The following is a 57,337-nucleotide window of genomic DNA, read 5'->3' as shown; positions in this document are numbered from 1 at the left end:
AAACAGCCGACCTTGTCGTTTTTGAAATCGTACAGGGGGACCGAGGTGAAGTAATAGGGCGGACGGATGATTTGCTGGTCTTTTTCCAGCTGGTCGAAGTCGTAATTGGCCAGCGCCTGAATCAGCGGCTGATTGTTGTGCGGCCGCGAATTGAGGAGCACGCGGTTGGTGCCTACGAGCGTCAAGGTATGGAAGTAGTCGATGGTTTTGTCATGGCTGCTGAGAATCAGGGCCTGCAGATTGTACTGTTGGTTGAGTTCCTGAATGACCTCCTCAAAACTCTGGATGAATTCGATGGAGCCGACAATGCGCCCTTCATATTTCATCAGTGCGAAGCCGCGTAGCAGAATCCCTTCGCGCCCGAGTTCAACGCTGGCGAAAGGCGTTTGGGTCAGGGCCAGATGATGCAGCGAGTGGCGGAAAGGGCTGAGATTGTCGCCGTATTGTTCCGGTTTCCAGCTGCGCAAAAAGCTTTTGAAGTCGGCGGTGTGCAGGTGGATTTTGACGTTTTTAAAACCGCTGAACTTTTTGTATTGCTTGAGTACGTCGTCCAATAACTGTTGGGCTGATGCGCGGTTGCGTTCAGCCAGCGCTTTTTGCAGGCCGGGGTTGTTGGAGAGCGCGATAACGTTGGTCAAGACGATTTGATGCTGGCCATTGAGGGTCTTTTGCACATAGTTCTGATAGGTTTGGCGCACTTCCTTGTGTTTTTCCAGGGTCAGTTTTTGGATTGCCCAAAAGGTGCTGAGCACCATGATGGCAAGCCCAAGCAGCAGCACGACGATAATCGGCAGGTAGAGCCTGTTGCTGAGTTTGCAGGTAATAGAGGGCGGTTGTAGCTGCACGTGGATTTCCGGTTTGCTTAAAGGGTCAGGGTCTCTTTTCAATGAGACAGGGATTGGAGGGCGATATTAGCACTCCTGAGCGGACGGGTGCAAATCACAACGGATTTTTTTAACTTATTGCTTTATAAACAAATTTTTATCGGGTTGCGCCAGGTGGCGATTTGGGTGGCGATTTGGGTAAGGATTTGACGCGCGGACAAGGCGCTTTTTATGTTGTATTTCAAAACAATAAAGTTGGCTGTACGGGTAATTATTTCGTTAAAATAATGGCATTGTGTTGAACGAAAAACGGAAGAGTATCATGGAAAAAGTTCGGGTGGGAATTGTCGGCGGAACAGGTTATACCGGCGTGGAACTATTGAGATTGCTGGCAGCGCATCCCCAGACGGAGGTGGTTGCGATTACCTCGCGCAGTGAAGCGGGCGTCAAGGTCGCCGATATGTTCCCCAATCTGCGCGGACACTATGATTTGGCGTTTACCGAGCCGAGCCCGGATGTGCTTAAGGGGTGCGATGTGGTGTTCTTTGCCACGCCGCACGGCGTAGCCATGAGCATGGCCGAGGAGCTGGTGGGGGCGGGTGTCAAGGTGATTGACCTGGCGGCCGATTTCCGCATCAATGATCTGGATGTGTGGACGCAGTGGTACAAGCATGAGCATACCTGCGCTCATCTGATGGATAAGGTGGCTTACGGCATGCCGGAACTCTATCGCGATAAAATTCAACAGGCCAGTATCATCGCCAATCCGGGCTGCTACCCGACCAGTATCCTGTTAGGCATTATGCCGCTGGTGAAGGCCGGTGCAATCGAGCTGGATGGCATTATCGCCGACGGTAAGTCCGGCGTCAGCGGTGCTGGCCGTGGCGCCAGCGTGGCGATGCTGGGTGCCGAAATGAGCGAAAGTTTCAAGGCGTATGGCGTCGGCGGACACCGTCACCTGCCGGAGATGGTCGACAAGTTGAGTGAGTTGAGCGGTCAGAAGGTGGGATTGACATTTGTACCGCATCTGGTGCCGATGATTCGCGGCATGGAATCCAGCATTTACGCCAGACTGAAAAAAGATCTGAGCCAGACCGAATTGCAGGCGATTTACGAAGCAGCCTATGCCGACGAGTATTTTGTGGATGTGATGCCGTCTGGCAGCTTGCCGGAAACGCGTATGGTTAAAGGCTCGAACATGTGCCGCATGGCGGTGTACCGTCCGCAGGGCAGCGATACCGTGGTGGTCACTTCGGTTATCGACAACCTCGTCAAAGGGGCGGCCGGTCAGGCGGTGCAGAACATGAACATTCTGTTCAATCTGGATGAAACCGCCGGCTTGCGTCAGGTGGCTTTGCTGCCCTGATAGCGAGATAGTCGATTACGTTACGATTCCAGCCTCGCCTGTCACAAGGCGAGGCTTTTTGTTATAATGCTTTTTTAGTTTTAAGACATGGCATTGGTTTTTATAGGGTTATTTTGACCTCTAGCCAACTCGATGCCAATGTTTTAATCACGGAGAGTACAGCATGTCTGAAATGCCAACGCCTTTGACTTTTACGGATGCCGCTGCGGCGAAAGTAAAAGGTTTGATCGAAGAAGAGCAAAACCCGAACTTGAAACTGCGTGTCTATATCACCGGGGGCGGATGTTCAGGGTTTTCTTACGGATTTACCTTTGATGAAAGTCAGGCTGAAGACGATACTGTGGTCGAAAAAAACGGCGTCACCCTGTTGGTTGACCCGATGAGTTTCCAGTATCTGGTCGGCGCGAAAATTGACTATCTGGAAGATTTGCAAGGCGCGCGCTTTGTGATCGAAAACCCGAATGCCACGACAACCTGCGGCTGCGGGTCTTCATTCAGCGTGTAAGCGCGGTGCCGGGCGTTTTTCAAGCAGTAACAAGCCGTATTGGTGCGGCGGGCAATATCTAAAAGCGAAATTTCAGGAAAGAGTATGGAATATATTCCGGGGTTAGCAGGGGTTCCGGCGACCGAATCCAAAATATCCTTTATCGACGGTCAGAAGGGGCTTTTGACCTACCGTGGCTACGATATTATGGAGTTGGCGGAAAAGTCCTCCTTTGAAGAAACCACGTTGCTGTTGTTGTTTGGCGATTTGCCGACAGCAGAGGAGCTGGCTTCTTTTGATGCCCAATTGCGCCAGAACCGTCGCGTCAAATACAACATCCGCGAAATCATGAAGAACCTGCCGCCCTCGACCCACCCGATGCACATGTTGCAGGTGGTGGTGGCCAGTCTGGCAAGTTTCTATCCCAGCACCGAATACATGAAAGGTGCGACCGAAAACCAGACCTATATCAACGATGTGACGGTCAAGATCATCGCCCACATGGGCACTCTGGTGGCGATGTGGGAGCACATGCGTAACGGCTATGACCCGATTGAGCCGCGCAAGGATCTGACCTACGCGGAAAACTTCCTTTATATGGTCAACGGCGAAGACCCCGATCCGGATTGGGCGCGTCTGCTGGATGCCTGTCTGATCCTGCATGCCGAACATACCATCAACGCTTCGACCTTTACTACCATGGTCACCGGCTCGACGCTGGCCAATCCGTGTTCGGTCATCTCTTCGGCGATCGCCTCGTTATCCGGTCCGCTGCACGGCGGCGCCAACCAGAAAGTGATCGAGATGCTCGATGAGATCGGCAGTCCGGAGAATGCCCGTCCTTACATCGAGGCGCGTCTGGCCAAGAAAAAGGTCATCTGGGGCATGGGGCACCGCGAATACAAAACCAAAGATCCGCGTGCCACGATTCTGCAAAAGATGTCTGCCGAAGTGCTGGAGAAGAAGAGTGCTGCAGGCAGTTTGAGCAAAGCCTTTGAAACGGCAATGGAAGTGGAGCGTATCTGCGAGGAATTGCTCGGCCATAAGGGCGTGTATCCCAACGTCGATTTCTATTCCGGTATTCTCTATAAAGAGATGGGCTTTGATGCCGGCCTGTTCACGCCTATCTTTGCGGTAGCGCGTTCTGCCGGCTGGATGGCGCATTGGCGCGAGCAGCTGCAGAATAACAAGATTTTCCGCCCGACCCAGATTTATACCGGTGCCGGCAACTCCTGCTACTTGCCGATGGATCAGCGCGGTGAAGGCAATCAGATGATGGGAGAGTTGAGCGATTAAGTTGCGCTGAACCCTAAACCGCATACCGATACAACCAGAAACCCAGCAGGCCGGCCTGCTGGGTTTTTTTATTGGCGGTTAGAAACGGCGGGTTAGGGGCTAGATGCCGCTCCACAGACCGCCGAGCACGACATTGCGCCGGGCGCCGGTAATATCGGTTAATGCGATGGTCCGGTTGTGGATGCGCTGACGGGCCAGCCAGGCGCACATCATCGCTTCCACCGCATTGGGATGAATATTCACACTTAAACTGCTCGCGACTTCTAACGCGGGCAGGCGCTTTTGCAGGCGTGCGAGCAAGTCGGAATTATAGGCGCCGCCGCCGACGACCCAGAGGTCGCCTTGCGAAACCCCCAGCTGATTGACGGCAACGGCGACACTGGCGGCCGTGAATTCGCTCAGCGTGGCGAGCAGGTCTTGAGGCGCGATCGCTGTATTTTGCAGTTGTGCGTCCAGCCAGGCGATATTGAACGTATCGCGTCCCGTGCTTTTGGGATAGGGCGCTTGCAGATAGGGATGCGTTAACAGCGTTTGCAGCAACGCTTGGTTGACACGGCCGGTTGCGGCGATTTCCCCATTGCGATCGTATTCCCGGTTGAAATGGCGCTGACAGATTTCATCCATCAATCCATTGCCCGCTCCGGTGTCAAAACCGGCAACCCTGCCTGCCGCCGGATCCAGATAGCTGATATTGGCAATGCCGCCGATATTTAGCACGCAGCAGGCGCGTTGCGGTTTAAACAGTGCCTGGTGAAACGCCGGGGCTAAAGGCGCGCCTTGGCCGCCTACGGCCAAATCGTCGATGCGGAAATCCGCCACCGTGTCGATACAGGTCTGTTTGGCAATAAAGGCCGGGTGGCCGATTTGCAGGCTCATCGGTACCTGCGGGGCGTGGTAAATCGTCTGGCCGTGACTGCCGATGGCGCGTATTTGTTCTGCGCTTACGGCATTTTCCTGCAATAGTGCGCGACTGGCTTGGCTGAACGCCGAGGCCACGGCAAATTCCAGTTCGCACAGTTTTTGCAGGCTGATTTGGGGAGTGGTATTGAGTTCAAGCAGGGCTTTTCGCAGAGTTGGGTCAAGCGGATATTCGCGGTAGCTCTGCAACGAAATCTGTTCACCTTGTATGCGGACCAGAGCCGCATCGATGCCGTCGGCGCTCGTGCCCGACATCAGGCCGATATACAGTTCGGGCTGAGGTTCGGTTTGAGATTCCGCGGTGGAGCGGGTCGAGGTCTTCACGGCTTACTCGAAACGCGCCATTTGCAGTTCGGGCGAGAAGCGGTTCAATTGGCTCAGCATCAGTGTCGTCTGCTTTTTGAAAGCGGTCTGGTATTTTTTATCCACCGGTTTGGCCGCAGGGAATGCCATCTTCAATGGGTCCTGATGGACGCCGTTGATACGGAACTCGTAATGCAGGTGCGGGCCGGTGGCCAGGCCGGTTTTGCCGATGTAACCGATGACATCGCCCTGTCTGACGTGGTCACCTTGCTTGAATTTACCAAAGCGCGACATATGGCCGTAAACCGTCATGTATTTGCCGGCATGTTGCACCTTGATGTAGTTGCCGTAGCCGTTGCCCCAGCCGCGAAACACGATTTTGCCGTTGCCGGTGACGTGAATCGGCGTGCCGATCGGCCCGGCGTAATCCACGCCGCGGTGGGCGCGCCATTTCTGCAGTACCGGATGGAAACGCATCGGCTTGAATTTGGAGGTGATGCGTACATAGTCGACCGGGTTGCGCAGGAAGGCTTTCTTGAGGTTTTTGCCTTCTTCGTTGAAATAACCGATGGTTTCGTCGCCGTCTTTCAGCAAGAAGGCGTTGTGGGTTTCCTGACGGTTATAGGTGGTGACCTGTGCGGCGATAATATCGCCATCGCCGATGTATTCGTTGTTGAGGTATTTGGCCTCGTAAATCACCTTGAAGGTGTCGCCTTCGCGGAACTCGCGGATAAAGTCGATGTCCCAGGCGTAAATGTCCGCCAGATTCATAATGGTTTTGGCGCTCAGACCGGCGTTCTGGCCGTCGAGATAGAAGGAGTTGGTGATGACGCCGGTGGCGACTTCGAGGCGTGTGTCGACCTGCTCTTCAATGGTTTCGATACGGTAGTCATCGCCCTGTTTCTGCAGTTCGTAACGCAGCGTTTTGCTTTTGGGGTAGAGGATTTTCTGCAGGTTGGCGTGTTTGTCAACCCAGATGGTGAGGGTGTCGCCGGCGCGCAGGTTGGTCAGCAGGTCGCTGTTTTTGAGCTGGCCGATCTGGTAGGTCACGCTCGCCGGAATGTTCACGCTCGCCAAAGCCCCGCCCAGGGAGCCGTTCTGCGGGATTTTGACGGTATGCTCCTGCCATTCCTCTTGCGAAAAACGGGTGATGTCTGCCGGTTTTTTAGCATTGCTCAGGGAGTCGGGTTCGGGAGGCAGCGGAAGCGTGGTGCGTTCCGGGGAGAGGTTGGCCGTCGAGCTGTGCGGTGCCAACAGGGTCAGGCCAAACAAGCCGACTGACAGCAGGCTTAACCAGGAAAATTTAGAGCGTAGCAAAGGAGTTTTCATAAGCACGGGCTTTGTTTTAACGCTCCAGATTATACCTGATTCCGGTCCACAACGCGAAGGGTGATGCGCAAGCCGAAGTCGGTCGGTTCACAATTGAGGAACTCATGGCGGTTAACCTTGGCCCAGCTGCCGATGTCTTTTTCCGCGCCCAGGTCGGTGCAGTCAATCACCACTTCATCGCCCGGCTGGCAGGCGCGTACCTGTTTTTGCAGTTTAATCACCGGCATCGGGCATTTGAGCCCTTTGGCATCTACTTCGTAGTTCATTCTTTAACCATTTTCAACAGGCCGGGTAATGTGTGCTATGTCACATTAAAGTCGGCGTAAAGTGTTTATAAAATACGTTATAATTAGCGGATTTTACACGCTTTAACCCAATCTTGAAGCGTGGGCATCGAATTTTAGTTTAAGAGGTTTTGATTGTGTCTTCACAAGCGGCAACGGATATTCGTACCTTTCAAGGATTGATTCAGACCCTGCAGGCATTCTGGGCGAGCCACGGCTGCGTCATTATGCAGCCTTACGACAACGAGATGGGGGCGGGGACTTTCCACCCGGCGACCTTTCTGCGTGCCATCGGCCCGGAGCCGTGGCGTGCGGCTTACGTGCAGCCTTGCCGCCGCCCGACCGACGGGCGTTACGGCGAAAACCCGAACCGCATGCAGCACTACTACCAGTTTCAGGTGATGCTGAAGCCGTCGCCGGACAATATCCAGGAACTGTATTTAGAATCGTTGAAAATGCTGGGCATCGACCCGCTGGAACACGATATCCGTTTTGTCGAAGACAACTGGGAGTCGCCAACCTTGGGCGCCTGGGGCTTGGGCTGGGAAGTCTGGTTGAACGGCATGGAAGTCACGCAGTTCACCTACTTCCAGCAGGTTGGCGGTTTGGAATGCCGTCCGGTCACCGGCGAGATCACTTACGGTCTGGAGCGTATCGCCATGTATCTGCAGGGCGTGAACTCGGTTTACGATTTGACCTGGGTGGAAGGCCCAAGCGGCAAAGTCACTTACGGCGATGTGTTCCATCAGAACGAAGTGGAGATGTCGACCTACAACTTCGAGAAAGCCGATACCGACAAGCTGTTCCGCACCTTTGACGAGTGCGAAGAGATTTTCGCCAAACTGGTCGCCGATAAACTGCCATTGCCGGCTTACGAGCAGGTATTGAAAGCGTCGCATGCGTTCAACCTGCTGGACGCGCGCCATGCGATTTCCGTGACCGAACGTGCGCGTTTTATCGGCCGCGTACGTGCCATGGCCAGACAGATTGCCGAATCTTATTACGAAGGGCGTGAAGCGCTTGGGTTCCCGTTAGTCAAAAGCCAGGAGGAGAAATAATGACGGCTTTGAATCAGACAGCAGATTTTTTGGTTGAGATCGGAACCGAAGAACTTCCTCCGAAAGCGTTGAAAAAATTGAGCCAGGCGTTTGCCGACGGCATCGTCGCCGGCCTGAACGAGGCCGAACTGGCGCACGGTGAAGTGCAGGTTTATGCCGCACCGCGCCGTCTAGCGGTTTTGATTGAAGGGTTGCAAACCCAACAGGCCGACAAGGTGGTCGAGCGCCGCGGTCCTGCCAAGAAAGCCGGTTTTGATGCCGACGGCAACCCGACCAAAGCCTTGGAAGGCTTTGCACGCGGTTGCGGCGTAACCGTTGCCGAGCTGATCGAAGTCGAGACCGACAAAGGCATATGGATGGCCTATAACCTGCAACAGCAAGGTCAGCCGACCAGTGCTTTGTTGGGCGATATCGTCAATCGTTCTTTGGCGGCGCTGCCGATTCCGAAGCGTATGCGTTGGGGCAGCTCCGATGTGGAATTCGTGCGTCCGGTGCACTGGGCGCTGATGCTGCTGGGTGAGGAAGTGGTTCCTGCCACGATTCTAGGCCACACCACCGGCAACACCACGCGCGGTCACCGTTTCCATGCACCTGAAGCGATTACCATTGCGCAACCGGCAGACTATGCCGAAACCTTGAAAGCGCAAGGTTATGTGGTCGCCGATTTTGCCGAGCGTGCCGAGCTGATCCGCGAGCAGGTCATGGCGGCGGCGCAGCAGGCCGGTGGCGAAGCGGAAATCGACGAAGAGCTGCTGGAAGAGGTCACCGCCCTGAACGAATGGCCGATGGCGATTGTCGGTGATTTCGATCAAACCTTCCTGGCGGTGCCTTCGGAAGCGTTGATTTCAGCAATGGCGGGTCACCAGAAGTATTTCCATATGTTCGGCAAAGACGGCAAGCTGATGGCGAAATTCATCACCATCAGCAATATCGAAAGCTCTAACCCGCAGTCGGTCAAAAACGGTAACGAACGTGTGATCCGTCCGCGTCTGTCGGATGCCAAATTCTTCTGGGATCAGGATCGCAAGCGTCCGTTGGACGACTTTTTGCCTCGCCTGAAAACCGTGGTGTTCCAGCAACAATTAGGCACGCTGTATGACAAGGTCGAGCGTTTGGAAACTCTGACGGTCAAAATCGGCAAGCCGCTGGGCGTAGATGCGGCACTGTGTGAACGTGCTGCACGTCTGTCCAAGTGTGACCTGATGTCGGAAATGGTCGGCGAGTTCCCTGAATTGCAAGGCGTGATGGGTCGTTACTACGCGATGGAGCAGAAAGAGGCGCAGGACGTGGCCGACGCGATTGATGCGCAATACCAGCCGCGTTTTGCCGGTGACGAGCTGCCGCAATCGGCTTTGGCGCAGGCGTTGGCGATTGCCGATAAGATCGACACCATTACCGGCATCTATGGCATCGGTCAGGTGCCGACCGGCGACAAGGACCCGTTTGCATTGCGCCGCGCCGCCTTGGGTCTGCTGCGCATTATGATCGAAAACGAACTGGATCTGGATTTGCGTCTGTTGATCCAGTACGGTCTGGAACTGCACGAGGCGGTCGAGGCCAGCGATGCGCTGATTGAAGAGATTTACGACTTCATTATCGGCCGTCTGCGCGCCTATTACGCCGACCAGGGCATCAGTGCCGAGCAGTTCGAGGCGGTGCGTGTTTGCCGTCCGGCGCATCCGTTGGACTTCGCCAAACGTATCCAGGCGGTCGAGAAGTTCGCACAGATGGACGCGGCGGAAAGCTTGAGTGCGGCCAACAAACGTATCAGCAATTTGTTGAAGAAGGTCGAAGGCGACTTGCCGGAAACCGTCAATGTGGCGCTGCTGACGGAAAGCGCCGAGCAGACCTTGTGGAACGAGCTGGATGCGTTGCGTGAGTCGGTCAGCAATCTGATTGCCGGGCGTGATTACATCGCCGCGATCGAATCCCTGGCGACGATTCGCGGTAGCGTTGACAGCTTCTTTGACAACGTCATGGTCATGGCGGAAGACGAGGCGGTGCGTTTGAACCGTCTGGCGCTGCTCAACCAGATCTATCAGCTGTTCCTGCAGGTGGCGGACGTTTCGCGTTTGTAATTAACCGTTCCTCTCTATTAATAGAGGCGGGAGTTATCTTGAACCACGAAGTGCACGAAGTTCACGAAGAGACTGGTCATTCACTCACTTCGTGAACTCTGTGTTCTTCGTGGTTTTTGCTTTTGAAAATCAGGAATAAATATGCAAAAGGTGATTGTACTGGATCGCGACGGTGTGATTAACGAGGACTCGGACGCCTTTATCAAGTCACCCGACGAGTGGCAGCCGGTGCCCGGCAGTATCGAGGCGATTGTTAAGCTCAAACAGGCCGGTTGGCTGGTGGCGGTGGCAACCAACCAGTCGGGCATCCGCCGCGGTTATTACGACCGCGCCACGCTCAGCGCCATGCATCAGAAACTGCAAGGTTTGCTGGCCGAGCAGGGTGCCAAGGTCGATTGGATCAATTTCTCGCCCTATGTCGGCGATGATGCGACGCCTTGCCGCAAGCCGTCTACCGGTATGTTGCAGGCGATCGAGAACCGTTTTGGTATCAGTTTGCAGGGCATGCCGATGATCGGCGATACCTGGGCGGACATGCAGGTGGCCAAGGCCAAAGGCATGCGCCCATTTCTGGTGAGAAGCGGCAAGGGCGAGCGCACCTTGGCCAAGCATGGTGATGAACTGGCCGGCATTCCGGTGTATGACAATCTATTGGCGGCTGTGGAGGCGCTGTTGGCATGAAAGTGATCTGGTTTTTGCGTTCGGTGTTATTTGCTCTCGGGCAGGTGACGACGCTGGTGCTGTTTTCGGTATTGGGGCAGCTGACGTTGCCGTTTTCATTTAAAACGCGTTACGCCTTTATGCACCATTGGGCCAAGTTCTGTCTGTTCTGGTTGCGTGTGACCTGCGGAGTGAAATACCAGGTGCATGGTTTGGAGCAGGTGGATGCAAGTAAAGCGGGTCTGATTCTGGCGCGCCATGAATCGGCTTGGGAAACGCTGGCGTTCCAGCAGATTTTTCCGCGTCAGGCGTATGTGTTGAAGCGTGAACTGCTGAAAATCCCGTTCTTCGGTTGGGGGATGCGTCTGCTGCATCCGATTGCGATCGACCGCGGCGCCGGCCGTCAGGCGCTGAACCAGTTGCTGAAAGAGGGGCAGGCGCGTCTTGAGCAAGGCGATTGGGTGGTGATTTTCCCGGAAGGCACGCGTATGCCGGTGGGCGAATTGGGCAAGATCAATGTAGGCGGTTCGATGCTGGCCAGTAAAGCCAAAGTACCGGTTTATCTGGTGGCGCACAACGCCGGCAGTTGCTGGCCTAAAAACAGCTTCATCAAAAAACCGGGGGTGATTGAGGTGTATATCAGCGCGCCGCTGGATGCCTCGCAGATGAGTGTGGCCGAAATCAATGCGGCAACGGAAGAGTGGTTTACGAAGCACCTCGTTCAGGAAACTAAATAAAAACTGAACAGGCCGGGTCTGAATACAATCTACCCGGCCTGTTCAGTTTTAAAAGGCTTGAAACGGCGCGGTTTATGGCGCTTTGAGCAGTAGGGTTTTGTCGACCACGAACTGGTTAACCTCGTGATTGAGCTGCTGTGCCTGACCGACTAGTTCATTGGCAAATTGGGTCGTCTCTTCGACCATCTGTGCATTCTGCTGGATGCTGTCGTCCAGTTCGGTAATGGCCTGATTCACCAGCGCAATGCCTTGCGCCTGTTCCTGGGTGCTGGAGGAAATTTCAACCACCAGATCATTCACCATCTGGATGCCTTGATGAATCTGATCAAAGGCTTCGCTGGTCTCGTCAAGCTGCAACGCGCCGTCGTTTACCTGGGTCACCACTTCATCAATCAGGCCGCGAATTTCTTTGGCGGCGCCGGCCGACTTTTGTGCCAAATTGCGCACTTCACCCGCCACCACCGCAAAGCCGCGTCCCGCCTCGCCGGCACGCGCCGCCTCAACCGCCGCGTTCAGTGCAAGCAGGTTGGTCTGGAAGGCGATGCTGTCGATCAGGCCGACGATGTCGCTGATGCGCACGCTGGATTGCTGGATTTCGCGCATCGATTCAACCGAGGAGCTCATGGCTTTGGAACCTTCATTGGCCAAGCGGCGTGTGTCCTGAGTGAGTTGGCTGGCGCGCATCGCATTGTCGGCGGTTTGGCGCACGACCGAGGTCATCTCTTCGATGGCCGCGGCGGTCTGTTCGATGGCGCTGGCCTGCTGCTGGCTGCGATCCGCCAGCGCCAGGCTGCTTTGCGAAATTTGATGGATGTTGTGGTTGACCAGATCCGAGGTGTCGCCGACCAGATTGACCGTGCGGTTGAGTTGGCAGGCGGTGTGGTTGAGCTGTTGTTTGACCTGTTCCATTTCGCCGCTGAAAGCGCCGTTAATCTGGTGGGTCAGGTTGCCTTCCGCCAGATGCGCAATCGAGGTGTTGATCGCATCGAAGCCGGATTCCAAAGTATGTAACGCATGGTTGATATAGTTTTTCAACTCGTTCATGCGGCCTTCCGCCTGGATCTGGACACGGTCTTTTAACTGGCAGTGGGCGACCTGCTGCATCACCTGATTGATGTTGTCGACGACCTCGTCGATTGAATTCATCGCAAAATCGATTTTATGTTTCAGCGTGCCTTTCACGCCGCTGTCCATGCGCGCAGAAAAATCGCCGCGGGCGATCGCATCGGCAATGCTTTCCAACGAGTGCATGGTGTGCGAGACGCTCTGAATCGAAGCATTGACGTTGTCCTTGAAGCGCAGCAAATCCCCGCCGACCTCCACATTGACCTGCTGGTCGAATTCACCATTGGCGACCTTGCTCAACTGCCGGTTGGTTTCGTCAAAGACGGTTTTGAGGTCGGCTGTCAGATGGTTGAAACATTTTAAAACCTGGCCTACTTCGTCTTGATATTGAATCGGCAGACGTATCGAAAAGTCGTCGCTGTCGGTAATTTGGGTGATGCCTTGTTCCATACGTTTGAGCGGGCGGGCGATTTTGACCATCAGGGTGGCATACATCAGCGCAATAAACGCGCTAACCGCAATGAGAACCGCCACGATGAAATAGCCGGTGAGGTCGATCACCTGCTGAATTTGTTGGGTCAGTTGCGCGCCGATGACGGCTTGGGTGTCTGCGGCGTTACCACTCTGGTACGCCTGCCACTGTTCGGCAATGAGCTGCGCCTCGGACTGGAGCAGTGAAAAGGCGCCGGTAAAAAACACACCGGCCAGTATCATCATGCCGAGCAATACGGCGCTGAGTGTTGCAATTTTGGTCCGGCTCCACCATCCTGCGTGTTTCACGTCTCTTTCCTTTAAAACGGCGTTAATCAGAAGAGACCAGCATAGCGGGTGGCGCTAGAGAGTCAAAACAAACCTATGCATACAAAGATAAGCAGTTTTTATAGTTGGATGGGTGTTTTACAGCTGCCAGTTAATGGGAGGGAGTTTGTGCGCCTGCAAATAGGCATTGGCTTTTGAAAAGGGACGGCTGCCGAAAAAACCGCGGTAAGCGGAAAGCGGCGAGGGGTGCGGCGCTTCCAGCACCAGATGGCGCTGGCGGTCGATAAAAGCCCCTTTTTTCTGGGCGTAACTGCCCCAGAGGATAAACACACAATGCTCTTTCTGGTCATTTATGACGCGGATAATCGCATCGGTGAATTGTTCCCAGCCGTGGTTTTGGTGGGAGTTGGAATGATGCGCTTCCACCGTCAAAACGGCATTGAGCAGCAGTACGCCTTGTTCGGCCCAAGGTTGCAGATAACCGCAGTGGTGGTTCTCGACACCCAGATCATCCGAAAGTTCTTTATTGATGTTGAGCAGCGATTTCGGCAGCGGTTTGACATCCGGCAGAACCGAAAAACACAGCCCGTGGGCGTGACCGGGGGTGGGATAGGGATCCTGGCCGAGTATGACCACTTTGACGTTTTCAAACGGTGTGCTGTTCAAGGCGTTAAACCATAGGCCGCCTTTGGGCAGAATCTGCTTGCCGGCGGCTTTTTCCGCCTGCAAAAACGCTTTGAGCTGCTGCATATACGGCTTGTCGAATTCGTCGCCAATCAGGTTGAGCCAGCTGTCGGACAGCTTGATCGGATTGTCGTTGTTAGGCATAACGATCAAGGCGCCAGGCGGCTGATGAGCCAGTTGTGTTCATCCTGTTTTTCATAACGGAAACGGTCGTGCAGGCGGCTCGGACGGCCTTGCCAGAACTCGAAGCGCTGCGGCACGATGCGGTAACCGCCCCAGTGCGGCGGATGCGGCACTTCCTGTTCGCTGTAGGCAGCTTGGGCGGCCTGTAATCTGAGTTCCAGTTCGTCGCGGCTCGAAACCGGTGAGCTTTGCTTGGAAATAAAGGCGGCCAACTGGCTGTCGCGCGGCCGGCTGTGAAAATAGGTTTCGGACTCTTCCGCAGTGATTTTTTCGACCAAGCCCTCCACGCGAATCTGGCGTTCCATCTCCGGCCAGAAGAACAGCGCGGCGACGCGGTGGTTGGCCGCCATCTCGCTGCCTTTGTCGCTGTCATAATGGGTGTAGAACACCAGGCCGCGGGTATCGAACTCTTTTAGCAGCACCACACGACTGTGCGGCTGCCCATTGGCGTCCACCGTCGACAGACTCATGGCCGTCGGGTCGTTATGGATATGGGTGATGGCCGCATCCATCCAGAGCGAGAACTGTTCAAAAGGGCTGTCTTTTAGCTGGCTGCGTTTGAGTTCGGCAAACTCGTAGCTGCGGCGTTCCTGGCGGTAGTCTCGATTTGGCATAGGTACGATTTCACCTTTACATTTATATGTTATGATGCTGACGTTGAGTTTAACCCAATTCTATCATCAGGAGCCTGATTTGTGAGCGGAAACTACAATGCAGCCGAAATTGAAGTCTTAACCGGGTTGGAACCGGTGCGCAAGCGCCCGGGGATGTATACCGATACGACGCGTCCCAACCATTTGGCGCAGGAAGTCATCGATAACAGTGTGGACGAAGCGCTGGCCGGATTTGCCAGCGAGATTACGGTGACGCATCATGCCGACGGCTCCATGAGTGTGCTCGATAACGGGCGCGGCATGCCGGTGGACATTCACCCTGAAGAGGGCGTGCCGGGGGTGGAGGTCATTATGACCCGCCTGCATGCCGGCGGTAAGTTTTCCAATAAGGCCTACAAGTTTTCCGGCGGTCTGCACGGTGTGGGGATTTCGGTGGTCAATGCGCTCTCCAGTCGCGTAGAGGTACAGATTCGCCGTGACGCAAAACTGCATGCCATTGCCTTTGAAAACGGTGATGTCGCCTCTCCGCTAGAGGTGATCGGCAAGGTTGGCAAGAAAAACACCGGCACATTGGTGCGTTTTTGGCCGGATGCGCGTTTTTTCGATACCCCAAAATATGCGCTAGGCAAGCTGAAATATCTGTTGCGCGCCAAGGCGGTGTTGGCGCCGGGGCTGAAGATGACGTTTGTCGACGAAACCTGTAATGAAACCACCGAGTGGTATTTCGAGAACGGCCTGCAGGATTATCTGAACGAAGCGCTGGACGGTTTGGAGCGTTTGCCCGAAGAGGGTTTTGTGGGCGAGAGCCAGACCGATCACGAAGGTGTGGCCTGGGCGATTACCTGGCTGGTGGAGCCGGCCGAAAACCTGATGGAAAGTTACGTCAACCTGATTCCGACGCCGCAAGGCGGTACCCACGTGAACGGTTTGCGGGCCGGAGCGACCGATGCGGTGCGCGAGTTCTGCGAGTTCCGCAATCTGATTCCGCGCGGCGTCAAGATTACGCCGGAGGATGTCTGGCAGAACGTGGCGTTTGTGCTGTCGGCCAAGGTGCATGAACCGCAGTTTGCCGGACAGACCAAGGAACGTTTGTCGTCGCGCGAGTGCGTGCCTTTCATTTCCGGTGTGGTCAAGGATGCGTTGAGTCTGTGGCTCAACCAGCATACCGATGTGGCCGAGAAAATTGCCGAACTGGTGATTAACAACGCCAACCAGCGCAGCAAAAAAGCCAAAAAAGTCACGCGTAAAAAAATCACCAGCGGGCCTGCCTTGCCCGGCAAGCTCGCGGATTGTACCGAATCGGACCTGAGTTTGACCGAGCTGTTTTTGGTGGAAGGGGATTCCGCCGGCGGTTCGGCCAAGCAGGCGCGCGACAAAAACTATCAGGCGATTATGCCGCTGCGCGGCAAGATACTGAATACGTGGGAAGTGGAATCGGGCGATGTATTGGCCTCGCAGGAAATTCACGATATCAGCGTGGCGATCGGTGTCGATCCGGGATCGGACGATCTGAGCGGGTTGCGTTACGGCAAGGTCTGCATACTGGCGGATGCCGATTCGGACGGCGCGCATATCGCCACGCTGATCTGCGCGCTGTTTGTGCGCCATTTTCCGCGTCTGGTGGAAGCCGGGCATATTTATGTGGCCATGCCGCCGTTGTACCGGATTGATGTCGGCAAGCAGGTGTTTTACGCGTTGGATGAGTTTGAGCGCCAGGGCGTGCTGGACCGCATCGCCGCCGAGAAACTCCCCGGCAAGGTGCAGGTCACTCGTTTTAAAGGTCTGGGGGAGATGAACCCGCCGCAGTTGCGTGAAACCACCATGATGCCGGAAACGCGCCGCCTGATTCAGTTGCAGTTGGATTCTCAGCAGCAACACGACCATGAGGTCATGGATATGCTGTTGAATAAAAAACGCGCCTCGGACCGCAAGGTCTGGTTGGAAAGCAAAGGCGATTTGGCGGAATTTTAAACAGAGTTGAATGTATGAAAAGACTGTTATTGATTGCGCTGCTATGGTCGCCACAGGCTGTTTGGGCGCAAACGCAAAGCCAACAGGTGAAGGATGATTTCCATTTAACGCTGTATAAAGATGTGCAAGGCAGTGTCGAGGGGTTGGAAGTTTTCACCAAACAGGCCGATCAGGAGGTGTTTTTCGGGGTGAGTTGCAATGCCATCAACCCTTTCCCGATGCTGCAAATTCTGTTGTTTAATGATGCGATTATTTCCGAAAGCCCGCGTTTGATGGCGTTAAGTTATCGAATTGACGGGCCGGAGGATGCGAATGCCCAGCCTGTGCAAGGCATTTTGCAGCCTAAGCTGAATTATGAGGAAATCTCCAATAAGGTACGTTTGGAGTTGAAGCCGGAACACTTTGCCTCGATGGCGGCGATGAAGCAGGGTTATCAGGATTGGATGGCGGCGTTAAAAGCCGGTAATGAGGTGGTGTTCACCTTAAGCCATGCGTCGTTCGGACAAAAGCGCTATGCCTTTTCGTTGCGCGGTTTTCAGGGGGTGATCGAGCCTTACGAAGCGGTGTGTTACTAAGCCCGCCTGGTAAGATGCCCTGTCCGGGAATGCGGCGGGTTTAAGCGGGTTTAGGAGAACTCTTTTTTATTCAGTCGGCTTAGCCGGTTTTTGTAATTAATAAAATCTTCCAGTGCGGCCTGATCTTCATCGTTGAGTTTGTTGAATGCAATCGTCAGATAGACCTGGTCGCCGGTATTGTGGCGATGGGTGACTTTGCCCAGTAAATGAAACACGCGGAAAGTGCCCAGTGCCGGCAGTTCAAACTCCGCTTCCAGCTCGGTGCCTTCACGTGCGCCGCGGTTCACAATGACACCAACGCCTTTGAGTGACAGGTCGACCAGTTCCCCTTCGGCCTGGCCGTTGCGGCCGTGGACAATCACTTTGCGGCTGGTTTTAACACGGCTATCAAGTTGGATTGCAGTGTCCATGATTATTCTGCCGATTCGCTGCTATTGGCATAGTGTCCGATGACCAGACTCTGGTGAGGGCTCAGTAACGAAAACTCTATGCCAGTCAGAAAGCCCGCGCCGGACGAGGTCACGTGTGTGGTTTGAGCGTCTATGACCAGCTCGATGTCATCGTCGTAGGCGGGCAGTGAAAACTTCATGCTAAGCCGCTGCAGCGGCTGCAGGGCGCGGTCTAACAGGACGCCGGCACCGAGTATCGACAGGTTTAATAGCGTTCCATGCACTATTTCATCGTTGTTGATCAGCAGTTCAACCGGACGTTTGAGTGTCACGCGGTGTTTGGCGCGTTGATGGAGTTCGGCGTTGGTCATGCTCGAAAGTTCTCTGTTGGGTGAACGATTCGCATCCAAGGTTGCAAAATGAAGATTAAAACACGCTTATTTTATACAAACTGTCCCGCATCCGCCTAATTTTAGCGGTGTTTGCATCTTAGGTGTCAGGAGGAGCAGCTCAGCGCAATGCCTTTCTGCGAGGCCAGTCGGGGGGCCTGATAGTAGTGTTGCGGCAATTCCGGGTGTTGTTCGAAGGGCGCGCGCAGCGCATCGAAAACCCGGTGCAGCAGGTTGAAGTCGCCATGCTCGGCGGCTTCAATGACTTCCTGATTGATGTAGTTGCGCAGCACGAAGCGGGGAGTGTGTTGCAAAATGGTCTGCGCAATCTGCGAAGGATTCTCTTCAAGCTGGCAGCGCAGTTGGTAACGCTCAAACCAGAGTCGCCACGCCTTGGAAGCCGGTGCCAATGGGTGCCAGGACCCGGCCTGTTGAGTTTGTAAAGTCGCCAGTTCGAGGAAAAAGTGCTGGAAGTCAATATCGGCCTGATCCATTAACATCAGCAGATCAGCCACCAGTTCGCGGTCTTGCGGCTGCGGTGTCTGCAAGCCGAGTTTGGCGCGCATTTTGTCGAGATAACGCTGATTGTAGGTTTCCACATAACCGTTGATGGCATCCGCCAGAATGGCATCGCGTTGGTTCTCATCCAGTATCAGTGCATAGGCCTGCGCAAACACCTGGCAGTTCCACAGGCCGATATTGGGTTGCTGGCTGTAGGCGTAGCGCCCTTCGGTGTCGGAGTGGTTGCAGATATGGTGGATTTTAAAGTCGTCCATAAAAGCATAGGGGCCAAAGTCAAAGGTTTCCGCCGCCACCGACATATTGTCGGTATTGAGCACGCCGTGGCAGAAACCGACCGACTGCCAGCCGGCAATCAGGTCGGCGGTATTGCGGAGTATGGTGTGCAGCAGTTCGGCGTAACGTTCCTGCGGGTTGAGAGCACGCAGCTCCGGATAGACGGTGTCGATGACATAATCCGTCAACTGTTGCATGCCGCCAAGATCGCGGTGTTCGGCGAGCCATTCAAAGTGGCCGAAACGTACATGGGTTTTGGCCACACGGATATAGGCGGCGCGCGGCTCGTAAGTTTCGCGGCGCACCGCCTCGCGGTTATGGCAGAGGCTCAGGCAACGGGTGCTGGGGATGCCCAGTGCATGCAGGGCTTCGCCGCCGAGATATTCGCGGATGGCGGAACGCAGCACCGCACGGCCGTCGCCGCGGCGCGAGTAAGGGGTTTGTCCGGCACCCTTCAAATGCAGATCCCACAGGCGATGCTTCGGGTCAATGGCCTGGCCTAACAATAGGCCGCGGCCGTCGCCCAAGTCGGGATTGTAGTAGCCGAATTGGTGGCCGGTATATTTTTGCGCCAAACTGGACAGGCCGGGTGGGAGTGTCTGCCCCGAGGTCATTTGTCGTAACGCCTCCTGCTCCAACCCGATACTGAGGCTTGCCAGCAGTGGCTGATTGGCATGCAGCAGCACAGCCTCGTGCAACGGCTCGGCGTTGAGCTGGCTGTAGAAGTGGCTGGGCAATTCAAAGTAGCGATTGCAGAAGTTCATAGAGGTTTGGCGCAAGTGAAAATAACTTTTATTATAAGCGTTAGAGGGTCTTTAACCTAGTGATTTACTAGGTTAAGGGGGTGCGCGCGCAGACGCTTTTAGGGATTGATTAAAAGTTTGAATTAAAACTGCGCCGCGCTTGCGCCCATCGGCCGGACAAGTGTGTTAGATTATCCGCTATCAAAAAACATCGGGGCCAACATAAGATGTGGGAAATTGAAGTCGACAATATCAAATGCGGCGGCTGCGCCAACAGCATCCGTCAGCAGCTGGGTGCTGTGCCGAGCATCAAGGCGGTGGACGTGGATGTGGCTCAAGGCAAAGTTGCCCTTGAATTGGTGGAAGACAGCGCGGCGATACGCGAACAGATTTTGGCGCAGCTGTTGAAAATGGGCTATCCGCAAGCCGGCAGCGTGCGCGGCTTGAGTGCGGCCGGAGCCAAAGCCAAATCGTTTGTCTCCTGCGCGGTCGGCAAATTAAGCGATGATAATACAGAGAAGTAATGGCAATTCATGGCACGTAAAGTAGGTCAATAAGGAGTCGTTTGTGTCCCAGCAAGTCATCAATTACGAAGGCATTGAGCAATTACCGGTCGCCCAGTTTACCGAGAAGGCATATCTGGATTATGCGATGTATGTCATTCTCGACCGCGCTTTGCCGCACATCGGCGATGGCTTGAAGCCGGTACAGCGCCGCATTATCTATGCGATGTCGGAGTTGGGACTCAGGGCGACCGCCAAATACAAAAAGTCGGCCAGAACAGTGGGGGACGTGCTCGGTAAGTTCCATCCACACGGAGACAGCGCCTGTTACGAGGCGATGGTACTGATGGCGCAGGATTTCTCGTTCCGCTATCCATTGATCGACGGCCAGGGCAACTGGGGTTCGATGGATGATCCCAAATCGTTTGCGGCGATGCGTTACACCGAATCGCGCCTGTCGCGTTTCAGCCAGCTGCTGCTCGACGAAGTCGGGCAGGGGACGGTGGATTGGACGCCGAACTTTGACGGCACCCTGGACGAACCTTTGGTGTTGCCGGCGCGCGTGCCGCATGTCTTGCTCAACGGCACCAGCGGCATCGCCGTGGGGATGGCCACCGATATTCCGCCGCATAATCTGGCCGAAGTGGTCAACGGCTGTGTGGCGCTGCTTGATAATCCGTCTATGACGACTGAAGAGTTGATGGAGTACATTCCCGCGCCGGATTATCCGAATAGCGCGCAGATTATCACCCCGCGCAGCGAACTGCTGAAACTCTATGAAACCGGCACGGGGGGAATTCGCCAGCGTGCCAGTTATCATGTGGAGGACGGCGTGAATGTGGTGATTGATGCGTTGCCTTACCAGACCTCGGGCGCCAAATTGCTGGAACAGATCGCCGCACAGATGCGCGCCAAAAAACTGCCGATGGTGGTGGACTTACGCGACGAATCGGATCACGAGAACCCGGTACGTTTTGTGTTGGAGCTGCGTTCCAAACGCATTGACGTGGAAACGGCGATGCTGCACCTGTTTGCCACCACCGATCTGGAAAAGAGCTACCGCGCCAATTTCAATATGATCGGCCTGAACGGGCGTCCGCAGGTCAAACCCTTGAAGGCGCTGCTGAGCGAATGGCTGGTATATCGTACCGAAACGGTGCGCCGCCGTCTGCAATACCGTCTGGATAAGGTGTTGGCGCGTCTGCATGTGTTGGAAGGGATGTTGATTGCCTTTTTGAATATCGACGAGGTGATTGCCATTATCCGCGAAGAGGACAAGCCCAAGCCGGTATTGATGGAACGCTTCGGTTTGAGTGATATTCAGGCCGAAGCGGTACTGGAATTGAAACTGCGCCATCTGGCGCGTCTGGAAGAGATGAAAATCCGTACCGAGCAGGCCGAGTTGGATGCCGAGCGGCAGAAGCTGGAGAAGATTCTGGGCAGTGCGGCGCGTTTGAAAACGCAGGTTAAAAAAGAGTTGCTGGCCGACGCCGAGGCGTATGGCGATCCGCGCAAATCGCCGTTGATCGAAGCGCGTATGGCGCAGGCGATGAGCGAGCAGGACCTGCTGCCATCGGAGGCCGTGACGATTGTGCTCTCCGAAAACGGCTGGGTACGCGCCGCCAAAGGCAATGATGTGGATGGCCGCACCTTGGGTTACAAAGCAGGCGATAACTTCTGTAGCCAGGCCACCGGTCAGAGCCGGCAAACCGCGGTGTTTCTGGATGATACCGGGCGGGCCTATGCGTTGGCGGCGCACAGTTTGCCGTCGGCCAGAAGCCATGGCGAGCCGCTGACCGGGCGTTTGAGCCCGCCGGCGGGTGCCAACTTCAAACATGTGATGCTAACCCAGCCCGACGACAAGGTGGTGTTGGCCACGTCCGCCGGTTACGGCTTTATTACCCAGGTGGAAAATCTCTACTCCAAAAACAAGGCAGGCAAGGCGATTTTAAGTCTGAGCGATAGGGCCGAGGTATTGACGCCTGCGTTGGTGCAGGCCGACGACTGGCTGGTGGTGGTGACCGACGAACCGCGCATGCTGGTGTTTGCCGCGACAGAGTTGCCGGAATTGGCCAAGGGCAAAGGCAATAAGCTGATCCAGATGCCCAAAGGGCAGCAGGTGAACGCGGTATTTGCCTTTAAACCCGGCAGTAAATTGACACTGGTGGCGGGCGATTATGAAAAGCTCTTTAACGCAACGGCTGTCGAAGAGGCCTTTGCGAGTCGTGCCAAGCGCGGCATTGCGTTACCTAGAACCTTGAAAAAGGTTACCGCTATTTTTGCCCAGGAATGATTTGTGTTGGTGTTTGGTACAGGAATTGCTTTTGGAGAAACTTGGAAAAGTTTTACAAATCTTTCTTTTAAGTTTGAAAAGTGACGCATATGTTTGCCAAACCCATTGGAATCATCATTATTTTGTTCAGTCTGCTGGTCGGCTTTGTGCTGATGGGGGGCAATCTGGGCGCTTTGTGGCATCCCTCCGAGTTGCTGGTCATTCTGGGGATTTCGTTCGGGGCTTTTCTGGCCTCCACGCCGGTGTACGTGTGGACCAAAACCTTGACCTATTTGGGACGTTTTTTTGCCGGCGAACGCGTTAGCAAGGCGCTGTATGCCGAGACCCTGGGATTGCTTGAGGAGCTGGCGCGTTTGTCGCGTTCGTCGGGCATGCTGGCTTTGGAAAAGCATATCGTCAACCCCGAAAACAGCCCGATTTTCATGCACTATTCCAAGGTGCTGAAGCACAAGGATCTTAAAAAGTTCGTGGTCGATAATTTCAGTTATCTGCTGCTGAATCCGCCGGCCAGCTTGAATTTCCAGCACCATTTGCAGAACCAGATTGACGATATCTATCAGTCCTCCATGGAAGTGCCGCGTGCCGCCGGCAAAGTGGCCGACTGGTTGCCGGGCTTCGGGATTGTTGCCGCTGTTCTGGGGGTGATTATCACTATGGAGCTGTTGGGCGGCGATATGGATGTGGCAAAAATTGGTACGGCAATCGGTGCCGCTCTGGTCGGTACCCTGACCGGCGTGTTTTTTGCCTTTGCCGTGGTGGCGCCGTTTGTGCACGCGGTTGAGGTGATGATTCGCCAGGATCGCTCATTGTTTGAAATGACAGCAGCCTTTTTGGAGGCTTATGCGAGCGGCGTTTCACCCAATTTGGCGGTGGAGATCGGCCGTCAGCGCGTACCGCCTGAATTCGAGGTGCCGCGCGATGAAGACTAATCTGTTAGGGAAGTGGGTTCAATGAGTCGTCGTGGCGGACATGATGACGGAGGCGCGCACGGCGGTTCCTGGAAAATAGCCCTGGCCGATTTGATGACCGTGCTGATGGTCTTCTTTCTGGTGATGTGGCTATTGGCCGTGGTCGAGCCTGAAAAGCGCAAAACCTTTGCCGAGAGTTTAACCGGGAAATACGAAGAACCGGTTGCGGTGGTGGAAGACAGCGCCAAGCAGGACGGCAGCGAGTTGAACCCGCTGGATTTGAAACCGCCGGCAACCGAGCTGGAAATCCGCCAAAGTCTCAAAACCATGAATCAGCGCGATATCGAAATCGAGGACGGTCCGGAGTTCACCCGGATTACGCTGAAATCGGACAGCTTTTTCGAGAGCGGGCGCGCCACCATCAGCGACAAAACCCGCGAACAGCTCGAGACTTTGGGCGAAACCCTCGCCGGGCGCGGTCAGAAGATGGTGATTTCCGGTTATACCGACGATATTCCGATCAACAACTTCCAGTTCCCGTCCAACTGGGAGCTGTCTGCCGCACGTGCCGCCACCGTGGCGCGAACCTTCATCTATATGGGGGTGGACCAGTCCTTGATTAAAATCGAGGGCAATGCGGATAACGATCCGGTGGTGCCGAATGACTCCAGCTATAGCCGCTCGGTGAACCGCCGCGTGATTATCACGGTTGATAAACGCCCGCCGGTGGAGGTCAAAAAGCCGCTGCCGACTCCGGTTCGCGCGGCGCGTTAACGCGTTGAGTTTTGCGGTTAGGCGCTAGGCTCGCTGCAGACTTTGCAATGCGGGTCTTTCTTTAAGTTTAAGGTGCGGATATGCATCGTGTACGCATCCACAATCATCAACTTGCCGCTCAAGGTCGGTTTGCCGAGCAAAGCTTTAACCGCTTCAATCGCCTGCATGGAGCCGATCATTCCCACCACCGGTGCCAATACACCGTTCTGGCTGCAGGTCAGTTCCATGCCGCTCTCCTCTTTATAGAGACACTGATAACACGGGCTGTTTGCATCGCGGAAATCGTAGGTGGTCAACTGGCCTTCCCAGCGGATGGCCGCGCCCGAAACCAGCGGGATTTTGGCGGCATGGCAGGCACGATTCAGCGCAAAACGCGAAGCGAAGTTGTCGGTGCAGTCGAGCACCACGTCGGCGTTTTTCAACAGGCCGGGTAGGGCTGTTTCTTCCATTTTTGCATTGACGGCAACAATCTCGATATGACGATTCAGGGCTTGCAGATTTTGACGGGCCGATTCCACCTTCGCCTGGCCGATATTGGCTTCGCGGTGCACAATCTGGCGTTGCAGGTTGGAGTCGTCCACGCTATCGAAATCCACCAAGGTGAGCTTGCCGACACCGGCGGCGGCCAGATAGAGCGCAACCGGCGAGCCCAAACCACCCAAGCCGAATATAACGGCGTGGGATTGCGCCAGTTTTAGCTGACCTGCATAGTCCACTTCCGACAAGAGGATTTGGCGGCTATAACGCGACAATTCGGCATCGTTAAGTTCGGTTTTGGTGGTCATGTTGTTTCTCGCTTTGTTGCGGTTTCTGTCCAAGTGTTATGCGCGGATTGCCGCCATAGTCGTGGCGGGTTTCAACTTGCGTGAATCCCTGCATTTTGAAGAGTTGCTGCACGGCGGCGGCCTGATTGTAGCCGTGTTCGATAATCAGCCAGCCGCCGGGTTGCAGAAATGCGCCGGCCTGGGCAGTAATCATTCTAATGTCATCGAGGCCGTCTTCGCCAGAGGTCAGCGCGCTCAAAGGTTCAAAACGCACATCTCCCTGGCTGAGATGCGGGTCGTTTTCTTCGATATAGGGCGGATTGGAGACAATCAGCGCAAAAGGGGCTGCGCCTTGCAGGGCGTTAAACCAGTCGCTTTGCAGGAAACGGACGGTCAACGTTAAGGCGTCAGCGTTGCGCTGCGCCAAATGCACCGCCTCAAGGCTGAAATCCACGCCAGTCATCTCGCAATCGGGCCGTTCGCTTTTAAGCGCCAGTGCAATCGCACCGGTGCCTGTGCCCAAATCCAAAACCCGGCAGGCCGGGTATGGATCGTCTGACCCGGCCTGTTGAGTTTTTTGCGGACAATTTTCGCGCAGCTTTTCGAGTGCGGTTTCCACCAGGATTTCGGTGTCCGGGCGGGGAATCAAGGTGGAGGCATTGACGTTAAGCGCTAATCCCCAGAACTCACGTTGCCCCAGTATATGCGCGATAGGGCGGCCTTGCAGGCGTTGGACGAGCAGGTCGTTGAATTGTTCGCTTTGTTGATGGGTCAGGCGCTGTTCCGGCCAGGTGAACAGATGGGTGCGGGAGCAGTTCAATGCCGCTGCCAATAGCAGTTCGGCATCGAGTCTGGGGGTGTCGCTTGCGGTTTGTTCGGTCAGTTGCCGGACTGCACTGGCCAAGGTGCTGGCGATACTGTTCACGCGTTGGCCTTAACTTTCGTTGCTCAGCGCCGCCAGCTGCTCGGCCTGATATTCGTTGATGAGCGGTTCGATGACCTGTTCCAGTCCGCCGTTCATAATGTCGTCCAGCTTATAGAGCGTGAGGTTGATGCGGTGATCGGTGACGCGGCCTTGCGGGTAGTTGTAGGTTCGGATGCGCTCCGAACGGTCGCCGCTGCCGACCAGACTTTTGCGTTCCTGGGCGATCTCTTTGTCGTGCGCCTGGCGTTTGGCGTCGTTGATGCGCGCCGCCAGCAGTGACATGGCGCGGGCGCGGTTTTTGTGCTGCGATCGTTCGTCTTGACACTCCACCACCGTGCCGGTGGGCAAGTGGGTGATGCGGATGGCCGAATCGGTTTTGTTGACGTGCTGACCGCCGGCACCGGAGGCGCGGAAAGTATCCACTTTGAGGTCGGCCGGGTTGAGTTCAACCTCTTCCAACTCGGGCGCTTCGGGCATGACGGCGACGGTGGCGGCCGAGGTGTGGACGCGCCCCTGGGTTTCGGTGGCCGGCACGCGTTGCACGCGGTGGGCGCCGGATTCAAATTTCAAACGTGAAAAAGCGCCGTCGCCGATCAGGCGGGCGATGATCTCTTTATAACCGCCGTGTTCGCCTTCGTGGGAGTTGATGATCTCGACCTGCCAGCGCATTTTTTCGGCATAACGGCTGTACATACGGAACAGATCGCCGGCGAAGATGGCCGCTTCGTCACCGCCGGTGCCGGCGCGGATTTCAAGGAAGATATTGGCGTCGTCCTTCGGGTCGCGCGGCAACAGCATTTTTTGCAGGTCCAGTTCCAGTGTTTCCAGACGCTCTTCAATCAGCGGCAGTTCTTCCTGCGCCATCTCTTTGAGGTCGGGATCGCCGGAGACCAGCATTTCCTTGGCTTCCTGCAGGTCGGCTTCGGCGTTTTCAAAGGCGTTGAAGGCTTCGACCACCGGCGAGAGCTGGGCGTGTTCTTTGGTCAGATTGCGGAACTTGTTCTGGTCGCTGATGACGTCCGGCTCGGAAATCAGGGCGTTGACCTCGTCAAGGCGTTCTACCAAGTGTTGTAGTTTAGTGCGAATAGAGTCTTTCATAATAGGGTCGCTTGCGAGTGGTGCAAAAAGGGTTTAACGGGTTGACGTCGGGGTGGTGCGCTAAGATTGCTTGGAGTCGTTAAGCAACAGGGTTTTCGCCGCGTCAATCAGGCTATGCTGGCCGTTGAGACCGGCCTGGTGAAGTTGTTTGGTTGGGGTGTGCAGCAGTCTGTTGGTCAGCTGGTTGGCGAGTTTTTTGACGACCTCTTGCGGATCGACGCCAAGTTCCAGTTGGTGCAACGCCTGTTGCAAGGCGTGTTCCTTGATATCGCACGATTGCTGGCGGAAACGCTGGATCAGCGGATTGACCTGCTGGGTGGCGAGGAACTGCGCCATAAAGTTTTCGGCCTGGACTTCAATAATCTCTTCGGCTTCCAATGCGGCGGTCTGGCGCGACTGTTTATTGTCCTCGATGATTTCGTGCAGGTCGTCCACGGTATAAAGGTAAACGTCTTCGAGCTCGTCGATTTTCGGGTCGATGTCACGCGGTACGGCGATGTCGACCATAAACATCGGGCGGTTTTTGCGGCGCTTCAATGCCGGAACCACCTGGGCCTTATGCAGAATGGCCGTCGGGCTGCCGGTGGAGCCGATGACAATGTCGGCCTCGTGCAAGTGGCTGTCGATCTCGTTGAGGCCGATGGCATAGCCGCCGATCGCCTCGGCCAGATTGTGCGCGCGTTCCAGCGTGCGGTTGGCAATGATCAGTTTGCCGATATGGCTCTCTTTGAGATGGCGGGCGACCAGTTCGATGGTTTCGCCGGCGCCAAGCAGCAGGGCGGTTTGCTCCGAGAGGTCGCCAAAAAACTGTTTGGATAGCGTCACCGCCGAAAAGGCCACTGAAACCGGGCTGGAGCCGATGGCGGTATCGGTGCGCACTTGCTTGACCGTGCGGAAAATGTGTTGGAACAGGTTTTCCAGCGTGTGATGAACGCTGTCGGCCTTGTGTGCCAGATTGTAGGCTTCCTTGATCTGTCCGAAAATCTGCGGTTCACCGAGCACCAGTGAGTTCAGCCCGCTGGCGACGCGCATAATATGCTTAACCGAATCGAGCCCTTGATGGCTGTACAGATAGGGCATAAGGGTGTTGGCGGGCAGATCGAAGAAATCATGCAGCCACTTGAAAACGGCTTGAGCTTGATCGGAGGCTCTGAGGGTGCAATAAATTTCGGTGCGGTTACAGGTGGATAAGATGATACACTCTGACACAAGTTGTTGGTTTTTGAGCTCATCAATGGCGCTGAGTGCGCGTTCCGAACTGAATGATACGGTTTCACGTATATTGACCGGAGCGGTCTCGTGATTCACGCCAAATGAGAGAAGCTTCATAACCGAGTGATTTACCGTATCATTACCGTTCAGGAGTTCGCCGGGGAGTTCCACAGTGAATTGCCAACTAAAGAGGCGTAATTCTGCTAAATTATAGGGTTAATTGCAAGTTTTATCGGGAAAATGACACAGTTAGGTTTCCGCAAAGGTTGTCTTCAAGGGTGAAGCAATCGGCAAGGGTTGTCGGAATTGGACTGGCCGAGAGAATGGCGGATGCAGCAGGGATAGGCATGAAGTTTACTAAGTGGGTGCAGGGTTTGAACAGATCGATTTGGTTGGGAGTGGCGTTGTCGGGCGGCTTGTCCTTGACGGCTTGCAGCCAGGTAGCGACGGTCGAGGAAAAGCCATCCGCGCCCTCCGAATCGAAGTTGTCTCCGCAGTTGTTGAGTCAGGAAGCGTTGGAGTCTGCCCAGCACGCACAGCAGGTGTTTCAGGTGCTGGCGGCGGAGTTGATGGTTGAAAAAGGCTATCCCGCCGATGCCTTTAATGTGATGTTTCCGTTGGCGGCCGAAACCCGCGAACCCGAATTGGCGAAGCGTGCGTTTGAGCTGTCTATGACAACTTATGATGAGCAGGCGATTGCACAGGCGGCTGCCTTATGGGCGGAAGTGGCGCCGCAGGAGCCGGCCGCATGGCGGGTGGCTTACTTTATGTCATTGCGCCAAAATCAGTTGCCGCTGGCGCTTGAGCAGTGGCAAACCTACCGCCAATATTCCGATGCGACGCTCGAAGAGGATTTATTGCTGGCGGCACAGCGTTTGTCGCGCAGCGCGCCAAACGACGCGATAAAGGGATTTTTCGCCCGGTTGCAGCAAGAGTCGCCGGAAGTCTGGCAGGCTTATTATGGCCTGGGGTTGCTGTATTCCGTGTGGCAGCAGCCGGACGGGGCGATTGCCCAGCTCGAAAAGGCCGTGCAGGTTCTGCAGCAGGCTGACAAGGCCTCCGATGATGCGCAGCAGGATGCAGTGCAGCAAATCTATCAATTGCTCTCCAAAGTTTACTTGCAGCTGGACAATCCGCAGCCGGGGTTGAAAGGGCTGGCAGGGTATTTAAAGCAGTTTCCGCAGGATTGGCTGGTGCAGGAGCGCATGGCCAGACTGGAAGTGAAGGCGGAGCGCTATAAAGCGGCGGAAAAACGTTATCAGGCCATTTTAAAGTCGAATAGCGAGGCGACCACATCACGGCTGTCGTTGGCGTTATTGCAAATAGAGATGCAAAAATATTCGCAGGCGGCCAAAAATTTACAATTGGTGGTGAAGCAGCCGGCTTACGAGTCGGTCGGCTACTATTATTTGGGCGTGTTGAGCCAGCAGCAAAATCTGTCTGAGCAGGCTTATGACTACTTTGAGAAGGTCAAGGTCGCCCCTTATGCAGTGGATGCCAAGCTGCATCAGTCTGAAATCGTATTCTCCTCCAAAGGGCTGGACGCGGCATTGGCGGTGCTGGATTCGGTGAAGATGGATGATGACGAGTCGCGGGTCAAGGTCTATCGCGCCAAGGCGATCTTTTATCGGGCCAGCGATCGTTATGCCGACGCCATTGACCTGTTTGACAAGGCGTTGACCATTCAGCCCGATAATGCCTCATTGCTGTTTTCCAAGGCGGCGCTGTTGTATGAAGAGAAGCGTTACCTAGAATATGAACAAACCATGCAAAAGGTCGTGGCGCTTCTGCCGGACGAGGTCGAGGCGTTGAATGCGCTGGGTTATTTCTACGTTGAGCAGAATGTTAAGCTGGACGAAGCGGCAGTGCTCTTGAATAAAGCCTTGGCATTGGCGCCCAATAATTATTATGTATTGGACAGTGTCGGCTGGTTGGCGTACCGGCAGCAGCGCTATGCTGATGCCGAGGAATATCTGCAGCAGGCGGTGGCGATTGAGGCGGATGTGGAGGTTGTGATGCATCTGATCGCGGTGAAGTGGGTGCTGAACAAGCGGGCGGAAGCTGAAAAATTATGGCGCCAATATCGGTCGCAATTTGCAGATGATTCAAGATATCAATCGCTTATGCCGACGTTTCAAAAACAGTTGGGGAAATAAGAGGGCTGGTCCCTTTGCTCAGGGGGTAGGCGGCTGCTAATCGCCCAAAAAAAAGTGCAAGAAATTTTAAAAAATGACTTGCCATGCTGAAAAATAAATGGATAATACGCACCTGTCTTCACGACAAAGATATTACAGGGCTGTGGCCAAGTGGTAAGGCATCTGGTTTTGATCCAGTGTACCGTAGGTTCGAATCCTGCCAGCCCTGCCAATATCCTATCCGAATTCCCCAAGTCATTATCATCCTTGAACAGGAGCGCCTTAAATGGCAAACAGAAATGTCATGATTTTTGCGGGAAACGCAAACGTCAGTCTTGCTGAAAAAATCTCCCAATACTTAGATATCCCTCTTGGAAAAGCCGATGTTGGCCGTTTCAGCGATGGCGAAATCATGGTTGAAATCAAAGAATCTGTTCGTGGTCAGGATGTTTATGTCTTGCAACCTACCTGTACGCCTGAACCTGCCGTCAATCTGATGGAAATGCTGGTGATGATCGATGCGCTTAAGCGTGCGTCGGCAGCGCGTATCACGGCGGTTGTCCCTTATTATGGTTTTGCCCGTCAGGATCGCCGTCCTCACTCGGCGCGTGTACCGATTACCGCGCGTCTGTCGGCCGACATGATTACCGTGGCCGGTGCGCACCGTGTGATTACGGTGGATTTGCACTCTGACCAAATCCAAGGCTTCTTCGATATTCCGGTAGACAATATCTACGGCTCACCGCTGTTGGTTGAGGATATGCAGAAGAATTGTGATTTGGAAAATATCACCATCGTCTCTCCGGATATGGGTGGCGTGGTGCGTGCGCGTGCGGTGGCCAAGGCGATTGATGCCGATATGGCGATTATCGATAAGCGCCGTCCAAAAGCCAATGTGGCGCAGGTGATGAATATCATCGGTGATATCGAAGGCCGCGACTGCATCATTATCGACGATATGGTCGATACGGCGGGTACCTTGTGCAAAGCAGCTCAAGCTTTGATGGAGCGCGGTGCCAAGAGTGTGTCGGCCTATGTGGTGCATGCGGTATTGTCCGGTCCGGCGGTTGAGAATATCAAAAACTCCGTTCTAAAAGAGTTGGTGGTCACCGATTCGATTCCGGCCACGGCCGAAGCGATGGCGTGCGAAAAAATTCGCCGCGTGAGCATTGCCAATATTCTGGGTGAAACCATCCGTCGCGTTCACCAGGAAGAATCGGTGACGGCATTGATGATGCATTAATGTGAATCCGATCTGATTTAAAACGCCCCTGCTTAGGGGCGTTTTTGTTTGCGTTGAAAATACCCGGCCTGTTGACTTTTGCAAACGTGATTTTCACGAAGCGCTTGAAAGTGCTGGTAAAAAACTGATTTTTGGGTATAATGCCCGCTTTCCTTGTGTTTGGTCGCGAACACAAGCCTTATCAATTTGAGAAACCCTTTGAATTCAATAGGTTTGGTTTCTCGCTATTGGAGATTATGACATGAGCCAAAATTGGACAGCAGAAATCCGCACGAACGAAGGGAAAGGTGCGAGCCGCCGCCTTCGTCGTGAGGGTAAAGTACCCGCTATCATCTACGGTGCGGACAAAGACGCCGTTTCTGTAACTTTCTCAGCTAACTTTGTGAAGCACGCGTTGGAAAACGTGGATAACTTCAACAGCGTTTTGACTGTAGATGTACAGGGTGGTCAAACTGAGAGCTGCGTTGTTAAAGACATCCAGCGTCATCCGGCAACCAATGAAGTTGCCCACATCGACCTGCAGCGCGCAAGCGATAAAGGCATGATCACTAAGCGCGTACCTCTGAACTTCGTTGGTAAAGCGGTAGCGCCTGGCGTGAAGATGGGTGGTATGATGACATTCTTGCAACCGACTGTTGAAATCCGTTGTTTGGCAAAAGACCTGCCGACTGCGATCACAGTTGACGTTTCTAACATGGAAGCGGGCGACAGTATGCGTCTGTCTGAGTTGACCTTGCCAGCGGGTGTTATCATCACTGCGTTGACACACGGCAACTCTGACTACGACCAAGCGGTTGTAAACATCAGCAAGCCAAAACGTAAATAATCTGTTGGGCGGCATTCAATTTGAATGTCGCCGCAATAACGATTGAGAGCCGGCGTATGTCATCTGTTCAACTTATTGTAGGTTTGGGAAATCCAGGCGCACAGTACGAGCAGACCCGACATAACGCCGGTTTTTGGTTTGTGGAGGAAGTAGCGCGGCAATACGGCGCGGTGTTTCGTCCAGAAAGCAAATTCTCAGGTGAGGTCGCCCGTATTCAGGTGGGTGGCCGCGATTGCTGGCTGCTAAAGCCCAGTACATTCATGAACCGCAGCGGTCAGGCGATTCATGCCATTGCCAATTTCTATAAGATCAGTCCTCAATCCATTCTAGTGGTGCATGACGAATTGGATTTGCCGGCGGGTGCTGCCAAGCTCAAGGTGGGCGGCGGTCACGGCGGGCATAACGGCTTGCGCGATACGATTGCCAAAATGGGGGCGGAATTCGCGCGTTTGCGTTTGGGGATCGGTCATCCGGGGCATCGCGACCAGGTGGTGGATTATGTGTTGAAAGCACCGTCCAAAATCGACCGTCAGAAATTGGACGATGCCATTTACGAAGCCAGTCGTGTGGTGCCGGAGCTATTACAGGGCGATTTCGCCAAAGCGATGCAGCAGTTGCATACGCAGTCTTGATTTGTATTCATTGATTTATTTTCACAGTATGTTGTAAAAACGCACTTTGCTTAAGTGGCGTCAGGAGAAAGAGATGGGATTTAAGTGTGGTATTGTCGGTTTGCCGAATGTGGGCAAATCAACCTTGTTCAATGCATTGACCAACGCCGGTATCGAATCGGCCAACTATCCTTTCTGCACCATCGAGCCTAACGTGGGCGTGGTGCCGGTGCCTGATCCGCGTTTGCAGGCCTTGGCCGAGATCGTCAAGCCGGAGCGTATTCTGCCGACGACCATGGAGTTTGTGGATATTGCCGGCTTGGTAGAAGGGGCTTCCAAAGGCGAGGGGCTGGGCAACAAATTCTTGGCCAATATCCGCGAAACCGACGCCATTGCCCAGGTGGTACGTTGTTTTGAAAACGACGACATTGTTCACGTGGCCGGTAAGGTCGAGCCGTTGAGCGATATCGAGATCATCAATACCGAATTGGTCTTGGCCGATATGGAATCGATTGAAAAAGCCATTCAAAAAGTGCAGCGTGTCGCTAAGAGTGGCGACAAAGCCGCCGCCGCGCAGATGGCGTCATTGGAAAAAGTCATGAAAGAGGTCGAGCAGGGCACCTTGGTGCGCATGATCGATCTGGATGACGACGACCGCAAAGTGCTGGCGGGTCTGCATCTGCTGACCATCAAACCGATGATGTATATCGCCAACGTCAACGAAGACGGTTTTGAAAACAACCCGCATCTTGAAGCCGTGCAAAAGCTGGCGGCCGAGCAGGGCGCGATTGTGGTGCCGGTGTGTGCCGCCATCGAATCGGAAATCGCCGAGTTGGACGAAGAAGACAAGGCCGCTTTTTTGGAAGAGATGGGGCAGGAAGAGCCGGGTTTGAACCGCGTGATCCGCGCCGGTTTTGAATTGCTGGGCTTGCAAACCTATTTCACGGCGGGTGTTAAAGAAGTTCGCGCCTGGACGGTTCGCAAAGGGGCCACCGCGCCACAGGCGGCGGGTGTGATTCATACCGATTTCGAGCGCGGCTTTATCCGCGCCGAAGTCACGGCCTACAACGACTTTATTCAATATAAAGGTGAGGCGGGCGCCAAAGAAGCCGGCAAGCTGCGTTTGGAAGGTAAGGAATATATTGTGCAGGACGGCGACGTGATGCACTTTAGATTCAACGTCTAAATTCAAAGTGTAAATTTTGCACACAATTTGCATTTAAAAACTGAACAGGCCGGGTAGGTACGCTTACCCGGCCTGTTCAGTTTTATGAGGCGTTTTTTTCACCGTGTTGCGTAAATAACTCACTGAGTTTGTTTATAAAATATTTCGCGCTAACTCATTGAAACCTCGAAAACTAATCTGTATAATTTCGCTTCTTTAATCCTTCCCCCTTATTGCCCGTTAAACAGTAAGTGGATTTTGGTTTAAGCGCCTTGTCAAAACAACGAGCAGCGCGGCATCAGAATCTAATGGATTTGGATTAGTTATATTTTCTTAGGAACAAATTATGAAAACATTTGTTGCAAAACCAGCTGAAATCAAACGTGACTGGTACATTGTAGACGCCGAAGGTAAAACTTTGGGTCGTTTGGCGGCTGAAATCGCTTCTCGCCTACGCGGCAAGCACAAGCCTGAATACACTCCACACGCTGACTGCGGCGACTACATCGTTGTTGTTAACGCAGACAAAGTGGCGGTAACAGGTAACAAGCGCAAAGACAAAATGTACTACCATGTTACTGGCTATGTAGGTCACCTAAAATCAACTAACTTTGAAAAGTTGATCGACAAAGCGCCTCAGCGTCCAATCGAGTTTGCAGTAAAAGGGATGTTGCCAAAAGGTCCTCTAGGCCGTGCAATGTTTAAAAAACTAAAAGTGTATGCGGGAACTGAACACCCACATGCGGCACAACAACCTAAAGAACTTGCGTTGTAAGAGGAATTAGAACATGGCAACAGAACAATACTACGGAACAGGTCGTCGTAAAAGCTCAGTAGCTCGCGTATTCTTGCGCGCTGGTTCAGGCAAAATGACTGTAAACGGTCGTGACATTGCACAATACTTTGCCCGTGACACTGACTTGATGGTTATCAACCAGCCATTGCAAGCCACTGAAAACATGGAAAAGTTTGACGCAATCATCACGGTTGTAGGTGGTGGTACTACTGGCCAAGCCGGTGCGATCCGTCACGGTCTGTCACGCGCTTTGTGTGCGTATGACGAAGCTAACCGTTCTGCACTACGTGCACGTGGTCTATTGACTCGTGATGCGCGTGAAGTTGAACGTAAAAAAGTGGGTCTGCGCAAAGCACGTCGTCGTCCACAATTCTCAAAACGTTAATATTACTATTCAACGTGTTTGGAACAGAAAACCCGCCTTGTGCGGGTTTTTTGCTTTTTGCGTTGCCTATTTAAAGCAGGTCTTATGCGTTTTATTCACTTTATAGGTTACATGGTCAAACTTGATTAGAATCAAGTAAAAGCGCGTATGAATTGAAAATGGTGTTGTAAAAAAGCAACACAAAATAATTTTGTGGTTTTTTTGCGAAAAAAAGTTGCGCGGCAAAATTGATTTCAATATAGTCACACTCAAGTTCGCAATAGCGGACAGTTTTAACTAACTATTAGGATTACGAAACATGAAAAAGAATATTATTGCTCTAGCAATCGCTTCTGCAATCGCTGCTCCAGTAGCAATGGCTGACGCTCCTACTGTATACGGTCAAATCAACGTGTCTATGGACTCTGCAAAAGACATGGGTCAATTCACTTCTGACCGCGATTCACGTGTTGGTGTTAAAGGTTCTGAAGATCTAGGTAATGGTTTGAAAGCTGTTTACCAAATGGAATTTGGTGTTTCTGTTGGTAACGCTTATGCAATGTCTGGCCGTAATGCCGTTGTTGGTTTGGGTGGTTCTTTCGGTACAGTATTGTTGGGTCGTCATGACTCACCATTGAAAATGTCTCAAGCTAAAGATTTGTTTGGTGACGCAACTTATGCCGATATGGGTAAGAAACAGTTGATGGGTCAGTTGGGTTACGGTAAGAAAAACGGTGAAATCCGTTTTGATAACGTAGTGGCTTATGTTTCTCCAGAATTTGCTGGTATCAAAATTGTAGCAGCAGGTGTTGGTGCTGAAAACGGTACTAACGATGCATCTCTGACTAACGCTTACTCTATCGCTGCAATGTACGGTTCTACTAAAGAAGGTTTGTACCTGGCCGCTGCGATGGATCACGCTGATGAGCAAATCGCTGGCGCAACTGATGAAGAGTGGAACCACCTTCGTTTGTCTGCTCAGTATGCTACTGGTGGTCTAGTTGCTAACGTAACTTACCAAGACTTCAAAGATGGTTCTTCTGTTAAGAGCTCTGACGAAGGTACTAACATCCAAGTTAACGTAGGTTACAAAATGGGCGCGTTCATGCCTAAAGCTAAGTACTCTATGACTGATTCTGCGGTTAAAGCTAACAAAGATGGTTCAGCTTACGCTTTGGGTCTAGACTACTCTTTCGGCAAGAAAACTACTGGTTATGTTGAATACATGGCAGCTGACAAGAAAATGGGTGTGTTGAGCGGCGTAAACGACGACTTCAACGTAGTTTCTGTTGGTATGGTTCACAAGTTCTAATTACGGTTGTCCTAGATTCGTCTAGTACAGTGTGATTAAACTTTGAATAAAAGCCCCCTTTGGCAACAAACGGGGCTTTTTTATTGGGTTAAATTTTTACTCAAAAATTCTTTGAAAATTCTCAACAGGCCGGGTGCACGAAAGTCTCCCGGCTTTTTTGTTTTGTAGGCTTTGTTTTATACTGGACGCTTAATAAAAGGAGTGGTTATGCAAAGACAGTGTCAGCCGTGTACGGCATGTTGCGATGGGTGGGTGCGTATTGAAGTCAAGGGCTGTGAAGCGTATCCGGGGCATCCTTGCCCGCACAGTACGGGTAAAGGTTGTGATGATTATGAGAACCGTCCGGTGAATCCGTGCCGCCAATTTGAGTGTACGTGGGTAAAGCAAGGTTCATATTTGCCGGATGATTTTAGGCCCGATCAATCTGGCGCACTAGTGATTGACAGTATTTTGCAGTGGCAAGGCTTAACGGTTGATTTAGCCGTGCCGGTGGGGCGCGAGATTCCCGACAAAACCTTGTATTGGCTGATGCAGTTTGCGGAACAGAATATGCGCCCGCTGATTTACCAACAGCAGGATCCGCAGAGCAAAATCCTTGAGAAAAACCCTCTCACCCTCGCTTACGGCCCACCGGCGTTTCAACAGTGGGTTTTAGAGCAGCAGGCGCAGGGTAAACGGTTATGGTAGTGATTGTTGGTTTTTTATGATTCGGGCGATTTTATAAAAAAGTCATATAAAACAGGCGGTTTAATGCAGTCCGTTTGGTCTATACTAAAAAGAAATGGATTAACCTTGTGGGTGGAAGTATGCCGGCAGTTCAGCGTCAGAAAGGATTTGTGTTTCTACTGGTGATAGTGGTGATAGCCATTATCGCTACGTTGTGGCTTGCTACCAAGCATCAAGGATTGATTTCGGCATTTAAAAACGAAGAAATTGATGAAAGCTTGATGGCTTTAAAAGAGGTTAAACGCCGTTTGCTGGAGTTTTCGGTGCTGAATCCGGAGATTTATCTCACCACGACAACCGGCGTCCTTCAGGGAAATGATAAAGTGCCTGCAGTGGGTTATTTTCCTTGTCCCGATTTGGATGGTGATGGTCTGGTGTCGGGTTTGGAAAGCAGTTGTGGTAATCCGTTAATCAGTGGTAATAGTGCATCCGGCTTTGTGCCGGATCCGCTAAGTGCGATTGGCTTGGGGAGTTGTACCGGCGGCGGTTCGATTTGTACGGGATATGTGCCGCAAGAGATTGATACGCGTGACGTTTATTTTGCACCTAAAAAACGTTATTTTTATGTGCTGGATGAGCGTTTCAGTACCCAAAATGTGTTTTATAACGATATTAGCGGTGTGGGCCCAAAGCGTTATGCACCTTTGGCGCCGAGTCGTTTGGAAGGTGATCCAGCCAGTGCGTCGAGCAGTTTGGACTCGTTTGACCCGATTTTACGGTTAAATGAGGTTGGGAAGTATGTGGCGCTGATTATTGATGCGGGTGATAACGGTTTGGATGCTGCTAACAATGATGGCGATAATGCGTTTGTGTCGGGGCGAGGTAATAAGTACCTAAAGAACGCTTCAGACGAGATTGTAGGAGTCACTTATGACCCGGATGACCCGGACATCCCTGGTGTTGAGTATGACGACCAAGTGGTTGGGATTACTTACAATGAATGGATTACCCTTATCGCGCACCGAGTATGTGGCGAGCATGACCGTTTTAGCGGCGATGCGGCAGATTTTGATGCCGTTACGGTAACGGAGCATTGGGTTAAAGATTATCATGCAACGGATAATCCGCTAGGGTCAGAATGGTTGTCTTGGGGGGTAGCGTGTCCATGAGTTATTTTACAGCTAGACGCACTGACACGAGTCTTAAAGGCTTTTCGTTAATGGAAATGGCGATTGCACTGCTTATCTTGGGGTTGGTAATTGTCTCTTTCCAGGGGATTTTCAAGCTGTTATTCGATACGGATCATAAGATGCGTGAACAGCAGAGTATGCATAGAATTAATTTGTCGTTGAATACGTATCTTTCTGTTAATGGATATTTACCTTGTCCAGATACGGATGGTGATGGGCGTGAAGATCGTGTTACGGATGCAGGTAATTCAGTGTGTGCTGACCGTGAAGGCGGATTGCCTTATGAGGATATAGGCGTGCCGGCAACGGATGCTTGGGGGGAGTCTTATTATTATCGCGTGCATCAGCGAGCCGAAAACCCTGTGTATATCAATCAAATTTGCGAGCCTGCGAGTGTGCTGGGATTGAGTGGAACGCGGGGTACGAATAATTTATGGTTGTGCCCCAGCAGCAATATTTATTACTGTTCCGCATCGATTACGGCATCAACAGATTGTGATGTGACTTTTAATATTTGTGATGTGCCCTGTACCAATTCAACCGATCCCCGGCCCACAGCAACGCCTCCCTCACCGCCTTTTTTTCATTTAGCGACGCCTCCATTCGGAACAGTGAGTGGCTCTTTGAATTTGCGGGTGTATAACGAAGATGGTGATCAGTTGGGAGAAGGGGTGGTAGCCGTTGTGGTTTCTTGGGGGGCTAACGGCGATACAGTAAACCGTGCCTCCTGCTCTGGCGGTTCGACAGAGGAAATGGAAAATTGTGATAACGACCGTGATTTTGTAGATACGCAAACCGGTTTGGATAGGGATTTCATCACGTGGATAACGGTTAACCAGGCTAAAACGGCCATAATTGGAACGAGGGCAATAAGATGAGAGTATTGAATACGATCTTTCAACAGGTTCAAAAGGGCTTCACACTGGTTGAAATCACCATTGTTCTGTTGATTATAGGTTTGGTTTTGGGTGCCGGGTTTTCATCGCTCGGCGCTTATTTGGATAACGCCTATCAATCGCATACGATGGGTAATTTACAGGTCACTAAACGTGCTTTGTTGGATTATGTTATGGTCAATCGACATATGCCGTGCCCGGACACCGATAACGATGGTCGTGAAAACAGAGATGGTTCTAATATTGCCTGTAGTGCCAGTGTAGGCACGATTCCGTTTGACGATATTGGTTTGGGTGCGGCGGTTACCAGTGATGATTACGGCAATTTGTTTGGCTATGGCGTTAACGGTAATGTGGTCAATACGGGCGATATTGCCGATTCGGCTGATTCGGCAAGTTATTTTGGCAATCAAAGTCCTCCGCAGTTTACCTTGCAAACACCGCCAACTACCGCTTTGCCCTCCGTTCCTGAAAGTTATACGGTGTGTAAACGTGAAGCTGCTAACTGTACTACGGCTGCGGCAAATGTCGAAGTGAGTGCTATTCCGGCGGTCATCGTGGCGTTTAATGAAAATGGCGGGGTGACTAATCTGCAAGGCTGTAACGGCGCCGACCGCGGTGATCGCGAAACCGAAAACTGTAATGCCGACCTGCTTTTGTGGAAGGGCACATTTGATAACGATGCCTACGACGACCAAGTTGTGACCATTTCAGGTTATGAGATCAAGCAGCAGGTATTGGATTTGCTTAATACCATTACCCTTCAGGTTACAGATGAATATGACGGTTATGATTTCATTGTGCGTGGTGACGTGGATAGTTCCAATGATCTTAACGTAGCGGATGGCGTTGATAATAAATTCTATATCGATAAAACCTCTGATACAGAAGGCGGTAACCTAAATGCAAATATAGTGTTCAAAGAAGGTAATGATAAGTTTCATATCGAACGCAATGTAGAGAGTGGCGGGAATGCCAAAATGGGGGCTGGTGATGACTATGTCTATGTAGGTGGTTCCATTTTGGCGGGCGGAGCTATTTACCTGGGTGATAATGACGACACTACCGATGTTGAAACATTTGAAAGTTCCGATGGTAAGGATGTGGCGATAATCGATGGTAACATCAACAGCGGCGCTTTACTGGATGCAGGCTTTGGTAATGACGATGTAACGGTAAATGGCATTGTGGCCGGAACAATCAATATGAGCAAGGATAATGACCGACTGTATCTGAATGGTACTGTGGATACAAGTACGGCTGATATTGATGGTGGTCAGGGTACGGATATTATTTTCTTGAATATAACGTATGAAGAGTGGACTGCGAATACCGCTTTGCAAGGAGTGATTGTGAACTTCGAGAAAGCAGTATTTGAAAATAACGTTCAAGTTGATCTTTAAACTGGTTTTTAAGTGGTGTGCACAAGCGAATTCAAATCACCTTTTTTAATGCGTGTTTTGGTGGTTGATGATGACCCGGCACTTCGCGGGATGGTCACTTTTGGTTTAGAGGTCGCGAAGTGCGAGGTATTTGAAGCGGGTTGCCGTTCAGATGCTTTGCAGGAATTAAAAAAGGTCTGTCCGCAAGTAGTGGTTTTGGATATGGGGATGCCGCCGCATGAGCATACTTCAGCTGAAGGCGTTGCCGTTTTAAGGTGGTTGGAAGACAATCAGCCCGACGTCAAAACCATTGTGCTGACCGGTCAGAATGCCGAGGCCACTTCCTATGTGGCACTTAAACATGGCGCTTTTGATTTTCTTGAAAAGCCCGTTTCTAGTCAGGCGTTGTTGCAGGCCGTGCAACGCGCCTTTTTGTTTTTTGAGCAGGCGCAAAAACGCAAGGCACAGGAAGGTGTGCAGCGCGTGGAAATCGAAGCTGTGCTGGGCGAGGGCGTTAAAAGCATCCGTAATCAGGCGGAAGAAAAACTGATTAAACAGGTGTTGGCCGACACCGATTTTAACGTGCATGAAACCGCCAGACGTTTGGGTATCAAACGCGAAAACGTCTATTACCTCATCAAAAAATACGGTTTGCAGCGTGAAGAATAGAACAGGCCGGGTTACATGATTATTGTTGCTGACTGGATTTCAGTCGCGTTTATTTTAATTGGCATGATTCTTCTTGGTGTAGCCTATTATGTGCATCGCCAAACCGCGCGTCTTAAACAAGCTATTTCACAGCTCTATGCGCTTAATCAGCAGGTAAAGCAGGATGCGCTGGATTTTTTGGAGCAGGCTTGGCCGTTGTTGCACTCAACCGGTGTTGGCGGGATGTCCGTGCAGATTGACTGGTTTGGTGAACACAAGGAACATCTTTACGGGCAAATTCCCCCTGGCGCAGAAACAGAAGTGGTGACGCTTGAGCGCGAAGATATGCGCTTTGTGCTACATTTTGCGCTACCTGGTTTTGGAACCGAACGCATCAGCCGTTTGCAGTTGATGATTACCACCTTTACGCAGATTTTGTTGCAAGACATTGAGCATAAGCAGGCGGAGATTTTGATTTCGCAAAGACGTTTGGAGCGTTATCAGATGTTTGTGCAGCACGAGATTAAAAATATCGCCCAGTTTGTGCAGCTGCTAAGCGAGCAGGTGGCAAGTCTTTATGCGCAAGGCGGTAAAGATGAAGACAAATTGCGTCTGGTGGATCGATTGCAGCAAACCTTGCCGTTTATGTCGCAGCGTGCCGCCAATACCGTGAGGCAGATGAAACAGCCGCTGGCCGATTTCTTTGATAGCCGGCCTGTTGATTTGAATTTGCTGGTGGAAGAGGTCTTGCAGATGTATCAGCTGCAAGCCGACGTTCAGGGTCAGGCGGTTGTGCAGATCGGCCGTCCGTTGTTGTTGGAAGTATTTAAAAATATTTTGGGTAACTACCGTGATCATCCGCTCGGCGATTGCGGTTTGAAAATTCTATTGCATAATCGTGGTGCAGAAGGTGCCGAGGTGGTCATTGCTAGCTGTTTGCCTGATGAAGGGAGTCAGCTGCGGTCTGAGCGGCTGTTTGAACCTTTTTGGACAACCAGTGAGAGTGGCATGGGGCTGGGGTTATTTCTGACGCGCGAACTGTTAAAGCAGGTGGGTGGGGAAGTCAGCTTCAAGCAACATGGCAGGGAGGTGGAGTTTAGGTTGCAACTCAATAATGTGCCTCTGTTGTGCGAAATTGATTGAGGTCAATAATCCCGTTTAAATGCTTGGAGTAAAAAACTTTTACTCTTTTTAATGCCATTAGCACTTGTTAGGATGAACTCACCTGTAAAAGGTTGCTTCTATTTTTATAAAGGAGAGAGAGCATGAAAGATTTGCAACAAATGCAAGCCAAGCTTGAAAATCAAAAAGGTTTCACGCTAGTTGAAATCGCGATCGTACTGGTTATCATCGGCCTGTTGTTGGGCGGTGTTTTGAAAGGTCAGGAGATGATTAACAGTGCTAAAATTAAATCCGATACTGATACGTTAGTTTCATTGCAAGCTGCGGCTTATGCTTATAAAGATCGTACAGGGGCGTATCCAGGAACGCCGTATGATCCAGCTACTGCACCGACTGCTTCAAAAGTTGTGATAGCTAATGCTACAACGGAAGCATCGCCCAACGCGGCTGGTGATGGTTCTTTCTTTGCTGATATTTTTGATGAGGGATTTACTAAATCTCCTAATCCGGCAGTAGAGCATGAAACAACAGCTTTCTATACTGTTACCAACGCAGTTCGAATCGCAGGTACTGCGGGTAATGCAGTGAATCAAATTTGTATCAATAACATCGAAGAAAATGTTGCATTTGGTATGGACCAAAAGTTGGATGATGGTATTGCTACTACTGGTAATGTGAGAATGACAGGGACTGCTGACACCGCTGACTGGGTGATTTGTTTGGAAATGTGATTTTAGTTAAGTACTCACTAACCCGCTTCGGCGGGTTTTTTGTTTTTAGGCTTTTTTGAAAACTCTGTGTTAGAATACGCGACCTTAATTTTTAGTTAATATTCAGTTACATAGCATAATTCTGCAAATAACCCTGCTTTAAAAATGGAAACACCTATGGCGCACACTTCACCTTTTACGGGCGGACTTCATATCATCACTTACGGTTGTCAGATGAACGAGTATGACTCGGACAAGATGGCGAGTTTGCTGGAAAAAACCCACGGTCTGAAGCTGGTGAAAGAGCCGGAAGAGGCGGATGTGTTGTTGATGAACACCTGTTCGGTGCGCGAAAAGGCGCAGGAAAAGGTGTTCTCGGAGTTGGGGCGCTGGTCGAAGTGGAAGCAGGAAAAACCCAACCGCATTATCGGCGTGGGCGGTTGTGTGGCATCGCAGGAAGGCGAGGTGATTCGCGAGCGTGCGCCGAGTGTGGATGTGATTTTCGGGCCGCAAACCCTGCACCGCCTGCCGGCGATGATCGACCAAGCGTTGAGAATGCGTGGTGACGATTCCATCAAGAAAAAGCAGGCGGTGATTGATATCTCCTTTCCGGAGATCGAAAAGTTTGACAACTTGCCGGAGCCGGAAGTCAACGGTGTGTCGGCGATGGTCTCTATTATGGAAGGCTGTTCCAAATACTGTACGTTCTGCGTGGTGCCTTACACCCGTGGCGAAGAGGTCAGCCGTCCGTTTGAGGATGTAATGCACGAAATCCGTGTGTTGGCCGAGCAGGGCGTGCGCGAGGTGAATCTGCTCGGGCAGAACGTCAACGCCTACCGCGGCGTGATGCCGGACGGCGAAATCGCCGATCTGGCGGTGTTGCTGCATGCCGTGCGCACCATTCCCGGCATTGACCGTATCCGTTACACCACTTCTCACCCCAACGAGATGTCGCAAAGTCTGATCGACTGCTATGCGGAAATTCCGGAGCTGGTGTCGCATCTGCATCTGCCGATTCAGTCGGGTTCCGATCGCGTGTTGGCGCTGATGAAACGCGGCCATATGGCGATGGAGTACAAATCCACCATTCGTAAAATCCGCGCATTGCGTCCCAACTTGAGTTTGTCGGGCGATTTCATTATCGGTTTCCCGGGAGAGACCTGTGACGATTTCAAAGAAACGTTGAAACTCGTGGAAGAGTTGAACTACGACCGTTCGTTCAGTTTTATCTACAGCCCACGCCCGGGAACGCCGGCGGCGTCTTTGCCGGATGAAGAGCCGATGGAGAAGAAAAAACGTCGTTTGTACGCATTGCAGGAGCAGTTGAACAAGCAGACCAACGCCATCAGCGAGGCGATGATCGGCACGGTCCAGTCGGTATTGGTGGAACGCTTGTCGCGCCATTCGTTTAACGAGGTGGCCGGCCGTACCGAAAACAACCGCGTGGTGAACTTTGAAGGGTCGCCGGAATTGATCGGCCAATTTGTGGATGTGGAAATTACCGAGGCGCTGCCGAACTCATTACGCGGTCGCGTGGTGGCCACGCCCGAGGCCGACAAACACGTTGCACCGCAGTTTTATGCATTGTAAACTGAGTCCACTAACAATAAGTTTGCAACCCTGCCATTGAAAATTCATAAAACGTTATTATTGAGTGCGGATAATAACGTTTTTTATTTTATAGCTCTTTATTTGTTTAAGTTAACCGTTTTAGCGTCCCCTATTTGAGAAGCCTGTTTGTCGACATTACATACGATCCAATTTAACCTCTATCCGGAGGATAACGAGCGCCTGCAAAATCTGTTTGGCTGGCATAACGAACACCTCGAGCTGATTGAGTTGCGTCTTGGCGTGGAAATCAATAGCCGCGGTTTTGCGATGGCTGTGACCGGACTGGCGGAGCGTTTGGTGCAGGCTGAACAGCTGCTGCGCGATCTGTATGCCGAAACGGCAGAGGAAACGCTTGATCCGCAAAAGGTGCATCTGGCGTTGCACCATTTGGGGTTGGACGAGGCGCAGGCGTTGACGGTTGATCAGCAGATTATCAAGACGCGCCGCAAGGTGATTAAGACGCGCAATGCCAATCAGTCTGAATATGTGGAAGCGATTCGGCAGCACGATATCAATTTCGGCATCGGCCCGGCCGGTACAGGCAAGACCTATCTGGCGGTGGCCTGTGCGGTGGAAGCGTTGGAAAACGAGCGGGTGAGACGCATTATTCTGACGCGTCCGGCGGTGGAAGCGGGTGAAAAACTCGGATTTCTGCCGGGCGATTTGAGCCAAAAGGTCGACCCCTATTTGCGCCCGCTGTTTGATGCGCTGTTTGAGATGCTCGGCTTTGAAACCGTGGAACGACTCATTGAAAAGAACGTGATTGAAGTGGCTCCGCTGGCCTTTATGCGCGGACGCACATTGAACGAAGCCTTTGTTATTTTGGATGAGGCGCAAAACACCACGGTTGAGCAGATGAAAATGTTTCTGACGCGCATGGGGTTTTCGTCCACGGCGGTGATTACCGGCGACATTACCCAGTGCGATCTGCCCAAGCATCAGAAATCGGGCTTGCGTCATGTGTTGGAAGTGTTGGAGGGGGTCGATGATATCGGCTTTACCTTCTATCAGGCCAAAGATGTGGTGCGTCATCCGCTGGTGCAGAAGATCGTTAAGGCGTATGATCGTTATGAACGTACGCAGGCAAAGCAAGCTGAAGATAAGCAGGGGGGCAGATAATGCGACCCGTTCAGACCGATTCCGTCATTCAACCGGTGGAGGCCAATATGATCGAGTTAGAGTTGCAATGGGGAATTGAGCCGCGCGCCATCCCGACGCAGGAGCAGTGCGAGCGTTGGGTGTTGGCGAGTCTGGTCGGGGAAGTGGCCAACGAGGCCAATGAACTGACGATTCGTATTGTGGATGAAGCCGAAAGCCGCGCCCTCAATCGTGATTACCGCGGGATGGACAAGCCGACTAACGTGTTGTCGTTTGAATTTGAAAACCCACCCGGCCTGTTGGATTTGGGTGAGGCGTTGCCGTACTTGGGCGATTTGGTCGTCTGTGCCGATGTGGTGGCGCGAGAAGCGGTCGAACAGGGCAAATCGTTGGAAGCGCATTGGGCGCACATGATTGTTCACGGCACTTTGCATTTGCAGGGTTACGACCATATCGAGGACGCTGAAGCCGAAGAGATGGAAGCGTTGGAAATTGAAATTATGCAGGGATTGGGGTATCCGAATCCTTATGCGAACGATGAGGCCGAAGAGGCCTGATCGCAACTGTTTTTTTAAATAGAGGTAACACAAAACTCATGAGTGACAGTAGTAGCGGCTCTTCGTGGTTAGAGCGTCTAGGAAAGGTATTTTCAGATGAACCGGAGAGCCGAGAAGATCTTTTAGAAGTGATAAAAGATGCCCAGTCACATGGCGTCATCGATAGTGACGCGCAGTTGATGATTGAAGGGGTGCTTAATGTCTCCGAAGCGCGTGTGCGCGACATTATGATCCCCAGAATGCAAATCGAGGTGGTGGATGTTTCCGAGCCGCTTGAGGTGATTTTGGAGCAGATGCTTGAAACCTCGCACTCCCGTTATCCTGTTATTGATGGCAAGCAGGGCGGCATTGTCGGCGTGTTGCTGGCCAAAGACGTCTTCCGTGCGGTGGTCAAAGGGCAGTTGACCAGCAAGGAGCAGTTGGTGGCCATTTACCGTGAGCCGACCTTTGTGCCCGAAAGCAAGCGACTGAATATGTTGCTGCATGACTTCAAATCGAGCCGCAACCATATGGCCTTGGTGGTGGACGAATACGGTGAGCTGGCCGGCCTGGTGACGATTGAAGATGTCATCGAGCAGATTGTCGGCGATATTGCCGATGAGCATGATGAAGACGAAGACAAGCTGATTCAAAAGCATGTCGGCGGCGGCTTTATGGTGCAGGCGATTGCCGATTTGGATGAGTTTAACGATTTCTTCAAGGTCGAGTTGCCGTTGGAAAAAAGCGAAACCATTGGCGGCCTGATCGCTCTGGAGCTGGGGCATATCCCGGTCGAAGGCGAGGAGGTTGTACTTTGCGGACTGCAGTTTAAGGTGGTCAAAGCGACCGAGCGCCGCGCCGAGGTGTTGCAGGTTAAGCCGGTTGAAGCGGACGCGGAGGCACAATAATTGAAAGCCCGCCTGTTGTCGGTGTTGCATCTGTTTGTACCGCATAAGAATGAACTGATCGCACTGCTGCTCGGTGCGGCATCTGTACTGGCGTTTGCGCCTTTTGAGATCGCCTTTGTCATGTTGCTCGGCTTGGCCGGGCTTTTCTGGCTGTGGCAACAGAAGGCGCAAAACGCTTATCAAGGCTTCAAGCTCGGACTGTGGTTCGGTCTTGGTCTGTTCGGGGTCGGCGTCAGCTGGCTCTTCTCCAGCATGTATTTCTATTCCGGCGTCAATATCGTGCTCGCGGTCGTGGCGACCTTTCTGTTTGTTCTGTTTCTCTCTGTGTATATCGGTCTGGCCGGTTGGCTGGCGCTGTATTTCAAGGATGACAAGCGTCCGGGCTTGATGTTGTTTGTGCTGTTTCCGGCGGTCTGGGTGGCGGCGGAATATCTGCGCGGTAACCTTTTCGGCGGCTTTCCGTTTCTGCAGGTTGGCTTGTCACATATCGACAGCTGGCTCGCCGGTTATGCCCCGTTATTGGGGGTGTTGGGGGTGAGCTGGGCGGTGGCGATCAGCGCCGGATTGCTGTTGTGGTTTGCGCAGCAGCGCGCCTGGTTTGTGCCCGGCCTGATGCTGGGCGTATTGTGGGCGACCGGCGGGCTGCTGCAAAAGGTGCAGTGGGTGGAACCGGCCGGTAAGCCGATCGATATCGCCTTGGTGCAGGGCAATATTCCGCAGGAAAAAAAATGGCGACGCGATGAGTTCTATCCCTCGTTAAAGCGCTACGTGGAGATGACCAAGCAGCATATCGACGCGGATGTCATCGTCTGGCCGGAAACTGCGATTGCCACTTATTTCGATGTGGTGGAAAAAGGCGCGCTCTTCAGCTTTATCAAAGATGCCAAGCTGATGAACAAGGATATTCTGGTCGGCGTCATTGCCGGCAAGGATAAAGAGTATTACAACGCCTTGGTTAACCTGGGCAAGCCTGAAGAGCGTTACTATAAAACCCATCTGGTGCCGTTTAGCGAGTATTTTCCGTTTGTCGGCTTCTTCAAGTTTTTGAACCTGTTTTTCGATATTCCCTATGACAGCTTCTCTCACGGGCCGGAAAACCAGCCGCCGTTGAAGTTGGGCGGTCAGCTGGTCGGTTTGAGCGTGTGCTACGAGATGGCGTTTGGCGAGGAACTGGCGCGTTATCTGCCGGATGCCAAGTATCTGATTACCGTCAGTAATGATGCCTGGTTTGCGCACACGTTGGAACCGGCGCAGCAGTTGCAGGAGGTGCGTATGCGCGCCTTGGAGCTGGGGCGTGAAATTGCACGCAGCACCAATACCGGTCATACCGTGATTGTCGGTGTGGACGGGCAGATCAAGGCGCAGATTCCGGCGTATGAAGAAGGGGTGTTGCGCGACAAGGTGCAGCCTTATGACGGTATGACCTTCTATGCGCAGTGGAAGCAGTTGCCGATTGAGATGATGCTGTTTGCCATTTTCGGTTTTATTCTGGGCAAGCGTTATTTTCTGACAGGGCGGTTTGGCAGGGTTAAGAACCGTTAATGCAGGATGAAAACGCTTCAAACCCGGCCTGCCGAAAGTGAACAGGCCGGGTGTTTGCATCAATGTTCTTGTTTGAAAATCGGGTGATCCGGCTCCATCGCCGCAGTCAAACGCAATCTCAATACGGTGATTTCGGTCGGGTCGGCCAGACTCAGGGCTTTGTCCAACAGAATCTGCTCCAGAATCGGGAAGTCCATGGTGGCGAACTCCTCAACTCCTTTTTCCACTTCGCTCAAGTATTCCGCTGTCTGCATCAGGTCGTCGTGCAAATCCTTCTGTACCTGCTCAAACTCCTTGGCGGTCAATTCCGCCAGATCGTGATCGGTCTGTTCGGCTTTTTCAATCGCTTTGCCCAGAAATGCCCATGTGGCGTTTTCCGCCTTAATCACGCTTTCCCTGGCGTGATTCAGCAGGGTGCGGTAGGCGTGTAACATTTTAGATTGGCTCATTATTTTTTCCTTTATCGGCTCACTATCCACTATAATATTGGACTTATTTGCCGCAGATAGCAAGCGTGCAAAGGGCTTGTTTTAACGAGAATTCAGTCAATATTCACAGACACCTAAAACAGAAGAAAGTTCATGTCAGAAGTTCAGTACCAACCGCAACAACTTGAAGCCGAAATTCAGAAATATTGGGACGACAACCAGACCTTTGTGGTCAAAGAGGACGACAGCAAGGAGAAATATTACTGCCTGTCGATGTTCCCGTATCCGAGTGGCAAGCTGCACATGGGGCATGTGCGCAACTACACCATCGGCGATGTGATTTCGCGCTATCAGCGCATGTTGGGCAAGAACGTACTGCAACCGATGGGGTGGGATGCTTTCGGTCTGCCGGCTGAAAACGCCGCCATGCAGCATCAGGTGGCGCCGGCCAAATGGACTTACGAAAACATCGCCTACATGCGCAATCAGTTGAAGTCGTTGGGTCTGGGTTATGACTGGACGCGTGAAATCGCCACCTGCCATCCGGAGTATTACCGTTGGGAGCAGTGGTTGTTCACCAAGTTGATGGAAAAAGGGCTGGTGTACCGTAAATTGTCGGTGGTCAACTGGGATCCGGTCGACCAGACAGTGCTGGCCAACGAGCAGGTCATTGACGGTAAGGGCTGGCGCTCCGGCGCGCCGGTGGAGCGCAAGGAGATCGCCCAGTGGTTCCTGCGCATCACCGATTATGCCGAAGAGTTGTTGAACGATCTGGATAAGCTGGAAGGTTGGCCGGAACAGGTCAAGACCATGCAGAAAAACTGGATCGGCAAATCGACCGGTTTGCAAATCTCTTTCCCGGTCATCGGGCAGGAAGGGGTGACGCTGGATGTCTACACCACGCGTCCGGATACGCTGATGGGCGTGACTTACGTGGCGATTGCCTCCGACCACCCGCTGGCGCGCAAGGCGGCCGTCAATAACGAGCCGCTGGAACGTTTTATCGAAGAGTGCTCGCATATTTCCACCGCCGAAGCGGATATGGAAACCATGGAGAAGAAAGGGGTCGATACCGGCATTCGTGTGACGCACCCGATGACTGGTGAAACCGTTCCGGTATGGTCGGCCAATTTTGTCTTGATGGGCTACGGTACCGGTGCGGTCATGTCGGTGCCGGCGCACGACCAGCGTGACTATGAATTTGCCAAAAAATACGACCTGCCGATGAAGGTGGTGATTGCCGAAAGCGCGGATAATGTGCCGGATGTGTCGGAAAAGGCTTATACCGACAAAGGCATTTTGGTCAATTCAGGTGAGTTCGATGGTTTGACTTCTGCGGATGCGCTAGAAGCGATGGCAACGGCCTTGGGGCGAAAAGGACTGGGTGAAAAACAAACCAACTACCGTCTGCGCGACTGGGGTATTTCGCGTCAGCGTTACTGGGGTTGTCCGATTCCGGTGATCTACTGCCCGGCGTGCGGTGCGCTGCCGGTGCCGGAAGAGCAGTTGCCGGTGTTCTTGCCGGAAGACGTGGTGCCGGACGGTTCCGGTTCGCCGCTGGCCAAAATGGACAGCTTCAAAAATTGCGAATGTCCTCAATGCGGCGGCCGTGCCAAGCGCGAAACCGATACCTTCGATACGTTCTTTGAATCTTCTTGGTACTACGCGCGTTATACCTGTAAAGATAATACCGAAGGTATGTTGGACGGCCGTGCCGACCAATGGCTGCCGGTTGACCAGTATATCGGCGGGATTGAACACGCCATTTTGCACCTGTTGTATGCACGTTTCTTCCATAAGTTGATGCGCGATCAAGGTCTGGTGAGCAGTGACGAACCGTTTAAAAACCTGCTGACGCAGGGCATGGTGTTGCTGGATGGCGCCAAGATGTCCAAGTCCAAAGGCAATACCGTCGACCCGCAGGGGATGATCGACAAATACGGTGCCGATACGGTGCGTCTGTTTATGATGTTCGCCGCGCCGCCGGAGCAGAGTCTGGAATGGTCGGATTCAGGTGTGGAGGGCGCATACCGCTTCCTCAACCGCGTGTGGCGTCAAGTGCACAGCCATTTGGAAAAAGGCGCGGTGGCCGCGGCCAGCACCTCGGAAGGATTGGATAAAACGCTGAAAGCGCTGCGTCTGAAAACCCATGAAACCTTGCAGAAAGTCACCGACGACATGGGCCGCCGTCAGACCTTCAATACGGCCATTGCCGCCTGTATGGAATTGATGAACGAGCTGGCACGACTGGAAGATGATTCCGACGCGGCGCGCGGTGTGATGCAGGAAGCGTTGGAAGTGCTGGTGTGCATGTTGTCGCCGATGGTGCCGCACATGACGCAAGCTTTGTGGCAGGCGCTCGGCAAAGACGGTTTGATTGTGGACGCTGCCTGGCCGCAAGTGGATGAAGCTGCATTGGTCAAGTCGGAAATCGAACTGGTGGTGCAGGTCAACGGCAAGCTGCGCGGTAAGATCGAAGTGGCGGCCGACGCCGATCAGGCAACCATTCTGGCCACCGCCAAAGCTGACGCCGATGTGCTCAAGTACATCGACGGCAAAGAGCTGGTTAAAGAGATCGTGGTGCCGGGCCGTCTGGTTAACCTAGTGGTCAAGGGTTAAGACGATGCATCGTTTGAGCGCCTTGCGCGGCCGCAAAAAAACTCAACAGGCCGGGTTGCGTAGTTCATCTGCATTTGCCGGCCGCCTCAAATTTATCTTGGGATTTTTGGTGGTGTTGTTGAGTGTGGAGCTGCTGAGCGGCTGCGGGTTCCATCTGCGCGGCGTAGGAAGTGGCGGCGAGGCGCAATTCCAGAGCGTCAAGCTGGACGGGGCTCAGCAGCTTGATCCGCAGTTGCGCGAGGCATTGCAGCAGCAACTTGCAGTCGGCGGGGTGCGCCTTGCCGACACGCTCGGCTCCGCGCAGTTGTGGGTGCAGTTTGACCGCACCGACTGGAAACAGACGCGCACCGGCTATAGCGGCGGGGATGTTGCGTCCATCTTGCTGACCTTGAAGCAACATTTCAAAGTACAGGATGTGGCCAGCGAAACCTGGATTTTGGATGCACAGGCCACGACCTATCGCGACCATACCATCGACCTCAATGCGCGTTTGGCGTCGGATCGCGAGCTGCAGGAAATCCGCGAGCAGATGAGCGACGAGGTGGCGCGGCAGATTATCGACCGCATCAACCGAGCGCTGGCGCAACAGCGTTTGCAAAGTGCCGATGGTCAGACAAAAACGGAATAGCGCATGATATTAGCCAGCGCCTTTCTCAACCAGTTGCAGCAGAATCGGTTGGAACTCAAACCGATCTACCTGCTGTACGGTGAGGAGGCGCTGTTTTTGCGCGATTGTGCCGACGGCTTGCGCCATGCCTTGCAGGCGCAAGGTTATCTGTATGGCGAACGCTATGAGGCGGATGCCGGTTTTGACTGGCGCAGCCTGCAAATGGAAACTCAGGCGGGTTCGCTGTTTTCGGAGCAGCGGGTGGTCAGCGTGGCGCTGCCCAAGGGCAATCCCGGCACGGACGGCACGCAGTTCATTCAGGACTGGGTGCGAATCAGTTCTGAATTGCCGCAGCCGCCGGAAGTGATTGTGGTGATCGAGTGCGAAAAGCTCGAAAGCCGTCAGCTTAAATCCAAATGGGTCGCCGCTATCGAGTCCGCCGGTCTGGTGGTACAGGCCAAGCCGGTGCCGGCGCAGGCGTTGCCCGGCTGGTGTCAGCAAAAGGCGCAGGCTTACGGGATTGGGCTGGATAATGAAGCGGCCGCTTTGCTGGCCGAACGGGTAGAAGGCAATCTGCTCGCCGCCGATCAGGAGTTGATCAAACTCGGTCTGCTCTACCCGCAAGGCTCGGTGATCGATGCGTCGATTATTGCGCAAAGCGTGGTCGATCAGGCGCATTACCAATTGTTTGCGCTGTCGAGCGAGATGCTCTTGGGGCGCGCCCAGCATGCGCAGCAGATGCTGACGCGTTTGCGTCAGGAAGGGTTGGAGGCGCCGGTGATTCTGTGGCTGGTGGCCAAAGAGATTCGCCAGCAATTGGAGCTGGCGCAGTTGAGTCAGGCCGTGCCATTGGCGCAGGCCTTTAACCAGTTGAAAATCTGGCAGTCGCGTCAGGCGGAATGCAAAGCCGCCTTGCAGCGTCATACGCTGGAAAGCTGGCAAGCGATGCTTAAACAGGCGTTGCAGATTGATCTGCTGATTAAAGGCGTGCGTCCCAAACTGACCGAAGAAGAGGTTTGGATGGGGTTGAGTGCATTAGTCAGGCAAATCGCCAGTTAAGAAGTATGATTAACTATTGCGCTTGCCAATACGGCGTTGAAATTGGCCTCAAAATGCTCATTTACGCAGTGTAAACTCCGCTTTTTCGGCCAATTTCGCCTTGTCTTGCCTGCGCTCATGACGTTAATCAGAGCCTCTTGAGTCGTTGTAAAAACTCAACAGGCCGGGTCTGGAATAAAAGCAAAGAATAAACAGGAAAACAAATAGGAAAATCGCATGGAACTTCAAGCCGACATCACTAATGTGACAGCCTATATGCAACAGTTAGGTCAGCAGGCGCGTGCCGCATCCAGGGTGTTGGTGCGCGCAACCACGGCGCAGAAAAACCGCGCGTTGCTGGCAATGGCCGAGGCGATCGAGTCGGCTGCCGATCACTTGAAAGCGGAGAATGCCAAGGATTTGGAAAACGGCAAGGCCAACGGTTTGGATGCGGCGATGCTGGATCGCCTGACTTTGTCAGACAAAGTCATCGCCGGCATTGCCGAAGGTTTGCGTCAGGTCGCGGCGTTGCAGGATCCGGTGGGTGAAATTTCTGATATGAGTTACCGTCCTTCGGGGATTCAGGTCGGCAAAATGCGCGTACCGCTGGGCGTGGTGGGCATTATTTATGAGTCGCGTCCCAATGTCACGGCCGATGCGGCGGCGTTGTGTTTGAAGTCGGGCAATGCGGCGATTCTGCGCGGCGGTTCCGAGGCGGCCTACTCCAACCGTGCTTTGGCGGCGTGTATTCAGCAGGGCCTGAAAACGGCCGGTTTGCCGGAGGCGGCGGTGCAGGTGGTGGCGACCACCGACCGCGCGGCAGTGGGTGAACTGATTGCCATGCCGCAGTATGTGGACGTGATTATCCCGCGCGGCGGCAAGAGCCTGATCGAGCGCATCAGCGCCGATGCGCGCGTGCCGGTGATCAAGCATCTCGACGGTATCTGTCATGTCTACATCGACAGTGATGCCGATTTCGACAAGGCGGTTAAAGTGGCGCTGAATGCCAAAACTCACCGTTACGGCGTGTGCAATGCGATGGAAACCTTGTTGGTGGCCGAGTCGCAGGCGGCCACAGTGTTGCCTGAACTGGCCAAGCTGTACGCTGAAAAGGGCGTGGAACTGCGTGGTTGCGAGAAGACTTGCGCCATTATCGACGCCAAACCGGCCAGCGAAGAAGATTGGGCCACCGAATACCTCGCGGCGATTCTGTCGATCAAGGTGGTTGATGATGTCGATGAGGCGATGGATCATATTGCGAATTTCAGTTCGGGACATACCGAATCGATTATCACTGAAAACTACTCCACCGCACGCCGTTTCCTGGCCGAAGTGGATTCCAGCTCGGTGATGGTCAATGCGTCGACGCGTTTTGCCGACGGCTTCGAGTACGGCTTGGGCGCGGAGATCGGCATCAGTACCGACAAGTTCCACGCGCGCGGACCGGTCGGTTTGGAAGGGCTGACCTCGCAGAAATATATCGTGCTGGGCGACGGCCATATCCGTCAATAAGGCGTGACGGGAGATTCTCCATGCGGCTGATCGGTATTAATGGTGGTACTTTCGATCCGATTCATATCGGCCATCTGCGTCCCGCGCTGGAGATGCAACAGACGTTGGGATTGGATGAGGTACGTTTTGTGCCCTGTTACCGTCCGGTGCATCGCGGAACGCCGCAGGTGTCAGCCGAACAGCGTTGTGCGATGATTGAACTGGCGATTCGTCATCAACCCGGTTTTGTGCTCGACACCATTGAAATCGACCGCGGCGGCTCGTCCTATATGGTGGATACCTTAGCGGCGTTGAAAGCGCGCTTTCCGCAGGATGCTTTGGTGCTGATGATGGGAACGGACGCGTTTTTGCGCTTTCATACCTGGCACAACTGGCAGGAGATTTTGCGCTTGGCCAATATCGCCATCGCCCATCGCCCGGGTGACGGCTTGCCGTTAAGCTGCGAGGCCGGGCAGATTTTGCGTGCCCATCACGTTAAGCAGTTGAGCGCGGCGTGCGAACAGATTGTCGATGTGGCGGTGACGCAGCTGGATGTCAGTTCCACGGCGATTCGCAGCGCTTTGCAGCAGGGGCTTTCGGTGGATTATCTGCTGCCGCCGAAAGTGGTCGACTACATTCACAAACAGCACTTATATCAGAACAGTTAATTTAAAGAGTATAGAAGAGATTTATGGAATTAGAAGCGGTTAAAAACCTGATTATTGAAAGTCTGGAAAACAGCAAAGCGCGTGATATCCAGGTGATTGACGTGGCCGGCATCAGCACCTTTGCCGATTTGATGGTGGTGGCGACGGGAACGTCGACCACCCATGTGAAGTCGACCGGTTTTGCCCTGGCGCAGGCGTTCAAAGACGCCGGCGAAACCCCGCTGGGAGTCGAAGCCGGCCCGCAGCCTGACTGGGTATTGGTGGATCTGGGCGATGCGATTGTGCATGTCATGACCGAAAACGCCCGCGCGCACTATGCGTTGGAAAAACTGTGGGATGTGAAATCGCAGGCCAAGCGTTTGGAAAACCCATCCAAAACCGACGCTTAAGTTGGTTGTGCGGTAAAGTCCGATGATTATCCACTTTATTACCGTCGGCCAGAAAATGCCCAAATGGGTGCAGGAAGGTTATGCGGAATACGCCAAGCGGTTGCCTAAAGCGTGCAGTCTGAATCTGATTGAACTGCCGATGGCGCAACGCGGCAAAACCAGTTCGGTGGAACAGAACAAGGCGGAAGAGGCCAAGCGTATTTTGGCAGCGGTGCCGAAAGGCGCGCGCCTGATTGTGCTGGACGAACACGGCCAACAGGTCACCACATTGCAGCTGGCAGAAAAGATGCAAGAGTGGCTCGGCGGCGGGCAGGATGTGGCGCTGATTGTCGGCGGCCCGGACGGTTTGGATCAGACCATTCTCGATCAGGCGCAGTGGAAGTGGGGCCTGTCCAAACTGACATTGCCGCATCCGATGGTGCGTATATTGGTGGCGGAACAAATCTATCGCGCGTGGTCGGTGATAAACAACCATCCTTACCATAGGGAATGAAGATTCTATTTTAAGGGCGCTATAAAGCTGTTTTTGTCCTTTAAACTTCGCGCGGCGCCCTTGTTACCTTTTTTGTTTGGCCAAAAAAGGTAACCGAAAAAAGGCCACCCCGCTAAAACGTTCTATGGCGCTAGGCTTGTGCGCTGAAGATTGCGAACTCGCACGCAAGCGTGCTCAAACAGCGCAACCTTTTAACGCGCCCTTCGCCAAACGCCATAACGAACGTTTTAAAGGGGCGAGTAAATTGTGTGCTGTTCAAATAAACACTTGACCAAGTTATTGTAATTTTAGATAATTCCGCTTCTTTGCAACTTTTTGCAAACAGATTACATCGTAGTCATTGTCGGTTGTGTACGCATAGCGGCAATGTTGTGTTAATTGTTAATGATAGGTCTACGGATCGTTAACACGTAAAATTTTTTGGAGAAACCAACATGGCAAACTCAGCACAAGCAGCAAAACGCGCCCGTCAGGCGGAAGCTCAACGTCAACACAATTCATCATTGCGTTCAGCAATGCGTACTTCTGTTAAGAAAGTATTGGCAGAAATCGCTGGTGGCGACCAGGCTAAAGCAAACGAAGCGTTCCGCGTTGCGCAGTCTAAATTGGACGGTATGGCTCGTAAAGGCCTAATCGCCAAAAACAAAGCTGCACGTACTAAGAGCCGTATCAACGCTCGTATCAAAGCGATGGCTTAATTTTAGTTTCTGACTAAAATTTCTAAAAAAACCGGGTTTTGAAGTGACCCCCAAATGTTGGACACCAACTTTGGGGGTTTTTCATGTCCAAATACAGTCGCAATACAAAAGTCACCATAGCAAAGCGCTATCTTCAGGGCGAAAATTCTACCGCTCTCTCAACA

56 protein-coding genes and 1 tRNA gene (1 of these 57 cut by a window edge) are annotated in these 57,337 nt (G+C 53.0%); 42 read left to right on the top strand and 15 right to left on the bottom strand.

Going from position 1 to position 57,337, the window contains the following annotated elements; all coding sequences use genetic code 11:
* On the bottom strand, nt 1–845 hold the beginning of the coding sequence (locus tag HZ297_RS10810) for a cache domain-containing protein (RefSeq protein ID WP_178863648.1). 1,195 nt of this gene lie to the left of the window's left edge; only the first 845 of its 2,040 coding nucleotides appear in the window; the start codon lies at nt 843–845; its stop codon lies beyond the left edge, outside the window.
* Between the two features lie 301 nt (nt 846–1,146).
* Here HZ297_RS10810 and argC point away from each other — a divergent pair, with 301 nt between their 5' ends.
* The 3 genes from argC to HZ297_RS10795 all read left to right on the top strand — a co-directional run bounded on the left by argC (nt 1,147) and on the right by HZ297_RS10795 (nt 3,970).
* Entirely contained in the window at nt 1,147–2,190 is a 1,044-nt protein-coding gene (gene argC, locus HZ297_RS10805; protein ID WP_178863646.1) for an N-acetyl-gamma-glutamyl-phosphate reductase, read from the top strand.
* 163 nt (nt 2,191–2,353) lie between these two features.
* Nucleotides 2,354–2,695, top strand: a complete 342-nt coding sequence (gene erpA, locus HZ297_RS10800; RefSeq protein ID WP_178863644.1) for an iron-sulfur cluster insertion protein ErpA — start codon at nt 2,354–2,356, stop codon at nt 2,693–2,695.
* An 84-nt stretch (nt 2,696–2,779) separates the two neighbouring features.
* Entirely contained in the window at nt 2,780–3,970 is a 1,191-nt protein-coding gene (locus tag HZ297_RS10795; protein WP_178863642.1) for a citrate synthase, read from the top strand.
* A 99-nt stretch (nt 3,971–4,069) separates the two neighbouring features.
* Here HZ297_RS10795 and HZ297_RS10790 read toward each other — a convergent pair whose 3' ends face one another.
* From HZ297_RS10790 to HZ297_RS10780, 3 genes are read right to left on the bottom strand one after another with little or no spacing between them, the layout of a single operon-like run.
* Entirely contained in the window at nt 4,070–5,212 is a 1,143-nt protein-coding gene (locus HZ297_RS10790; protein ID WP_178863640.1) for an anhydro-N-acetylmuramic acid kinase, read from the bottom strand.
* Nucleotides 5,213–5,215: 3 nt separating this feature from the next.
* A complete protein-coding gene (locus tag HZ297_RS10785) occupies nt 5,216–6,508 on the bottom strand; it encodes a M23 family metallopeptidase (RefSeq protein ID WP_246261932.1) in 1,293 nt (430 codons plus the stop codon).
* A 41-nt stretch (nt 6,509–6,549) separates the two neighbouring features.
* Nucleotides 6,550–6,786 carry a sulfurtransferase TusA family protein gene (locus tag HZ297_RS10780; protein ID WP_178863636.1) on the bottom strand — a complete coding sequence of 79 codons (237 nt, stop codon included), beginning with the start codon at nt 6,784–6,786 and terminating at the stop codon, nt 6,550–6,552.
* 155 nt (nt 6,787–6,941) lie between these two features.
* Here HZ297_RS10780 and glyQ point away from each other — a divergent pair, with 155 nt between their 5' ends.
* The 4 genes from glyQ (at nt 6,942) to HZ297_RS10760 (ending at nt 11,337) form a co-directional block, all read left to right on the top strand.
* Nucleotides 6,942–7,862, top strand: coding sequence for a glycine--tRNA ligase subunit alpha (gene glyQ / locus HZ297_RS10775; RefSeq protein ID WP_178863634.1), 921 nt, complete (start codon nt 6,942–6,944; stop codon nt 7,860–7,862).
* The gene (gene glyS / locus HZ297_RS10770; protein ID WP_178863632.1) at nt 7,862–9,940 is read left to right on the top strand and encodes a glycine--tRNA ligase subunit beta; all 2,079 of its coding nucleotides are present in this window, start codon (nt 7,862–7,864) and stop codon (nt 9,938–9,940) included. Before glyQ ends, glyS begins: the two co-directional genes overlap by 1 nt.
* A 141-nt stretch (nt 9,941–10,081) precedes the next feature.
* Nucleotides 10,082–10,621, top strand: a complete 540-nt coding sequence (gene gmhB / locus HZ297_RS10765; protein WP_178863630.1) for a D-glycero-beta-D-manno-heptose 1,7-bisphosphate 7-phosphatase — start codon at nt 10,082–10,084, stop codon at nt 10,619–10,621.
* Nucleotides 10,618–11,337 (top strand): lysophospholipid acyltransferase family protein, encoded by a 720-nt coding sequence (locus tag HZ297_RS10760; RefSeq protein ID WP_178863628.1) that lies wholly within the window; start codon nt 10,618–10,620, stop codon nt 11,335–11,337. The genes gmhB and HZ297_RS10760 overlap by 4 nt, the downstream gene beginning before the upstream one ends.
* A gap of 72 nt (nt 11,338–11,409) precedes the next feature.
* Here HZ297_RS10760 and HZ297_RS10755 read toward each other — a convergent pair whose 3' ends face one another.
* From HZ297_RS10755 to pdxH, 3 genes are all read right to left on the bottom strand, one after another.
* Entirely contained in the window at nt 11,410–13,182 is a 1,773-nt protein-coding gene (locus HZ297_RS10755; protein WP_178863626.1) for a methyl-accepting chemotaxis protein, read from the bottom strand.
* A gap of 117 nt (nt 13,183–13,299) precedes the next feature.
* Nucleotides 13,300–13,989, bottom strand: coding sequence for a uracil-DNA glycosylase (ung, locus tag HZ297_RS10750; RefSeq protein WP_178863624.1), 690 nt, complete (start codon nt 13,987–13,989; stop codon nt 13,300–13,302).
* A gap of 5 nt (nt 13,990–13,994) precedes the next feature.
* Nucleotides 13,995–14,642 (bottom strand): pyridoxamine 5'-phosphate oxidase, encoded by a 648-nt coding sequence (gene pdxH, locus HZ297_RS10745; RefSeq protein ID WP_178863622.1) that lies wholly within the window; start codon nt 14,640–14,642, stop codon nt 13,995–13,997.
* Nucleotides 14,643–14,723: 81 nt separating this feature from the next.
* On the opposite strand from pdxH, the gene parE reads away from it, so the two are divergent.
* Together parE and HZ297_RS10735 are read left to right on the top strand one after the other, a co-directional pair.
* A complete protein-coding gene (parE, locus tag HZ297_RS10740; protein ID WP_178863620.1) occupies nt 14,724–16,613 on the top strand; it encodes a DNA topoisomerase IV subunit B in 1,890 nt (629 codons plus the stop codon).
* 14 nt (nt 16,614–16,627) lie between these two features.
* On the top strand, nt 16,628–17,188 hold the full coding sequence (locus tag HZ297_RS10735; protein WP_178863618.1) for a hypothetical protein: 561 nt from the start codon (nt 16,628–16,630) through the stop codon (nt 17,186–17,188).
* Between the two features lie 50 nt (nt 17,189–17,238).
* Here the strand turns inward: HZ297_RS10735 and HZ297_RS10730 are convergent, their stop codons facing one another.
* The 3 genes from HZ297_RS10730 to HZ297_RS10720 form a co-directional block, all read right to left on the bottom strand.
* Complete coding sequence (locus HZ297_RS10730) at nt 17,239–17,598, bottom strand: PilZ domain-containing protein (RefSeq protein ID WP_178863616.1); 360 nt, start codon at nt 17,596–17,598, stop codon at nt 17,239–17,241.
* A 2-nt stretch (nt 17,599–17,600) separates the two neighbouring features.
* Nucleotides 17,601–17,948 (bottom strand): PilZ domain-containing protein, encoded by a 348-nt coding sequence (locus tag HZ297_RS10725; protein ID WP_178863614.1) that lies wholly within the window; start codon nt 17,946–17,948, stop codon nt 17,601–17,603.
* Nucleotides 17,949–18,073: 125 nt separating this feature from the next.
* On the bottom strand, nt 18,074–19,525 hold the full coding sequence (locus HZ297_RS10720) for a protein adenylyltransferase SelO (protein ID WP_178863612.1): 1,452 nt from the start codon (nt 19,523–19,525) through the stop codon (nt 18,074–18,076).
* Nucleotides 19,526–19,731: 206 nt separating this feature from the next.
* Here HZ297_RS10720 and HZ297_RS10715 point away from each other — a divergent pair, with 206 nt between their 5' ends.
* From HZ297_RS10715 to HZ297_RS10700, 4 genes are all read left to right on the top strand, one after another.
* Nucleotides 19,732–20,028: a heavy-metal-associated domain-containing protein gene (locus HZ297_RS10715; RefSeq protein ID WP_178863610.1), complete on the top strand. Its 297-nt coding sequence runs from the start codon at nt 19,732–19,734 to the stop codon at nt 20,026–20,028.
* A gap of 43 nt (nt 20,029–20,071) precedes the next feature.
* Nucleotides 20,072–22,300, top strand: a complete 2,229-nt coding sequence (gene parC, locus HZ297_RS10710) for a DNA topoisomerase IV subunit A (RefSeq protein WP_178863608.1) — start codon at nt 20,072–20,074, stop codon at nt 22,298–22,300.
* Between the two features lie 89 nt (nt 22,301–22,389).
* The gene (locus HZ297_RS10705; protein ID WP_178863606.1) at nt 22,390–23,229 is read left to right on the top strand and encodes a motility-associated protein; all 840 of its coding nucleotides are present in this window, start codon (nt 22,390–22,392) and stop codon (nt 23,227–23,229) included.
* A 21-nt stretch (nt 23,230–23,250) separates the two neighbouring features.
* Entirely contained in the window at nt 23,251–23,982 is a 732-nt protein-coding gene (locus HZ297_RS10700; protein WP_178863604.1) for an OmpA/MotB family protein, read from the top strand.
* A gap of 17 nt (nt 23,983–23,999) precedes the next feature.
* On the opposite strand, the gene HZ297_RS10695 is transcribed toward HZ297_RS10700, so the two are convergent.
* Genes HZ297_RS10695 through hemA form a run of 4 tightly spaced genes read right to left on the bottom strand, consistent with a single transcriptional unit; the run spans nt 24,000 to nt 28,098 of the window.
* Nucleotides 24,000–24,767 (bottom strand): HesA/MoeB/ThiF family protein, encoded by a 768-nt coding sequence (locus HZ297_RS10695; RefSeq protein ID WP_178863602.1) that lies wholly within the window; start codon nt 24,765–24,767, stop codon nt 24,000–24,002.
* Nucleotides 24,745–25,671, bottom strand: coding sequence for a peptide chain release factor N(5)-glutamine methyltransferase (prmC, locus tag HZ297_RS10690; protein ID WP_178863600.1), 927 nt, complete (start codon nt 25,669–25,671; stop codon nt 24,745–24,747). The genes HZ297_RS10695 and prmC overlap by 23 nt, the downstream gene beginning before the upstream one ends.
* 9 nt (nt 25,672–25,680) lie before the next feature.
* Entirely contained in the window at nt 25,681–26,769 is a 1,089-nt protein-coding gene (gene prfA / locus HZ297_RS10685; RefSeq protein WP_178863598.1) for a peptide chain release factor 1, read from the bottom strand.
* A gap of 60 nt (nt 26,770–26,829) precedes the next feature.
* Nucleotides 26,830–28,098: a glutamyl-tRNA reductase gene (gene hemA / locus HZ297_RS10680; RefSeq protein WP_178863596.1), complete on the bottom strand. Its 1,269-nt coding sequence runs from the start codon at nt 28,096–28,098 to the stop codon at nt 26,830–26,832.
* Between the two features lie 230 nt (nt 28,099–28,328).
* On the opposite strand from hemA, the gene HZ297_RS10675 reads away from it, so the two are divergent.
* The 21 genes from HZ297_RS10675 (at nt 28,329) to lnt (ending at nt 48,742) form a co-directional block, all read left to right on the top strand.
* Entirely contained in the window at nt 28,329–30,137 is a 1,809-nt protein-coding gene (locus HZ297_RS10675) for a tetratricopeptide repeat protein (protein WP_178863595.1), read from the top strand.
* A gap of 136 nt (nt 30,138–30,273) precedes the next feature.
* A tRNA-Gln gene (locus tag HZ297_RS10670) sits at nt 30,274–30,348 on the top strand.
* A 54-nt stretch (nt 30,349–30,402) separates the two neighbouring features.
* Nucleotides 30,403–31,359, top strand: coding sequence for a ribose-phosphate pyrophosphokinase (locus HZ297_RS10665; protein WP_178863593.1), 957 nt, complete (start codon nt 30,403–30,405; stop codon nt 31,357–31,359).
* Nucleotides 31,360–31,600: 241 nt separating this feature from the next.
* Complete coding sequence (locus HZ297_RS10660) at nt 31,601–32,185, top strand: 50S ribosomal protein L25/general stress protein Ctc (protein WP_178863592.1); 585 nt, start codon at nt 31,601–31,603, stop codon at nt 32,183–32,185.
* A 56-nt stretch (nt 32,186–32,241) separates the two neighbouring features.
* Entirely contained in the window at nt 32,242–32,817 is a 576-nt protein-coding gene (gene pth, locus HZ297_RS10655) for an aminoacyl-tRNA hydrolase (protein WP_178863590.1), read from the top strand.
* Between the two features lie 73 nt (nt 32,818–32,890).
* Nucleotides 32,891–33,982, top strand: coding sequence for a redox-regulated ATPase YchF (gene ychF / locus HZ297_RS10650; RefSeq protein ID WP_178863588.1), 1,092 nt, complete (start codon nt 32,891–32,893; stop codon nt 33,980–33,982).
* Between the two features lie 325 nt (nt 33,983–34,307).
* Entirely contained in the window at nt 34,308–34,736 is a 429-nt protein-coding gene (gene rplM / locus HZ297_RS10645; RefSeq protein ID WP_178863586.1) for a 50S ribosomal protein L13, read from the top strand.
* A 13-nt stretch (nt 34,737–34,749) separates the two neighbouring features.
* Nucleotides 34,750–35,142 carry a 30S ribosomal protein S9 gene (gene rpsI / locus HZ297_RS10640; protein WP_178863584.1) on the top strand — a complete coding sequence of 131 codons (393 nt, stop codon included), beginning with the start codon at nt 34,750–34,752 and terminating at the stop codon, nt 35,140–35,142.
* A 298-nt stretch (nt 35,143–35,440) separates the two neighbouring features.
* Nucleotides 35,441–36,433, top strand: a complete 993-nt coding sequence (locus HZ297_RS10635; protein WP_178863582.1) for a porin — start codon at nt 35,441–35,443, stop codon at nt 36,431–36,433.
* Nucleotides 36,434–36,640: 207 nt separating this feature from the next.
* Nucleotides 36,641–37,120, top strand: coding sequence for a hypothetical protein (locus tag HZ297_RS10630; RefSeq protein ID WP_178863581.1), 480 nt, complete (start codon nt 36,641–36,643; stop codon nt 37,118–37,120).
* A 74-nt stretch (nt 37,121–37,194) separates the two neighbouring features.
* Nucleotides 37,195–38,268 carry a hypothetical protein gene (locus tag HZ297_RS10625; RefSeq protein WP_178863579.1) on the top strand — a complete coding sequence of 358 codons (1,074 nt, stop codon included), beginning with the start codon at nt 37,195–37,197 and terminating at the stop codon, nt 38,266–38,268.
* Nucleotides 38,238–39,167, top strand: a complete 930-nt coding sequence (locus tag HZ297_RS10620; protein WP_343034819.1) for a type II secretion system protein — start codon at nt 38,238–38,240, stop codon at nt 39,165–39,167. Before HZ297_RS10625 ends, HZ297_RS10620 begins: the two co-directional genes overlap by 31 nt.
* Nucleotides 39,164–40,588, top strand: a complete 1,425-nt coding sequence (locus tag HZ297_RS10615; RefSeq protein ID WP_178863576.1) for a type II secretion system protein — start codon at nt 39,164–39,166, stop codon at nt 40,586–40,588. The genes HZ297_RS10620 and HZ297_RS10615 overlap by 4 nt, the downstream gene beginning before the upstream one ends.
* Nucleotides 40,589–40,648: 60 nt before the next feature.
* Nucleotides 40,649–41,236, top strand: coding sequence for a response regulator (locus tag HZ297_RS10610; protein WP_343034818.1), 588 nt, complete (start codon nt 40,649–40,651; stop codon nt 41,234–41,236).
* 15 nt (nt 41,237–41,251) lie between these two features.
* Nucleotides 41,252–42,358 (top strand): ATP-binding protein, encoded by a 1,107-nt coding sequence (locus HZ297_RS10605; RefSeq protein WP_178863574.1) that lies wholly within the window; start codon nt 41,252–41,254, stop codon nt 42,356–42,358.
* Between the two features lie 122 nt (nt 42,359–42,480).
* Nucleotides 42,481–43,068 (top strand): prepilin-type N-terminal cleavage/methylation domain-containing protein, encoded by a 588-nt coding sequence (locus HZ297_RS10600; protein ID WP_218644617.1) that lies wholly within the window; start codon nt 42,481–42,483, stop codon nt 43,066–43,068.
* Nucleotides 43,069–43,224: 156 nt separating this feature from the next.
* Nucleotides 43,225–44,637: a tRNA (N6-isopentenyl adenosine(37)-C2)-methylthiotransferase MiaB gene (gene miaB / locus HZ297_RS10595; protein ID WP_178863573.1), complete on the top strand. Its 1,413-nt coding sequence runs from the start codon at nt 43,225–43,227 to the stop codon at nt 44,635–44,637.
* A gap of 147 nt (nt 44,638–44,784) precedes the next feature.
* A complete protein-coding gene (locus tag HZ297_RS10590; RefSeq protein WP_178863572.1) occupies nt 44,785–45,777 on the top strand; it encodes a PhoH family protein in 993 nt (330 codons plus the stop codon).
* A complete protein-coding gene (ybeY, locus tag HZ297_RS10585) occupies nt 45,777–46,313 on the top strand; it encodes an rRNA maturation RNase YbeY (protein ID WP_246261930.1) in 537 nt (178 codons plus the stop codon). The genes HZ297_RS10590 and ybeY overlap by 1 nt, the downstream gene beginning before the upstream one ends.
* Nucleotides 46,314–46,351: 38 nt before the next feature.
* The gene (locus tag HZ297_RS10580; protein WP_178863571.1) at nt 46,352–47,200 is read left to right on the top strand and encodes a CorC family transporter; all 849 of its coding nucleotides are present in this window, start codon (nt 46,352–46,354) and stop codon (nt 47,198–47,200) included.
* Nucleotides 47,201–48,742: an apolipoprotein N-acyltransferase gene (gene lnt, locus HZ297_RS10575; RefSeq protein WP_178863570.1), complete on the top strand. Its 1,542-nt coding sequence runs from the start codon at nt 47,201–47,203 to the stop codon at nt 48,740–48,742.
* Nucleotides 48,743–48,801: 59 nt separating this feature from the next.
* Here the strand turns inward: lnt and HZ297_RS10570 are convergent, their stop codons facing one another.
* Nucleotides 48,802–49,191: a zinc ribbon-containing protein gene (locus HZ297_RS10570; protein WP_178863569.1), complete on the bottom strand. Its 390-nt coding sequence runs from the start codon at nt 49,189–49,191 to the stop codon at nt 48,802–48,804.
* A 132-nt stretch (nt 49,192–49,323) separates the two neighbouring features.
* Here HZ297_RS10570 and leuS point away from each other — a divergent pair, with 132 nt between their 5' ends.
* The 8 genes from leuS (at nt 49,324) to rpsT (ending at nt 57,173) form a co-directional block, all read left to right on the top strand.
* Nucleotides 49,324–51,789, top strand: a complete 2,466-nt coding sequence (gene leuS, locus HZ297_RS10565) for a leucine--tRNA ligase (protein ID WP_178863567.1) — start codon at nt 49,324–49,326, stop codon at nt 51,787–51,789.
* 4 nt (nt 51,790–51,793) lie between these two features.
* Nucleotides 51,794–52,417, top strand: coding sequence for an LPS-assembly lipoprotein LptE (locus HZ297_RS10560; RefSeq protein WP_178863565.1), 624 nt, complete (start codon nt 51,794–51,796; stop codon nt 52,415–52,417).
* A 3-nt stretch (nt 52,418–52,420) separates the two neighbouring features.
* On the top strand, nt 52,421–53,455 hold the full coding sequence (gene holA / locus HZ297_RS10555) for a DNA polymerase III subunit delta (protein ID WP_178863563.1): 1,035 nt from the start codon (nt 52,421–52,423) through the stop codon (nt 53,453–53,455).
* A gap of 216 nt (nt 53,456–53,671) precedes the next feature.
* Nucleotides 53,672–54,946 carry a glutamate-5-semialdehyde dehydrogenase gene (locus HZ297_RS10550; protein WP_178863561.1) on the top strand — a complete coding sequence of 425 codons (1,275 nt, stop codon included), beginning with the start codon at nt 53,672–53,674 and terminating at the stop codon, nt 54,944–54,946.
* A 20-nt stretch (nt 54,947–54,966) separates the two neighbouring features.
* On the top strand, nt 54,967–55,593 hold the full coding sequence (gene nadD, locus HZ297_RS10545; protein WP_178863559.1) for a nicotinate-nucleotide adenylyltransferase: 627 nt from the start codon (nt 54,967–54,969) through the stop codon (nt 55,591–55,593).
* Nucleotides 55,594–55,616: 23 nt separating this feature from the next.
* Entirely contained in the window at nt 55,617–55,982 is a 366-nt protein-coding gene (rsfS, locus tag HZ297_RS10540; protein WP_178863557.1) for a ribosome silencing factor, read from the top strand.
* Nucleotides 55,983–56,004: 22 nt separating this feature from the next.
* The gene (gene rlmH / locus HZ297_RS10535; RefSeq protein ID WP_178863556.1) at nt 56,005–56,475 is read left to right on the top strand and encodes a 23S rRNA (pseudouridine(1915)-N(3))-methyltransferase RlmH; all 471 of its coding nucleotides are present in this window, start codon (nt 56,005–56,007) and stop codon (nt 56,473–56,475) included.
* 434 nt (nt 56,476–56,909) lie between these two features.
* Entirely contained in the window at nt 56,910–57,173 is a 264-nt protein-coding gene (rpsT, locus tag HZ297_RS10530; protein ID WP_178863555.1) for a 30S ribosomal protein S20, read from the top strand.
* Nucleotides 57,174–57,337: the final 164 nt, after the last annotated feature.

The sequence above is a fragment of the Thiomicrorhabdus cannonii genome, assembly GCF_013391695.1.
GTDB lineage: Bacteria > Pseudomonadota > Gammaproteobacteria > Thiomicrospirales > Thiomicrospiraceae > Thiomicrorhabdus > Thiomicrorhabdus cannonii.
This window is presented reverse-complemented; position numbering and strand designations above follow the sequence as displayed.

Excerpts from the sequence above, each read along its gene's own strand:
- argC (WP_178863646.1), top strand. The coding sequence starts at position 1,147 with ATGGAAAAAGTTCGGGTGGGAATTGTCGGCGGAACAGGTTATACCGGC.
- erpA (WP_178863644.1), top strand. The coding sequence starts at position 2,354 with ATGTCTGAAATGCCAACGCCTTTGACTTTTACGGATGCCGCTGCGGCG.
- HZ297_RS10795 (WP_178863642.1), top strand. The coding sequence starts at position 2,780 with ATGGAATATATTCCGGGGTTAGCAGGGGTTCCGGCGACCGAATCCAAA.
- HZ297_RS10780 (WP_178863636.1), bottom strand. The coding sequence starts at position 6,786 with ATGAACTACGAAGTAGATGCCAAAGGGCTCAAATGCCCGATGCCGGTG.
- glyS (WP_178863632.1), top strand. The coding sequence starts at position 7,862 with ATGACGGCTTTGAATCAGACAGCAGATTTTTTGGTTGAGATCGGAACC.
- gmhB (WP_178863630.1), top strand. The coding sequence starts at position 10,082 with ATGCAAAAGGTGATTGTACTGGATCGCGACGGTGTGATTAACGAGGAC.
- HZ297_RS10760 (WP_178863628.1), top strand. The coding sequence starts at position 10,618 with ATGAAAGTGATCTGGTTTTTGCGTTCGGTGTTATTTGCTCTCGGGCAG.
- ung (WP_178863624.1), bottom strand. The coding sequence starts at position 13,989 with ATGCCTAACAACGACAATCCGATCAAGCTGTCCGACAGCTGGCTCAAC.
- pdxH (WP_178863622.1), bottom strand. The coding sequence starts at position 14,642 with ATGCCAAATCGAGACTACCGCCAGGAACGCCGCAGCTACGAGTTTGCC.
- HZ297_RS10735 (WP_178863618.1), top strand. The coding sequence starts at position 16,628 with ATGAAAAGACTGTTATTGATTGCGCTGCTATGGTCGCCACAGGCTGTT.
- HZ297_RS10730 (WP_178863616.1), bottom strand. The coding sequence starts at position 17,598 with ATGGACACTGCAATCCAACTTGATAGCCGTGTTAAAACCAGCCGCAAA.
- HZ297_RS10725 (WP_178863614.1), bottom strand. The coding sequence starts at position 17,948 with ATGACCAACGCCGAACTCCATCAACGCGCCAAACACCGCGTGACACTC.
- HZ297_RS10720 (WP_178863612.1), bottom strand. The coding sequence starts at position 19,525 with ATGAACTTCTGCAATCGCTACTTTGAATTGCCCAGCCACTTCTACAGC.
- HZ297_RS10715 (WP_178863610.1), top strand. The coding sequence starts at position 19,732 with ATGTGGGAAATTGAAGTCGACAATATCAAATGCGGCGGCTGCGCCAAC.
- HZ297_RS10705 (WP_178863606.1), top strand. The coding sequence starts at position 22,390 with ATGTTTGCCAAACCCATTGGAATCATCATTATTTTGTTCAGTCTGCTG.
- HZ297_RS10700 (WP_178863604.1), top strand. The coding sequence starts at position 23,251 with ATGAGTCGTCGTGGCGGACATGATGACGGAGGCGCGCACGGCGGTTCC.
- HZ297_RS10695 (WP_178863602.1), bottom strand. The coding sequence starts at position 24,767 with ATGACCACCAAAACCGAACTTAACGATGCCGAATTGTCGCGTTATAGC.
- prfA (WP_178863598.1), bottom strand. The coding sequence starts at position 26,769 with ATGAAAGACTCTATTCGCACTAAACTACAACACTTGGTAGAACGCCTT.
- hemA (WP_178863596.1), bottom strand. The coding sequence starts at position 28,098 with ATGAAGCTTCTCTCATTTGGCGTGAATCACGAGACCGCTCCGGTCAAT.
- HZ297_RS10675 (WP_178863595.1), top strand. The coding sequence starts at position 28,329 with ATGAAGTTTACTAAGTGGGTGCAGGGTTTGAACAGATCGATTTGGTTG.
- HZ297_RS10665 (WP_178863593.1), top strand. The coding sequence starts at position 30,403 with ATGGCAAACAGAAATGTCATGATTTTTGCGGGAAACGCAAACGTCAGT.
- HZ297_RS10660 (WP_178863592.1), top strand. The coding sequence starts at position 31,601 with ATGAGCCAAAATTGGACAGCAGAAATCCGCACGAACGAAGGGAAAGGT.
- pth (WP_178863590.1), top strand. The coding sequence starts at position 32,242 with ATGTCATCTGTTCAACTTATTGTAGGTTTGGGAAATCCAGGCGCACAG.
- ychF (WP_178863588.1), top strand. The coding sequence starts at position 32,891 with ATGGGATTTAAGTGTGGTATTGTCGGTTTGCCGAATGTGGGCAAATCA.
- rplM (WP_178863586.1), top strand. The coding sequence starts at position 34,308 with ATGAAAACATTTGTTGCAAAACCAGCTGAAATCAAACGTGACTGGTAC.
- rpsI (WP_178863584.1), top strand. The coding sequence starts at position 34,750 with ATGGCAACAGAACAATACTACGGAACAGGTCGTCGTAAAAGCTCAGTA.
- HZ297_RS10635 (WP_178863582.1), top strand. The coding sequence starts at position 35,441 with ATGAAAAAGAATATTATTGCTCTAGCAATCGCTTCTGCAATCGCTGCT.
- HZ297_RS10630 (WP_178863581.1), top strand. The coding sequence starts at position 36,641 with ATGCAAAGACAGTGTCAGCCGTGTACGGCATGTTGCGATGGGTGGGTG.
- HZ297_RS10620 (WP_343034819.1), top strand. The coding sequence starts at position 38,238 with ATGGTTGTCTTGGGGGGTAGCGTGTCCATGAGTTATTTTACAGCTAGA.
- HZ297_RS10615 (WP_178863576.1), top strand. The coding sequence starts at position 39,164 with ATGAGAGTATTGAATACGATCTTTCAACAGGTTCAAAAGGGCTTCACA.
- HZ297_RS10605 (WP_178863574.1), top strand. The coding sequence starts at position 41,252 with ATGATTATTGTTGCTGACTGGATTTCAGTCGCGTTTATTTTAATTGGC.
- HZ297_RS10600 (WP_218644617.1), top strand. The coding sequence starts at position 42,481 with ATGAAAGATTTGCAACAAATGCAAGCCAAGCTTGAAAATCAAAAAGGT.
- miaB (WP_178863573.1), top strand. The coding sequence starts at position 43,225 with ATGGCGCACACTTCACCTTTTACGGGCGGACTTCATATCATCACTTAC.
- ybeY (WP_246261930.1), top strand. The coding sequence starts at position 45,777 with ATGCGACCCGTTCAGACCGATTCCGTCATTCAACCGGTGGAGGCCAAT.
- HZ297_RS10580 (WP_178863571.1), top strand. The coding sequence starts at position 46,352 with ATGAGTGACAGTAGTAGCGGCTCTTCGTGGTTAGAGCGTCTAGGAAAG.
- HZ297_RS10570 (WP_178863569.1), bottom strand. The coding sequence starts at position 49,191 with ATGAGCCAATCTAAAATGTTACACGCCTACCGCACCCTGCTGAATCAC.
- leuS (WP_178863567.1), top strand. The coding sequence starts at position 49,324 with ATGTCAGAAGTTCAGTACCAACCGCAACAACTTGAAGCCGAAATTCAG.
- HZ297_RS10560 (WP_178863565.1), top strand. The coding sequence starts at position 51,794 with ATGCATCGTTTGAGCGCCTTGCGCGGCCGCAAAAAAACTCAACAGGCC.
- holA (WP_178863563.1), top strand. The coding sequence starts at position 52,421 with ATGATATTAGCCAGCGCCTTTCTCAACCAGTTGCAGCAGAATCGGTTG.
- HZ297_RS10550 (WP_178863561.1), top strand. The coding sequence starts at position 53,672 with ATGGAACTTCAAGCCGACATCACTAATGTGACAGCCTATATGCAACAG.
- nadD (WP_178863559.1), top strand. The coding sequence starts at position 54,967 with ATGCGGCTGATCGGTATTAATGGTGGTACTTTCGATCCGATTCATATC.
- rsfS (WP_178863557.1), top strand. The coding sequence starts at position 55,617 with ATGGAATTAGAAGCGGTTAAAAACCTGATTATTGAAAGTCTGGAAAAC.
- rlmH (WP_178863556.1), top strand. The coding sequence starts at position 56,005 with ATGATTATCCACTTTATTACCGTCGGCCAGAAAATGCCCAAATGGGTG.
- rpsT (WP_178863555.1), top strand. The coding sequence starts at position 56,910 with ATGGCAAACTCAGCACAAGCAGCAAAACGCGCCCGTCAGGCGGAAGCT.